Origin of the sequence: Pedobacter sp. SAFR-022 (assembly GCF_051965375.1) — a bacterium.
GTDB lineage: Bacteria > Bacteroidota > Bacteroidia > Sphingobacteriales > Sphingobacteriaceae > Pedobacter.
The window spans coordinates 1-57,671 of the sequence record NZ_JBQCME010000009.1; the positions used below are offsets into that span (position 1 = coordinate 1).

Sequence of the window (57,671 nt, forward strand, 5' to 3'; positions counted from 1 at the left end):
CCAGTAATAAAGTATTAATTGTAAACAACATATAGTAAACAGACTTTCCACTGTAAACAAATACCAGTATACTACACTGCCGGTCAGCGCTGAGGTTAACAGGGGGTTGACAAGGGGTTAACAGGGCCTTAACAAGGCCCCGACAAGGCTATCGACGGGTCAAGTCCCTGTTAATACCTTGTATAGCCCCCCTCAAGGTAGCGCCTGCTGTAACGTTATTCTATAATGATGTCGAACTTGGTCAGTAATCCTGAAAGGGTAGTAGCTGCAAACCTTGTTTTCTTCACCAGATTTAAATGCGGGTCAATACTGAAATTTCTATTGGTGCTGAAGTCCATTCCAGAAAGATTGGTGCCGTCAAAGATGGCATCTACCAGGTCGCAATCGACCATGGTAACTTTTGAAAGGTCAGCTTTACTGAAGTTTACGCCGTGCAGCTTGCAGTTTTTAAAGCTGCTTTTGTTCATTTTCTTCTTGTCGAAACTTGCATAGTCCAGCAGGCAGTTTTCAAAGTGTAGGGAAAAACCGAAGTCCAGCATTTGGTAGAAGTTGATGCCGATCAGCTTGCAGTCACGGAAGGTTAAGTCCTGTGCTTTTGCTTTGCTCACCTGGGCATTGCTCAAGTTGCAGGAGGAGAAGAGACAATCAGTAAAGGCGACACCAGAAATGTCATTGAAGGTGCAGGAGCGGAATTCAGTGGATTCGTAAGCACGATCGACTCTTTCCAGACTGAAGTCAATTCGCTCGATCAGGTTTTCATACGTTTTGGCTGCTGGTGTATTGGTCTTTCTTGAAGTCATGGTTTTTTATTGGTGAAGTTAGTAAATAAGCGCTCAACACCTGGCTTTCTTAACCTGGGTCAATGGAAAGCCTTCCAGGATAGCTTAAATTTGTACTACATACAAAAAAGCAACAATCATGGACCGTCTAAGATCATTCAAAACCTTCACTAACCAATTACCTGAACAGGAATATGTGATGCCGGTATTGTTTATTGGCCATGGCTCTCCGATGAACGGCATTCAGGATAACGACTTTTCCCGTGGCTGGAAAGCTATGGCGGAAAAGATACCTGTACCAACAGCGGTGTTGGTTGTCTCTGCACATTGGTTATCCAGGGGTACGAAGATCACAGCAATGGATTTCCCGGAAACCATTCATGATTTTGGCGGATTTCCGCAGGCCCTGTTCGATGTACAATATCCGGCACCCGGAATGCCTGATCTGGCCAGGGAAACGGCTTCGCTGTTTCATTCTACGCAAGTGGAGCTGGATCACGACTGGGGATTGGACCATGGCACCTGGACTGTAGTTCGGCACATGTATCCCCAGGCAAATGTCCCAGTGTTGCAGTTGAGCATTGATTATACCAAAGGTCCTGCGTACCATTTTGAATTGGCGAAGGAGCTCAGTGCCTTGCGCAAAAAAGGGGTGCTGATCATCGGATCGGGTAATATGGTACATAACCTCCGGATGGTGGCCTGGGATAAAATGGACGAACCGGAATATGGTTACGACTGGGCGCTGAACATCAACGAGAAGTTTAAATCATTGATCACGGAGCAGCACTATGAGCCACTCTTCAACTACCAGAGTTTGGGAACTGATGCTTTGATGGCCATTCCTACACCCGAGCACTATATACCGCTGATGTATACGCTGGGACTGAGGACCACCGCTGATGACCTATCCTTCTTTAATGATAAAGCCGTTGCTGGTTCCCTGACCATGACTTCCCTGAAAATTGGATAAGTTTTTTTGCTTTAGTTATCCACATTAGGGGATAATAACGGATATTAGGAATAACCAAATATCCTATGAAAAAGCATTTCCTCTTTTTGATGCTGCTAATCGGCAGTCTACATGCTGTTGCGCAAAGCGCTTCTGGCAAACTCCCTAAAGTACTCCTACGGTTTGACGACATTGGTATGAACCATGCGGTGAATACGGCCATTGATGAAGTGGGTAAAACCGGTATTCCTTTTTCCGCTTCTGTGATGTTTGCTTGTCCCTGGTACCAGGAAGCGGTAGAAGTATTAAAGAAGTATCCGAATGTAGCGGTAGGGGTTCATCTAACCCTGACGGCGGAGTGGAAGAACTATCGCTGGGGCCCGGTACTGGGGCAATCAGCTGTGCCTAGCCTGGTGGATAGCCTGGGGTATTTCCTGCCTTCGACCACGGCCTTTCAGAAGAATAAATACAAGCTTGAAGAAGTAGAGCGGGAGCTGAGTGCACAGATTGAACGTGCGATTTCTTCCGGTTTGCAGATCTCCTATATTGATCCGCACATGGGGATTGCCTTGTCTACCCCAGAACTGCGTAGCCTTACCGAAAAGCTGGCTAAGAAGTACAAGCTGGGGATATCGCCTTTGAGCGAGGTAACCTATTTCGGAGAAGCTTACAATGATATGTGGGGCGAACCCGTTGCGACAAAGAAACAAGCCTTTATGAAGGTGCTTGAGAATTTATCCGCTGCGGCGCCTGCAAATATGGTGATTTTGCATATTGCACAGGCCACGCCGGAGATGGACGCCATGACAGATATGAACAGCAGCATGATGAGCAGCAATGCAAGTAGTCACCGGCAAACGGAATTAGATATGGTGCTTTCTAAGGATTTCCAGGAAATGGTGGGTAAGCAGTTCGAGCTGGTGACTTACCGGGATTTGATTAAGCAGCTTGGGTTACGTAATCAGAAGACCATACCTGCAGGAAAGTAGCTACAGGGTATTCAGAAGTTCCTTGACACTATCTCTCTTACCTCTTGAAATTGGAATTTCTGTACCATCAAACAGCTGCAGAAAATCTCCATATTCCTTTTTCCAGCTCTTGATATAACGGACATTGACAAGGTGAGATTGATGGCAGCGAATAAATCCGTAACCCCTCAGAATTTCTTCATATTCATAAATCGGCTTAGACACGACCAGTTCTTCATCCTTTAGGAAGAAAGTTGTGTAATTGTTTGAAGATTGGCATCGTAAGATCTCACCAGTTTTTACAAAGCGTGTTTCTTTGAGTGTATGTAGCCCAATGCGCTGTTCATCTTTGGTCGACTGTGTGGTAAGTAGGCTAAGCAGATTCTTCAGCTCTTTATTTTGTGTTTTTTGTTGATGTTTTGCAACTGCACGTGTTGTGGCTTGCTGAAGTTCTGTAATGTTTATTGGCTTGAGCAGATAATCAACGGCCGAGAATCGAAGGGCCTGTATGGCATACTGATCGTGCGCAGTAACGAAAATGATTTCAAACCAGGGCTCGGGAAAGTGCTTAAGCAGCTCGAATCCGTTCCTTTCAGGCATTTGAATATCCAGGAATACAATTGTTGGATTGAATTGCTTGATGTTTGCAATTCCACGAGCTACATCTTGTGCGGTAGCCACAATTGTAACTTCCGGACAATGGATTTTTAATAATTCCTGGAGATTTTCAATATTGTGAATTTCATCATCAATAATAACTGCATCGATGCTCATAAGAACCAATTTGAGAATTTTAATTCAATCCAGGTGCCGTTGTCGCCTGATTCATGCTTAACTTCCAGATAGATAAATTGATCGTTGCTTAGTTTGTTAAGTAGGGCAATCCTTTCTTTTGTTAATTTCAGTCCATAACCTGCTTGCACTTCTTGCTCGTTGAATCCTTTTCCATTATCATGTATGCTAATGAAGAGGTCATTGTCGAGTTTCCGTATGTTTAAGTTTATTTTTCCTTGCTGCTGAAGACCGGAAATCCCATGTTTAACGGCATTTTCGACAAGCGGCTGAACGAACAACGTTGGCACTTCGGTGATAGATGCGTCTATTTCCGGATCAACTTCTATTTTGTACTGGAACCCGAATCTTAGTTGTTCCAGTTTCAAGTAGGTATCAAGCATGCGCAGTTCTTCTTGCAAGGATGTTAGCTCCTTATTGTTGTTGACGATTGCTTCACGCATGAGTTGGGCAAAATCAGCAAGGTAACGGTTTGCCCCATCGATATCCTTGCTATTCACCAGACCCTGGATTGAATTGATGGAATTGAAAATGAAGTGTGGGTTGAGCTGTGCATATATGGACCTTAGCTCCAATTGTGCCTTCGTCTTGTTTAACTGTGCCCATTCTGTTGTTTGTTTCTGGCGAAGGTAAAGCATCAGAAAGATGAAGGCCCCTCCGCAACCTGCCAATAAGATGCCGCAGATAACCATGAACAACTTTCCCTGATACCAGGCTGGCTCAATATCAAACTGAAATTCAGTGATATGTGTAGGCTGTATGGCATATCGTATCTTTAGTATATAGTTTCCAGGTCTGAGCTCGTTGAGCCAGACAAAGTTATTATCGAAGTCATTCGGTTTCCAAGCGACTTCAACTTTGTTATTCCTGACAAGTGCGTATTCTACTTGTTCTTTGCTGGTTGCCTTTCCTTTTAACAGGAAGATCAAGCTGTTATCTTTCGCAGCTATTTTTAATTTCTTGTTTAATCCCGTTTCCTGGTCCACATCGCTAATCTTGTACTTTCCTTCCGGACTGTCTGACTGGTAAGGTCTACTTAACTTGTTCAAAAAGGTGTTTAGTTCTCCTGTCGTGTAGATGCTGGTAATGAAAGGTTTTAAAGCTTTCCAGCTGATTGCGGCCGTGGAGATGATTTTTTTACTGCTTATGTTCCTAACATCTACCACTATTGTCTTTCCTAATGGTGCAACAAAACTACCCAGGTAAGCCATTTTTGGAGAGCCCGATGACTTTTTCAGTTCCTGATCTGCAAACTTGTTGACTGTGGTGTATGGTACAAGTATCCTCCCATTATATTCATAAACAGAGAATTCATATCCATTTGCGTTGTATTCATCCACACCGCGTAGTACAAAGTGAACTTCACTGGTGTCATAAACACTGCGCAGGATAAGTGGTGACGGCCGTTCAGCGTTAAACGCACTGTCTTTGGCGAAAGGAGAGAATAAGAGATTACCAGTGGTGTCATCCCAATAATTATCATTGACGCTTTTGATTGCCGTAATGATTCTAACGGTATTTGGTTCATCAAAGGTCCCATCCGTATAGCTGTGTGAATAGTCAGCCCAGTTGAATTGTGAAAACGTACATTGTGCCGAGGCCAGTAGGACTACTAAAATCAGGTAAATTCTTTTCATTTTGCTTTCAATTTTTCTACTAAATTCGGCGCTGAGGGTACTAGAAAAAGCGAAGATGTGAATAGCCTTTGATTGGCTGTGAATTTTGCCGGTAATTTTGTTGATCTGGCGCTCCCAAGTAATTGTTATCTGTATAATTTGTGTTTGATATGAAAAACCTGGAAGAATTTAAAGCATGTTTAAGTAGTGATGAACTGCCGGAAAATCTTTCCCTGCACCTGCAGTCACTTTGGTATGATGGCAAAGGTGATTGGAAAGCGGCACATGATCTCATTGATCAGCTGGGCGACAAGCGTTCAGCGCATCTCCATGCTTACCTGCACAGGAAAGAAGGAGACATCTGGAATGCGGATTACTGGTATAGCAGAGCAGGGGAGAAAAGGCCAGCCATCACGTTGGACAAAGAATGGGAGCAGCTGGTTTCAGCATTTCTCCGTTGAACTTAGTTGCGTTAAGCGGGCGTAAGGTGTTATAAATCTGTATACATATTTTTTTAGGTATATAGTTTTTGCTATATTCGGGAATGTCAATCAATAGCGACTTATTCAAGGGTACCTTATCAACCATTCTATTGAATTTGCTGGAACAGCATGGAAAAATGTATGGCTATGAGATTACCCAAAAGGTAAAAGCCGTCACTAGTGGTGGTTTTAACCTGAAGGAAGGGGCGTTATATCCAACTTTACATAAGCTCGAGGCTGAAGGCTTACTAGAAACGAGTTCCGAGATGGTTGACGGTCGCATGCGGAAGTATTATGAACTATCTTCAGACGGGCAAAAGCTGGCGGCCCATAAACTAGAGGAGGCACGTGAATTCATTGAAAGTCTGCAGCTGCTATTAAACCTTAAACCCGCTCTATAATGATCTTGAACGAATTACAAAAACAGGAATTAGCAGATTACGTGAAATCGATTACCCGTTATATGGAAACCTATGATGAGGTTTATGATCATGTGCTTTCCGCATTGGAGCAGGAGCCTCAAGCCACATTTCAAATGAGCTTGGTTAAAGATGTGATCAATTGTGATTTCGGTGGAGAAAAACAGATCAGGCAGGAAGAAGAAAATACCCGGCTAGCACTTTACGGCGGCTTCAGCCAAATGTTAAAACTGGAATTACTAAACACCTTTAAGTATCCCGCAGTAGTAAACAACCTTGCATTGCTTGGCCTTGGGCTCATATTCTACTTCGTCAACGCAAACAGCCAAACGATCGTTTCTATAATTATTGCCGGCACATTGATCATCCTGCTTATTCCCTTGCTGCTTTTTGTATATAAGTCTTATTTCCTGGAAAGACAACAAGCCAAGCCCTCGGTTAGTAATTATGCGCTCCGCTACAATGCGCTATTTGGCCTTAACACTGCAACTTGTGTGTTCTATGCTAGTTTTTCATGGGATGTGCTTACTTCCTTGGAGCCCGTCATATTAGTAGCTATCCTGTGGGTGACTTACTTCTTTCTAGGTGTCTTTCTTAGAGCTTATTTGAAGATGTATAAAAGCGCCTTAAGGTTGAAGCTACACTAAAGTTCTTTCAAGAATGTTGTTTCAGGGTCCTTATGCTACTTGCTTCAGGGTGCTTTTTCATTTTGCATAAACGTCTTACTTGTATAAAGTAAGGCGCAGCCGTTTATAATCAATCTTCGCTTTGTACCTGATCAGGATATCACCGCCAATAATCCCTGCAACGAGCGGATGACCTAAATGTTCATAGGCCTCATTTACGCTTTGCAAGTCTAACCCTACAGCTTGATACTTCTTCAGTTTTAACTTTCCGATCTTCAGCTTGGGTATGGTGGCGACTGCGGTTGTGGAAGTGCTAAATAAGGTCGTTGCAACATTTTCATCCGCTGTGTTAACAGCTTCAATATCATCTGCTGCAATATTTTTCTCCAAAAGCGTTTTATCAAATACCGATCTTGAAGCACCGGTATCTAATACTGCCCAATGGCTTTCCCCAAAAACAACAATTTCCACCAGGAGGTGGAAACCGTCGTCTTGTAAGTTTATCAGTTTTAATGGGACACGAATTGTTCTCATTCAATTAGATTAATTTCATTTCGGTAAGCACATTGTTCATGCTGCGAACAGCGTCTGCACTTCTGTCAAATTTTGCTTGTTCCTCAGGGGTCAGTTTGAAGTCTATGATAGACTCCCAGCCGCTTTTGCCCACAACAACCGGTACGCCCAGACAGATGTCAGCCTGACCATATTCGCCCTCCAGCGCAACACAGCAGGTAAAGATCTTCTTTTCATCACGTACAATACTTTCCACCAGTGCAGCACCTGCGGCACCCGGCGCGTACCATGCTGATGTACCTAACAATCCGGTCAATGTTGCACCACCAACCATGGTATCTGCAGCAACTTTCTCCAGCGTAGCTTCGTCAAGCAAGTTACTTACTGGCAGGCTCTGGTAGGTTGCATATCTGGTCAGTGGAATCATGGTGGTATCGCCATGGCCCCCGATTACGAAGCCTTGTAGATCGCTGGAATTGCAGTCTAGCGCTTTGCTGAGGTAGTATTTGAACCTCGCACTGTCCAGGATACCACCCATTCCGATAATTCTGTTCTTCGGTAAGTTTAAGGATCTTAATGCCAGGTAGGTCATGGTATCCATAGGATTACTAATGACTACAATGATGGCCTCTGGGGAGTATTTAAGTATATTTTCTGCTACACCTTTTACGATGCCAGCATTGATACCGATCAATTCTTCGCGTGTCATACCTGGTTTCCTGGGTAACCCCGAGGTGATTACTGCAACGGCAGATCCGGCGGTCTGGCTGTAGTCGTTGGTTACTCCGGTGATCTTTGTGTCAAAGCCTAAGAGTGCTGCGGTCTGCATCATGTCGATTGCTTTTCCTTCAGCAAAACCTTCTTTAATGTCCAACAACACAAGCTCTTGTGCCAGCTCCTTGCGGGCGATGTTATCCGCGCATGTTGCGCCGACAGCTCCTGCACCTACTACAGTTATTTTCATATTTTCCAATTTAAGTTAGCGGTTTTAATGTCCTTCAACCCTCCGGTAAGGGACCTGTTTGCCTGCTCAATAAGGCAAAAAGCGTACCTCGCGACCCTTTCGAAGGTATCAATTTTGGGTGCTTTAAAAAATCGTTTTTAAAACTTTATTTCTAATAAGTGGTTATTTATCTAGATTTAACATTCCGGCACCGGGGGCTTAATAATAGAGAATACAGTTATGGAAAATACACCTGTAGAAAGGGTAGATATATTGTCATTTGCAGGGAAATGGTATACATTATATTCCATATCTACTTTCATGGATAAGCATTGGCGACAGACTACGGAGACCTATGTAATCCATCCGGACGGTTACTACGCAGTGTTTACGAACTTTAAAGTTGCGGGGGAGCAAACCGCAAAATATATCCGATCGAAACTCTATGTTGTTAAAGGCACCAATAACGCAGAGTTCAAATTGCAGTTTATCTGGCCTTTTAAGGTAGACTACTGGGTTATAGAATTGGCCGAAGATTATTCTTACGCGGTTATCGGTCACCCGGAATGCAAGTTCCTGTTCATCATGTCCAGAAAGCCTTACCTGGATCAGGAATTGCTGGATGAGATCATCTATCGTTGCAAGCAAAAAGGTTACGAGACCCACAAACTTATCTCTCAGGAACATCCTATTCCGAAGCTGTCTAAAGAACAAATTAACTAATAGGGCTAAACTGTAAGGCAAAAGTCTAAATTGAAATATTCGGTATTTTAAGCAGGTATTTGAGTAATTTTGGATCTCCAATTCAGAATACGCTTAAACTCCTATGTATCTTATCTTCGACACAGAAACCACCGGTTTACCACGTAACTACAATGCACCAATCACGGACACGGAAAACTGGCCGCGATGCATTCAAGTGGCCTGGCAGCTGCATGATGATCTGGGTAAGTTGCTGGAACATAAGAGTTATCTAGTAAAGCCAAATGGCTTTAACATCCCCTACGATGCGGAGAAAATCCATGGGATATGTACGGAGCTTGCGCAGGAAGAAGGTGAAGAACTGGAAGCAGTGTTGGCCGAATTCAACATTGCGCTGTCGAAATCCAGGTTTGCTGTAGGCCAGAATATCGGCTTCGACGTCAATGTAATGGCTTGTGAATTTCACCGCCTGGGCATAGAAACCAGGCTGACCGACATGCCGGTACTGGATACCTGTACCGAGGTGACGGCGAATCTGCTGCAACTGCCTGGTGGTCGTGGTGGTAAATTCAAGCTGCCCACCTTAACAGAGCTCCACAGCTACCTTTTTGGCGTACCTTTCGCTGAAGCGCACAACGCAACCGCAGACGTAGAGGCAACATCCCGCTGTTTCCTGCAGTTGCTGAAGTCCGATGCTTTCCGTCCGGAAGAACTTGGTCTTGATCAGGAATACCTCCGCAACTTCAAACAGGCTAATCCGGGTGTTATTGAAACCGTAGGTCTAACACACATTAACCTGAAGGCTGCTTCTGAAGAGATCAAACGCCGCTTACAGAAACCAGCGGAAGTGATTTCCCGCGCTACTTTAAACGACAACAAACGAGAACTGAGCAATGCAAATTTTATTCATTTACATAACCACACGCAGTTCTCCGTATTACAATCTACCATAAACATTCCCGGGCTTATCAAAGCTGCGGCAAAGTATAAAATGCCTGCAGTCGCCATGACTGACCATGCCAATATGATGGGGGCATTTCACTTTGTAAGCCAGGTGGCCAACCATAATAAAGCTGCGGAGGCAAAGAATAAAGCTGCCTTTGAAGCGGGTGAAGCGCCTACCGAGGTTCTGCTGAAGCCCATCATTGGCTGTGAGTTCTTCGTTTGCGATAATCACCTGGATAAATCTAAAAAAGACAACGGCTACCAGATGGTGCTGCTTGCGAAGAACAAGAATGGCTACCATAACCTGGCTAAACTATCTTCCATAGCCTATACCAAAGGCTTCTACTATGTGCCAAGGGTAGACCGCGAGCTGATTTCCCAGTATAAAGAAGACCTGATCGTGCTTTCTGGTAACTTATATGGGGAGATTGCCAGTAAGATCCTGAACCTTGGTGAGCATCAGGCTGAAGCCGCACTTGAATGGTGGAAAGGCGAGTTTGGTGATGATTTCTATATCGAGATCATGCGCCATAACCAGGAGGATGAAGATATTGCGAACAGAACACTGATCCAGCTGGCGCGTAAACACGGCCTGAAGCTGGTGGCTACCAATAATACTTATTACATCGATAAAAAGGACGCCAATGCGCATGATATCTTGTTGTGCGTTAAAGATGGTGAAAAGCAGGCCACGCCAATAGGTCGCGGCCGTGGCTATCGTTATGGCTTGCCAAACCAGGAGTACTACTTCAAATCGCCTGAAGAGATGAAGCAGCTCTTCAATGATCTGCCGGAGGCCATTTACCATACGCAGGAGATTGCAGATAAAGTTGAGTCCTTTAAACTTGCCAGGGAAGTATTACTTCCGAAGTTCGATATTCCTGAAGAGTTCATTGTAGCTGAAGATGACGTTGACGGCGGTAAACGTGGGGAGAACAAATACCTCAGACATCTTACCTACGAAGGCGCAAAGCGCCGTTATGGAGTCATTACGCCCGAGATAGACGAGCGCCTGGACTTCGAACTAAAAACCATTGAGAAAACGGGATACCCTGGTTACTTCCTGATTGTACAGGATTTCATCGCACAGGCTAGAAAGCTGGACGTATCCGTAGGGCCTGGCCGGGGATCTGCCGCAGGGTCTGTTGTTGCATACTGTTTATGGATCACCAATATTGATCCGATCAAGTACGACCTGCTATTTGAGCGTTTCCTAAACCCGGACAGGGTTTCCATGCCCGATATTGATATCGACTTTGATGACGAGGGCAGGAGCCGTGTCATGGATTATGTAATCAATAAGTACGGTGCAAACCAGGTGGCGCAGATCATCACCTATGGTACAATGGCTGCGAAATCATCCATAAGGGATACTGCAAGGGTGCTTGACCTACCGTTATTTGAGGCGGACAAGATCGCCAAGCTGATCCCGAACATGAAACTCGCCAAGATATTCTCGCTTGATGAAGCCGCTTTAAAAGGCGGACTTCGTGCCGATGAATATGAACGCGTACTGGAACTGAAGGCCGCCGCTTCTGCTGGAAACCTCAGCGGGGAGACCATTCAGCAGGCGAAGATCCTCGAGGGATCCTTAAGAAATACCGGTATCCATGCCTGTGGTGTGATCATTACGCCAGATGATATTACAAACTTTGTTCCTGTAGCAACTGCTAAGGACTCCAATTTATATGTTACCCAGTTTGACAACTCGGTGGTGGAAAGCGCCGGATTGCTCAAAATGGACTTCCTGGGATTGAAAACCCTGACCTTGATCAAGGATACCGTGAAACTGGTGCGTTTGCGTACCGGTATTCAGCTGGACCCGGATCAGTTCCCGATTGATGACGTAAAAACCTACGAGCTTTTCCAAAGGGGTGAAACCATAGGTATCTTCCAGTACGAATCCAGCGGTATGCAGAAGTACATGAAGGAACTTAAGCCTACCGTCTTCGGGGACTTAATTGCCATGAACGCTTTGTACCGGCCGGGACCACTGGAGTACATTCCAAGTTTCGTACGACGTAAGAACGGCGAAGAAGAAATTAAATATGACCTTGATGCCTGTGAGGAGTACCTGAAAGAAACTTATGGTATCACCGTGTACCAGGAGCAGGTGATGTTGCTCTCGCAAAAGCTGGCTGACTTCACCAAAGGTGAGGCCGACGTTCTGCGTAAGGCGATGGGTAAGAAACAAAAGGATGTACTCGATAAGATGAAGCCGAAGTTCGTGTCTCAAGCAGCAGCTAAAGGCCATTCACCGGCTACCCTGGAGAAGATATGGAAAGACTGGGAAGCCTTTGCTTCTTACGCCTTCAACAAGTCGCACTCTACCTGTTACGCCTGGATTGCTTACCAGACGGCATACCTGAAGGCACACTATCCAGCGGAGTATATGGCTGCGGTACTATCCAACAACATGAACGACATCAAACAGGTGGCCTTCTTTATGGAAGAATGTCGCCAGATGGGTGTTCAGGTACTTGGACCCGATGTAAATGAGTCGGACATTAAGTTCTCCGTAAACGACAGGGGACAGGTACGTTTTGGTTTGTCTGCCGTGAAGGGCGTGGGTGAAAAGGCCGTGGAAAGTATTATCGAGGAGCGTAAGTTACATGGACCGTTTAAAAGTGTTCATGACTTCGCCAAACGTGCAAATACCCGCACCGTGAATAAGAAAGCTTACGAAAGCTTTGTATATAGCGGGGCTTTTGATGGCTTCGGTTATCACCGGGCACAATACTTCTTTATCGGTATCAATGATAAGATGAATGGTATTGAAAAGCTGATCAAGTATGCGAACGACTTCCAGAACAATGAATCATCAGCACAATCCTCTTTATTCGGTGGTACCGTTGCAGATCTCATCCTGGAACCAAGCTTGCCTGTAGCACCAGAGTGGACCCTGATCGACAAGCTTAAATACGAGAAAGATGCAATCGGAATATTCCTGTCTGGTCACCCATTAGACAACTATCGTTTCGAGTTGAACAACTTCTGTTTACACAATGTTAAACACCTTTCTATTATTAATAAGATCCGCACAGGCGATACAAATGAAGAAACCCTTGCGGAATTCGAAGCTTTGAAGAACAAGGAGCTGGTTGTTGGAGGATTGGTTGTTGCTGCTGCACAACGCATGACTAAAACCGGTAAACCTTTCGGAACCTTCATGTTTGAAGATTATGATGAAAGCTGTGAGCTGGCGTTATTTGGTGATGATTTTATTAAGTTCAAGCAGTTCCTGACGGAAGGTTATTTTCTCCAGATCCGGGGAAGGGTAGGCGAGCGTTTCCGCAAAGAAGGCGATTGGGAGTTCAAGGTAACCTCTATGGCACTTCTGTCTGAACTACGTGACAAGCTGGCAAAATGCATTACCATCCAGATCCCTATAGAAGGTATAAACGACGACTTTATGGCCGAAATCAACGGGATCATAGAAGAGAATAAGTCCAGTACCGAACAGCAAAACTGCCAATTACATTTCGCTGTATACGATAGGGAACAGAATGTTGTTCTGGATTTGCCTTCCAAGTCATTAAGGATAAATCCGAATAATGAATTCCTGGAGAAGGTTACTGCATTGAACGTTGTTACGTACAAGTTGAACTAATGTCATAAAGCCTGCAAAGCATACCGTGGCATAAGTATTGATTATTATCTTTGTAAAATCAGATCATCCATTTAGGATAGTAAGAAACTTAATCAGAAAATATAAATTATGGCTTTAGAAATTACAGATGCAAACTTCGAGGAAGTTGTATTAAATTCAGATAAACCAGTGTTGGTAGATTTTTGGGCAGAATGGTGCGGTCCTTGTCGCATGGTAGGTCCAGTTGTAGACGAAATCTCCAAAGAATACGAAGGAAAAGCAGTTGTTGGTAAAGTTAACGTTGATAACAATCCACAGATCTCTACCAAATTTGGCATCCGTAATATCCCTGCTTTATTGTTTTTCAAAAACGGTGAAGTTGTAGATAAACAAGTTGGCGCAGTTCCTAAGTCTGTACTTTCAGGAAAGTTAGACAAACAATTGTAATCCAGTATATACACATAAAAAAAGCGTTCATGAAAATGAACGCTTTTTTTATGTGTATATCTAAGGTTTATTTGTTACCAGCATTGTTTCTACCTCTTCCGAACCGGTTAAGTAGTTCCTTTTTGAAGGTTTCCTGAGCGCGGTAATATTTGCCGACAACCTTTAAGGGCAAGCTTGATTTCAGCTTGCTGTAATATTTCTTTTCGATGTTCAGGTTGCGTTGTTTGTAGTTAATCTCATTGGTGATCAGCGCATGGATCTCATTATCTGAAAGCGATTCAATCTCATCCGTTTTACGATGGCTGATTACATTCTTATTTCTTTCCGACCAGAGGCCACGAAGTTCCTTTTGCCACTCGTTGTATATTGGCCAGAAAACCTTAGCCTCAGTAGGAGAGAGGTCCAGTTTCTGTGTTAGATAAGCAATTTTGTAAGACTCAATCTCTTCACTTCTGCCACTGCGGTCCTGTGCCTTTAGTATTGCTGGTATGAAAACGAGTAAAACTGCAATCCATAAATTTTTCATGTTCTTTATTTTTCTTTTATCGCCCAAATCGTCAGTGCTTATAGGTTCGATGCAATCTCAAATTGCGAATAGTGATTAATTATATAGTCCTCGAGTTCGGCGGAAGTGGCAGAGGTGTTGGTGATCATACCGGAACTTCCGCTTTCCATCTGCTCCATGATCAAGTCCTCCTCGATATCCCACAACATCGGATCTTCATTCAGCGCGGCAGTGTTGCTTACCTTTTCAGCAGGTTTAAATAGTCTGTCCTGGTTCAGGTAAACGGCGAAGCTGGTGATTAGGGCCAAACATGCGGCTGCGGCATATCTGGTCAACTTCGATGGCCATAGTTTCCTAATCTTTACTTCCGGTGTAGCTGCTTGTGATACAGTCTGCAGGATCGTGGTATTGATCCGATCAAAGTAGCCTTCAGGAACAGTATAGCCTGCATCTTTGGGCAATTGAAGCGCATCAAGGGTGATTTTAGCATTGATCTCCTCAGGAAGCTGCTCGAAGTAGCCTGCGGGAACTTTGGATTCCGGAAAACCGGCTTTAGCTTTCAGTTCATCTACAAAAACCGCTGCGCGGATCTTGTCACTTAAGCCTTCGAAATACTGCTCAGGAACAGCAAAAGGATTTACCTTAGGCAAACGGGAGAGATGTGGTGCCTCATCTTTCCAATCATTATGTTCTAAATTATTATCCATTACGCTTATATAGATGATGTTATTGCTAAAAGGTTTAAAACTTGATGTCTTCATTTAGCATGAAAGCTTCGATTTTTTTCACCGCAATGTGAAATGAAGCCTTAAGCGCACCTACCGAGGTACCCAATACTTCAGAAATCTCTTCATACTTCATTTCATCGAAGTACTTCATATTAAAAATCAGTCTTTGTTTCTCTGGTAAGGTCAGAATGGCACGCTGCAGTTTCAGCTGAATTTCTGTGCCATTGAAGTAGGAGGGTTCTACCAATCGTTCTACGACTTCCTGCGATACCTCATCCAGTGGGGTATTGTTCTGGCGCTTCTGTTTGTTCAGGAAGGTAATGGATTCGTTGCTTGCAATTCTATAGATCCAGGTATACAACTGTGAGTCGTTCCTGAAGTTACCCAGGTTCTTCCAGACCTTCACAAAGACGTCTTGCACAAGGTCATCCGTGTCATCATGGTTGATGACCATACGGCGGATATGCCAGTATATTTTCTGCTGGTATTTATTTAGAAGCAGGCCGAAGGCCTCCTGACGGGTTTTTTCATCTGAAAACTTTTGTAGAATTTCTGCGTCTTCAACCTGCTTCATAGATTATTTTTTACGTTTCAAGACAGCTTGAACAGCCTCAACAATGTTCACAGTATCTAAACCGTACTTCGTCATCAATTCATCCGGGGTACCACTCTCACCGAAACTGTCGTTTACGGCTACGAATTCCTGTGGTGCAGGGAACTGTGTAGTAAGTAAGCGGGCAACGCTTTCACCTAGTCCACCAAACTTGTTGTGCTCTTCACAAGTAACCACACAGCCGGTTTTCTGTACAGATTTCAGGATTGCTTCCTCATCCAACGGTTTAATCGTGTGAATGTTGATGATCTCCGCATCTATGCCAAGCTTTTCAAGTTCCTCACCAGCCTCAATTGCTTTCCAAACCATGTGGCCGGTGGCAATGATGGTTACATCTTTACCTTCATTAACCATCCAGGCTTTACCGATCTGGAAATCCTGATCCGCAGGCGTGAAAATTGGCACACTAGGGCGACCAAAACGCAGGTAAACAGGGCCCTCATGTTCAAGGATCGCTAAGGTAGCCGCTTTCGTCTGGTTGTAATCGCAAGGGTTAATCACGGTCATGCCAGGCAGCATTTTCATCAAGCCAATATCTTCAAGAATCTGGTGTGTTGCACCATCTTCACCCAAGGTTAAACCGGCGTGAGAAGCACAGATCTTTACGTTTTTGTTCGAGTAGGCAACAGACTGTCTGATCTGGTCATAAACACGGCCAGTAGAGAAGTTCGCAAACGTTCCGGTGAAAGGGATTTTGCCGCCAATGGTTAAACCTGCTGCCATCCCGATCATGTTTGCTTCTGCAATACCAACCTGAATGTAGCGATCAGGAAATTCATTCGCGAAGTCGTCCATTTTCAATGAACCCTTCAAGTCGGCACATAGTGCTACGACGTTCTCGTTGCGTTTTCCTGCTTCATGCAGTCCGGCACCAAAGCCAGATCTGGTGTCTTTTTTTTCTGTATATGTATACTTTTTCACGTGATTCTGATTAATAGTCGGATAATGAACTAGAGATTTGACCCAAAGCGCTTTCTAACTGCGCATCATTTGGCGCAGTGCCGTGCCATTTATGTGAGCCAACCATGTAGTCAACTCCATAACCCATCTGTGTACTCATCAGGTTAAGAATTGGCCTTCCTTTTCCGGTAAGTGATTTTGCGTAGTGCAATGCCTTACAGATATTATCCATATCGTTACCGTCAGAAGTAATTACATGCCAGCCAAACGCTTCAAACTTCGCCTGAAGGTTGTCTAAGGATAATACTTTTTCTGTTGGGCCATCAATCTGCTGACCATTATAATCGATTGTAGAAATCAGGTTGTCAACTTTGTTGAAAGGTGCAAACATGATTGCTTCCCAGTTCTGACCTTCCTGTAACTCTCCATCACCATGCAGCGTAAATACCAAAGATTTGTCTTTATTCAACTTCTTCGCCATGGCAGCGCCAATCGCAACAGAGAAGCCCTGACCCAGAGATCCGGAAGCAATTCTCACACCTGGAAGGTGCTCATGCGTTGTCGGGTGCCCTTGTAACCTAGCGTTAAGCTTTCTGAAAGTTGCCAGTTCTGCGATATCGAAATAGCCTGATCTCGCAAGTACACTGTACCAAACTGGCGAGATGTGCCCGTTAGACAAGAAGAATAAATCTTCTCCGATGCCATCCATATTGAAGTCGGTGTTGTGGTTCATAACTTCAAAATACAAGGCAGTCATGAAATCCGCACAGCCAAGTGACCCTCCCGGGTGACCTGATTGACAGCCATGCACCATTCGTACGATATCCCTTCTGACTTGAGAAGCAATATCTTCTAATTCTTTGATTGTATGTTTCATTTAGCTGGAATAGTTAATATTTGTAAAGGTATTATTTAAGGCTTAATTTTTTTATTAAACTGAAAGTAGTTCTAGCACCTGCGCAGAAGCATTTTTAGTGTCTACCTTTTTAACTACAGTTTTAATTACACCTTGTTCATCAATGATGAATGTTCTACGGTTGATACCCATGTATTTCTTTCCATACATGTTCTTTTCAACCCAAACACCATAGTCATTTACGATCTTGTGATCCGTATCGGAAATCAGTGGAAAGGGTAAGCTGTGTTTACTGATGAACTTCTTGTGAGATTCTTCATCATCCACACTAACCCCTAAAACTGCAATGTCCTTACTAAGTAACTGCTGGTAGTTATCTCTGAAGTCGCAAGCTTCTGCCGTACAGCCTGGGGTATCATCCTTCGGGTAAAAATAGAGTACCACAGTTTTGCCACGAAACTGATCTAAGCTGATGGGATTGCCATCCTGGTCTTTGGAATTGATTGCAGGTGCCTGCATGCCTGCCGATAGTTCTGTCATATCTTTTATTTATAAAATGATAGCGCCAATGTTTTTGAATTATCTTTCATATCTACAACAATGAGCATTAAGTTATGTTTCCCATTTGATAGACTACCATCAAACGTGTGTGACAACGTCGCGGTTTTCGCATCAAACTCCATCAGCACCCAGTTATCATCAATATATCCGTTGAAGCTTTTGATGCCGGAGAGGTTATCCCGGATCTTGAAATTCATCTTACCAATGCCACGCATACTCTTACCATCGGTAATGTTCAGCGGTGTGATGGTTGGTGCAATGGTATCTACAGCGATGTAGAAGCTTCCGAAGTTACGTGGCTTTGCCTTCACAAAACCATCTTCATATCTGCCGCCTTGCGATGCACCCGTTGTACTCACAATTAATGCCTTTTCTTCCAGGCCGCCCAAGTAAGCGGTTGGCTTAATCCAAAGGTCAAAGCCAGTATGTAAAGGTGTTAAGCGATTTTGTATGTGATGGATCACAGAGTATCCACGGGGCGCAAGTTGATTGCCTGCTTTATAAACAAAATCCAGGTCGTTGTACAGATTGCCACGCTGGATCTGCACAAACACACTGTCTGTTTTGAATTCATTTACCTGGTTATACGGGAACAGTATGCCTTTCAATGGGCGAACTGTAGCTACCACGGGGTTCTCTGCTGCTTGTACCTTGAAACTGATGGTGCTGGTATTACCTTTAACATCGGTAACGGTATATTTTAGATCGTGCAATAGGCCGTCATTGAAACTGATGCGGCCGCGGTTTTCCAGGTTGCTATAGATCTGCAATGGATTTCCCGGATCCACGAAGCTCTTCTGAATGCTTCTCCGCGTATTCAGGAACGTAGGATAATCGATATGACTGTTGATGCCTTTACTGTTCTCAAAGGAGAAGCGCTCTAATGCCGAGGTAAATACCGGTCTGCCATCCACTTCAAGTGTGATGGAGTAAACGCCGTTTGTGCCGGACATCCCGGTGTGTCTATCCGTAGTAACGATACCGAAGCCAATTTCACCACTTAAACTTACGGTATTGTTCACCCGGTAAGCGCCACCGCTACCCACCAGAGGGATAGGGATCTTCGGCGTAAATTCGCTGAATGGTTGGTTATCCAAACGATAGGCGTATAAGCCGGATATCACGGGTTTAACCCGGTCGGGCACTTCAATGCCAAAGAGCTGTGGATTGATGGTTGCCTCTGTTTTGGTATCGCGGATCTCGAAATGCAGGTGCGGCCCCCCAGAACTGCCAGTGTTCCCGGAGTAGGCGATGATCTCACCCTTATACACCGGGATAAGATCCGCTGCAGGAAATTCATCGATATCAAAGGATTTCTTTTCGTATTGGATTGCTTTTGCCTTCCCAGAAAGTTTAGCATTGTATCGCTGCAAATGGCCGTAAACCGAGGTATATCCATTTGGATGATTGATATACAATGCGTTTCCAAATCCACTACTTTGAATCCTGATCCTTGCCACATAGCCATCTGCAATGGCATAAACCGGATAACCTTCCTGCTGATTGGTCCTTAAATCAATACCCGAATGGAAGTGATTAGCCCTTAGCTCTCCAAATGAACCCGACAAAGCAGGAGGACTGATGTTTAATGGTGGCCGGAAGTCGACCAAAGGATATTTGTTGTTGCTGATTAAAAGTTGGCTTTTAGAAGCCGGGATAACTGCAAAAAATAGGATAAGGAACAGGAATGATCTACGCATCAAGCTTATTTAATTTCAAAATTCAATAATTGTTGCCCTTCTAACCAGGCTTCAAGTCTGTCTCCAGGATGAACCTGACCCACACCTTCCGGTGTACCAGTAAAGATCATATCGCCTTTTTTAAGGGTAATATATTGCGATACAAAAGCAATAATCTTTTCGAAGGAGTACAGCATGTTCTTAGTGTTGCCGTTCTGCCTGCTTTCCTGGTTGATCTTAAGTTCAAACGGAAGCTCGTACATGTTCGTAACCGAGGATTTGGGAATGAAGTTACTAACCGCTGCGGAATTGTCGAAAGCTTTAGCGAGTTCCCAAGGCAGGCCATTTTCTTTGTGAATACTTTGAATATCACGTGCCGTAAAATCAATGCCTAAGCCAACTTCTTCGTAATAGTTTGAAGCGAACTTCTCCTGAATGTGCTTGCCTTCCTTACAGATCTTCAAAACGACTTCCAGTTCGTAATGGATATCTGATGAAAAATCCGGAATGTAGAATGGACGATTGTCCTTTAAGAGTGCAGTATCAGGTTTAAGAAATATTACCGGCGAGCTTGGTATAGGATTGTTTAATTCTTGAGCATGCGCAGCATAGTTGCGCCCAATTGCAATGATTTTCATAACCGAAAGTAAAAAAGATTAGCAGAATTATAAAACGGAGATGCGTTTTACTGAAGTTTCTGCACCAGCAACGATCCGAACGAAATAGATTCCGCTGCTTAAACGGTTGGCAATAGAAAAAGTTTTGGTCTGCTCACCGCTGCCTGAGCGCTCAGTAGCGAGCGTAGTCACCTCATTACCTAAAAGGTCCATGATCTTGATGGAAATATTGCTTTCACGCTCCAGCTTATAGACCACGGTAATCTGATCGTCAATAGTGCTTGGTGAAACTTTAATGAAGGTTAAGTTCTTTTCGCTTTTCGTAGCACCTTTACTTGCTAAAGGGTTATTGTTGGGAAGAAAAGTAAAACCATCAAAAAGCGGACGATACGAAGGTAAGTTTGGCTTGATGGTTGTCGGCTTTGGCGCCTTTTTAGATCTGCTGAAATAGTTCAAACTGTCCGACCGCTGAGCAAAAACACTACTGTTGCATAAAATACCAATGCATAATATGCAGAAGAATTGAAGCAGCTTAGATTTAGTCAGGTTTTTTCTCATCGATAGCGCCAAAAGTATAAATAAATAAACAATAAACATCCCGGAAATGTTTACAAAGTTGAGATTTAACAAAAATTAACATAACCACATTTCTTTCCTTAATTAAGTGCATTTTTGAACACGATTTTTACTTCAATTTTTTTCAGTGTCAAGTACAACGAATATTCAAAAGCTCTCCGGAGCCGGTCTACTCATCAGTCTGGGAATCGTTTACGGAGATATCGGAACATCTCCATTATACACCTTAAGAGCCATCTTTAATACCGTCAGTGACGCAGGGCAACCAATTACACCAATGATTGTGCTTGGCGCTCTATCCTGTATTATATGGACGCTGACCTTACAAACAACCATTAAATACGTCGCCATCACCCTGCGCGCAGATAACAAAGGGGAGGGTGGTATCCTTTCGCTCTACTCTTTAGTGCGTAAAAAAGCAAAGTGGTTGGTTGTTCCGGCCATTCTTGGCGGCTGTGCTTTGCTTGCGGATGGGATCATTACGCCTAGTATTACCGTCACTACGGCGATCGAAGGACTGCAGTTCAAGTTTCCTGCCGTTCAGGTGATCCCAATCGTCATTGCCATCATCACAGGTTTGTTCATTATACAGCAATATGGTACCAGCCTGGTTGGTAAGATGTTCGGGCCCATAATGCTGCTTTGGTTCACCACGCTCGGTGTACTGGGAATGTTATATGTGGTGCAGGATTTTAGTATCCTGAAAGCACTTAACCCTTATTATGCGGGACATTTACTGGCTACCAATCCTATGGCGCTGGTCATCCTTGGCGGTGTGTTTCTATGTACCACGGGAGCTGAAGCCTTGTATTCAGATCTTGGACACTGCGGTAAGGATAACATACGGGTTAGCTGGGTATTTGTTAAAATTACACTGATCATCAACTACCTGGGACAGGGGGTATGGTTATTAAAACACCCCGATTACAACGCCAACATCAATCCGTTTTACGAAATTGTGCCTCCGCAGTACTTGCTCTTCATGGTTGCATTGGCAACTTTAGCCGCCATTATTGCCAGCCAGGCGATGATCACCGGATCCTTTACCCTGATTTCTGAAGCGGTACGTTTGAACCTCTGGCCTAAGGTGCTGATCTCTTATCCAAGCAATCACAAGGGGCAAATCTACGTGCCATCGATCAACTGGCTGTTGTGCGCTGGCTGTATTGCCGTGGTATTATTGTTTAAGAAGTCGATCAATATGGAAGGGGCATACGGACTTGCCATCAACCTGACCTTCCTTGCCACCACCATTCTGATCGCTTATTACATGAAGGCCAAGAAAGTGCCTTTGTACATCATTGTGATCTTCCTGGCGATCTACGGTGCGCTTGAACTATCCTTTTTGGTAGGTAACATGACGAAATTCCTTCATGGTGGATTTGTAACGCTGCTCATTGGCGCAGCCTTGTTTAGCGTCATGTGGGGCTGGTACGTTGCCAGAAAGATCAAAAACAGATTTGTTAAATATGTCGGTATCGATGACTATTTCGAGCTGATCAGCGAGCTGAGCGAGGACACTACCATTGCGAAACATTCCTCTCAATTGGTCTACCTAACCAGCGCAAACTTCAAAACAGAAATCGAATCCAAGATCATTTATTCCATATTGCAAAAGGAACCAAAGCGCGCGGATATCTACTGGCTGGTTCACGTGGATGTGGTAGATGAACCTTTTACACGGGAATACAAGGTCGAGTTCCTGATCCCGGGGAAACTGATCCGGATCGACTTTAAACTTGGCTTCCGGGTAGAACAGCGCATCAACATCCTGTTCCGGAAAGTGGTGGAAGACCTGGTGGCCAATGGTGAGGTCGACATCACCAGTCAGTATGCTTCCTTGAAGAAACACCGGATTGCTGGGGATTTCAGGTTTATCCTGTTGGAGAAGCACCTTTCCAGGTTTACAACCTTAAATCTTTATGAGCGTAGCATAATGACTTACTACTTCTTACTGAAACGTCTGAGTCTTTCTGAGGAGCGAAGTTTCGGTCTGGACTCCAGTTATGTTGATGTGGAGAAAGTGCCATTAATCTTCGTTTCCACAGACGATATTGAACTTACCAGGCTTCCAGCTTAAGTTGGTTTTTAGAAATAGCTTCAAAGCCGCTTCCTGTAAAATTGGTAGCGGCTTTTTTATGCAATAAGTAGAGCCGGTTCTGCAGATAGCTTGGATTGAAGAACGGACAGAGTTAATCTTAGTGTACGCCCAGATAGGGGAAGTATAGAGTTGAAAATAAGACACATAAACCTGAGCACATAAACACATCAAACGCACATGAAACACACACGTCGTGTGCGTTTGATGTGCGTTTGATGTGCGCTTGATGTGGGTTTGATGTGGGTTTGATCTGGGTTTGATCTGGGTTTGTCCTATCCTTGTCCTATCCTAATATAGCTATACATGTTTAGCTGTCAATTCTGAATTGATTAAATACAAAAAATGATAGTGAATGGAGGAATGGGAGATATCAAGAACAACCGCAAACGATGTTAGTGATCATGAAACAACTTTGCATGATTATTGTCTTCAGAATTTGTAAATTGGAATATGGAAAGGTTAACGATCGAAATCCCAGAATCAAAGAGCGCGCTGGTAAAACAGATTCTTGAAGCGCTAGGAGTGGTTATAAAGGCGAAGAAACAAGCTAATACCGGAGATTTTAGAAAGAAGTTAGCGGATGTTACTGTTTGGTCTGAAGACGATCTTAAGGTTTTTGAAGAAAGTAAAATAGCATTTGAAAGGTTAAAGCCTCAGCAATGGTAGCAGACACTGGGATTTTCATTGAACACCTTCGTGCTAAAGACAAGCTTTCAACTACTTTATTTAAGATAGCAGAAAGCACCGCCATTTACGTCTCTGCTATTACAGTCTATGAGCTTTATATGGGAGCTGCTACAAACAGGATGTTTTAACAATAACTGAAAATCTAACTGTACTTCCGTTTACGAATGCTATAGCTATAAAAGCCGCCGAGCTTTATCATAAGCTTCGATTAAGCAATCAAATGATCGAGTTCAGAGACATATTCATCGCAGCTACCTGTTTAGTTCATGAACTTCCAATTATCACCTTCAATAAAAAACACTTCGAGCGTATTGATGGATTGAAAATGCTGTATTAATCCCTTTGCTATAGCACCATTTACCCAATTTTGTACAGCCGGGTTTAATACAGCATTCCTACCTGGTGGTATACGTTAAATCAGAGTGTAGGTAAATATTAAGAATCTACTATCAAATAACCTCGTTATTCAATTTACTATGTCTATAGCCGTAGCAGAAGTAAACAACCAGTCCAACAATCAGCCAGATTCCGAAACCGATCCAGTTTGAAATGCCCAGCTCACACATCATGTATAAGCAGCACATCAGTCCAAGTACCGGGATCAAAGAAAGGTTCTTTTTGATGCAGTAGTAGGTGATGGCACAGCATATGAAAAAGAAGATCCACATTGGAATCTTGTGCTTAAACAAGCTCCAGCCGTATTCATATTTCTTCTCCTGATCTACATGCGCACGATCTACAAAGTCCTTGTATTGTGCCTCGGTCAGGCGGTTTAAATAAGCTTCTGTATCAACGTTCTTTTCAATCAGGTTTGCTTTTTGTTCATCCAGTTTAATCTGCTCCTGAACGGCTTTAAGCTCGTCAGCATTTAGAGAAGTAACGAAGCCAACGGGACTGTACAGCTGCGGTTGGTTGGTGATGAAAGCCGTAGATTCTGCCTTGAACATGCTGAAACCAAGCACAAGCGCAGCGATAAACGCCGGTGGAATAATGTATTTACTGTTTACATAAGGGATTTTAAACTTGCGCTGAATGTCTGTGCGGTCCTGCAACACCAATACCCCTGCACATACCAAAACGAAGGCGAATAGTGTACCAATGGAGCAAAGATCAGTAACAATGGTCAGGTTCATAAATAGGGAAGGTACCGCCACTACGAAACCAACAACCACGGTTGAAAAAGATGGCGTTTGGTATTTAGGGTGGATCCTGGAAAACGCCTTTGGCAACAGGCCATCACGGCTCATACTCATCCAAATTCTTGGCTGTCCCATTTGGAACACCAGCAGCACGCTTGCCATGGCGAACACCGCACTAACAGCGATAATACCACTCATCAGCTTCAGATCGATCTGATCGAATACAAAAGCTAGGGGATCACCCACGGCCAGCAGACTATAGTTAACGATACCGGTTAGTACCAGTGCAATGGCAACATATAGAAGGGTACAGATGATGATGGCCCACATCATTCCACGTGGAAGGTCACGCTGCGGGTTTTTACACTCTTCAGCGGTGGTAGAGATGGCATCGAAGCCGATATAGGCAAAGAATACCGCCGAAACACCTTTTAAAATTCCACTAACGCCGTTTGGCGCAAAAGGATCCCAGTTACTCACGTCGACATAGAAAACACCAACAGAAAGCACCAACAGGATCACAGCAAGTTTAATCACCACCATCGCATTGCTCGCATTTCTGGATTCTTTCATACCACGGTAAACAAGCCAGGTAATAAAGATGATGATGCCTAGTGCGGGGATATCTGCAACCACATGGAAGTCGCCGATCTTTGGCGCTGTAATCCAGGCGTTGTTTGCAATCCTGGTTGCGTCGTCCAGGTTAGAGTAGTCCTTACCTGCTGCTACCAGCGCCTCTGCATGTTCATGTGCGTTCAATGCCGTCAGGTAGTCCATGGTCATCCAATCCGGCAGGTGTATGCCCTGGATGTTTAAAGCCGGTATCTGTATGGAGGAGAGCAGTCCCGTGAAGTAGTCGGACCAGGAAATGGCAACGGTAATGTTTCCGATGGCATATTCCATGATCAGCGACCAGCCGATGATCCAGGCCACAAGCTCTCCAAAAGCAACATAGGAGTAGGTATAGGCACTTCCGGAAACGGGCACCATGGAGGCGAATTCAGCATAGGCAAATGCAGCGAAACTACAAGCTAATGCGGTAAAAATAAAAAGAAAGATCACCGCCGGACCGCCGTCAGCACTGGCTTTTCCGATGGTACTAAAAATCCCGGCCCCGATGATGGCGGCAATACCAAAAGCAGTAAGGTCTCTGACGCCAAGGGTTTTGTGCAGCGAGGTGCCATGTTCGCCATAGCCCTTATCTGCATCTTCTAAGATTTTAGTAATGGATTTCTTTCTGAGGAGTTTCTCAAGCATATATCAGTTTCCGTGTGTTATGGATTCAAACTTAGATAAATTGTTGTATTACTAATCTAACCTGGCCAATTCATTTTTGATGAAGTCAGCAAGTTCAGCAACATAATCAACACTGAAATCAAACTTGATCCCTGCAGTCTCATAGATCTCATTCATTGGTTTGGTATACCCTAATGCCAATGCTTCAAGGTATTGCTTTAAAGCTTTAGCGGGGTCTTCCTTGTAGTTTTTATAGATCGCTATCGCGCCAAGTTGAGCAATTGCATATTCAATGTAATAAAAAGGTACTTCAAACAGGTGTAACTGTTTCTGCCAAAGATTGCCATAGGACGCTTCCAGACCTTCCCAATCGGCAAAGCCAGCACCAAATCTGCTGTAGATCTGCTTGAAGGCGGATTCCCGTTCTGCAGCGTTATGTCCGGGATTGGTATAGATCCAATGTTGAAACTGGTCTATAACTGCCACCCAAGGCAAGGTTTTCAGTACATCGATCAGCTGTTCGCGTTTGGCGCGGATCAGGTCTTCCTCCTTGTCAAAGTAGACATCCCACTGGTCCATAGTAATCAACTCCATGCTCATGGAAGCAAGCTCGGCAACTTCAGAAGGGCAGTGCTTAAAGTCGTTCAACTCCAGGTTTGCCGTTAAAAAGGTATGTACCGCATGACCACCTTCATGTACCATAGTGGTAAGATCACGAAGGGTGTTTGCCGAGTTCATGAAGATGAACGGGGCCCCGGTTTCTGCAAGTGGGTAATTGTAGCCACCAGGTGCCTTGCCTTTACGGCTTTCTACGTCGAAAAGCTTGTTTGCTTTCATGGTTGCCAGCATCTGTCCGAGTTTAGGATCGATGCGCTCAAAGCAGGTTATGGTTTTATCAACTAGCTCTTCCCCGTTCGCAAAGGGCTTCAATGCGGGTTTACCACTTGTACTTACATCCATATCCCATGGTTTCAGCGGGGAAATACCTAAGTCTGCAGCACGTTTGTCTGCCTGATCTTTTAAGATCGGCACAACTTCTTTCTCTATAGCTTCTGCAAATTTGTAGCAGTCTTTAGGTGTATAGTCGAATCTGCCCAAAGCCTGGAACATGTAGTCGCGATAGTTCTCAAAACCGGCGTTTAAACTCACTTCATGTCGCATGGTGATCAACTCATCAAACAGCACATTCAGTTCGTCCTTATTAACCAGGCGGCGTTGTTGAATTGCTTCCCAGGCTTGCTGACGTACCTCGCGGTTTACATCTTTCAGAAAGGCCGCTGCTTGTTCCAGCGTATATTCCTGATCATTGAGGTGTACACTCATCGCGCCGCTGATCGCCTGGTATTTCTGTTGTGCGACCTGTAATTTGGTAAATAGTGGGACGTTTTCATCACGATAGATCTCGAGCGATTTTTTGATCGCACGAAGGTATACGAAATATTTATCCTGATCGAGCTCATCAACGAGCTCGTGGTTCACTAGTTTTTTATTTAGCGTATTATTGATCGGCGCTATTTTGGGTTCGATTTCCGTTGCAAAGTATTGAAAAGCCTGAACCAGTGTTTCGTTATTGGTGTCGCAGGTCATTCTGATGTAGCGCCATGCGAAGTCTTCTTCCAGTGCTGCTTCAAGTTCACTTTTATCTTTCAACCATTGCTCCAGATCGGCCACTGTTGGTAGTGCTCTGTTCTGCAATTCGTCAAAGATAGGCGCCAGGGTTTCCCATTTAATTTCAAGCTCCTGTGGAATGTATGTTCTTGTTTTTTTCGGAATTATTAAATCGATCATGGTTTAGAAATTATAGTTGGTTCTTAAAAACGCATCGAGTAGAAAACACAATGCGAACACGACAGATGCATAGCCATTGGTCGTAGCAAAGGCGCGGTCTACTTTACTGATGTCGTTCGGCTTTACCAGCAAATGCTGATAGGTAAGCATGAAACAAAAGAAAGCAACACCGATATAGTAAACAAAGCTAAACTCGCTAAAGAAAATTGGCAGGATCACGCAGATGGCAGAGCAGATATGCAACACCACAGAAAGCCTCAAGGCATTTTTAATGCCCAAGGCAGCAGGGATAGAGTGTAGCTTTTCAGCCCGGTCAAAGTCTTCATCTTGCAGCGCATAGATGATGTCGAAGCCGCTTACCCAAAACAGGACGGCAAAGGAGTACAATACGGGTACAATGTCAAAAGCACCGGTTACGGCAATGTATGCGCCAATGGGTGCAAGGGAGAGACCCAGCCCGAGTACGAGGTGGCATAATGCGGTAAACCGTTTCGTGTAGCTGTAGAAGAGTACCACAAAAAGTGCAACAGGAGAAAGGTATAAACACAGATCATTGATAAAAGCTGTGGCAATTACAAAAAGCAGGCAGTTGACAATGACAAATATGAGCGCCTCATTAGCGGATACGCGGCCCGCCGGGATGTCACGCATCACCGTTCTTGGGTTCTTGGCGTCGATATCGCGGTCCAGGTATCTGTTGAAAGCCATGGCGGCATTTCGTGCAAATACCATACATAGCAGTACGAGTAAAAGTAAAAACCAGTTGAATGGTTGAGTGCTGGTAGTTACGCCCAGAAAAAATCCAATCATCGCAAAGGGTAGTGCGAATATGGAGTGGGCGAATAGTACCAGCGAAAAGAATTTCTTCATCTTCTATAAATCTTCTTTTGGCGTTAGAACAGGCATTACGAAATCCTGGTTAACCTCATCAATAAACTGAAGCACTGCTTCTTTACCCTGACCTTTTTCTGCGGAGGTTACAAAGTAAGGCGGGATTTCCTCAAACCAACCTGAAAGTTGTTTTTTGAATAAAGCGACGTTGGCGTCGGTTTTTGGAGCAGACTGTTTATCTGCCTTAGTAAATACCAGTGCAAATGGCACCTGAATTTCACCTAACCAGCAGCAGAATTCAATATCAATCTTTTGTGGCTCCAGCCTGCTATCGATTAAAACAAAGATGCATTGCAGGCTTTCGCGTTTGGTGATGTAGTTGCGGATGAACTTTTCCCAGGCTTCTCTGCTGGATTTCGAAACTTTAGCATATCCATAACCAGGTAAATCGACGATATACCATTTCTCATTGATCAGGAAGTGGTTTATAAGCTGTGTTTTTCCAGGTTTCTGGGAGGTCTTCGCCAATCCGTGCTGGTTTACCAGCATGTTGATCAGGGAGGATTTGCCGACATTTGAGCGCCCGATAAAAGCATACTCAGGCATATTTGCGATTGGCAATGCCGATACCTTGGTATTGCTGCAAACGAATGTTGCTGATTTTATAATCATTTCACAAAGGTAGAAAATTAGTTTTCAACAATTACTTATCTTTGCCAATCACCATGAATGAAAAAATAACCCCGTACCACAATCAGACGGTTACCAAGAAAGAACAGGTAGCTACCATGTTTAACAACATCTCCGGCACCTATGATTTTCTTAATCATTTCATGTCGCTTGGTATTGATATCCTTTGGCGTAAAAAGGCCATTCGGCAGTTAAAAGCACAGCAACCTAAATCCATTTTAGATGTGGCAACCGGAACGGGAGATTTTGCATTTGAAGCCATCAAGATCTTAAAGCCTGAAAAGATTACCGGGGTAGATATATCTGCTGGAATGCTTGAGGTGGCCAAGAGAAAGATCAGGGAGCGTAAGCTGGAACATGTATTCTCGGTACGTCTTGGTGACTCGGAAATGCTGCCTTTCGAGGACAATCAGTTTGATGCCATTACGGTAGCCTATGGTGTACGCAACTACGAAAATCTGGAAAAGGGGCTTGCCGATATGCGCCGGGTATTAAAACCTGGCGGCAAGATCGTTATTCTTGAATTCTCAAAACCGCAGGGTTTCCCGGTGAAGCAGCTGTACAACTTTTATTTTAAGCACATCACGCCATTTTTCGGGAAAGTATTTTCCAAAGACGCTCGGGCCTATCAATATCTTCCTGAGTCGGTTGCGGCCTTCCCGGATGGTACCGCCTTTACCCAGTTGATGGAAAGGGTAGGCTTCAGTCAAACCAAACAGATTACTTTAACGTTTGGTATTAGTTCAATCTATACTGGTATAAAATGAGAAAAACCTTAATACTCCTGATTGCGTTCTTTGGTGCCATAACAAGTGCGAAAGCGCAAAACTGGGGCGGTGGTGTTGATGAAAAAGATATACATTTCGGATTTACCTTCCAGGTGCTTAGCTCTGAATATAAGGTTTTGAAGAAGCCTGATTGGGGGGATCAATATTATGACTTAACTCAAAATCCTCCCGCACTAGTGCATGATGGTTTTCGCTACATAAATGCGGAGGATAAAATTGGATATGGATTAGGCTTTGTGGTCAACAAGCGTGTAAGCAGTCATGCAGATCTGCGTTTAACCCCAACACTTGTTTTCAACGATAGGATTTTACATTATCAATTTATCAGGAATGAAACGATAGGTGGGGAGCCAGAACAACCTGCACGCGAGCAAGTGGTGCAAACCACCGTAATCGATTTCCCTTTAGGCTTTAAACTGAAATCTGACCGCCGCAAAAATTTCCGTGCATACATGATCGGAGGCTTGAAGTACTCCATGGATATCACCTCTGCCAAAAAACGGAGCAATGACGGCAAAACCTCGATGGAAATGCTATTGCAGAATAAGAAAAACTTCCTGTCTTATGAAGCTGGCCTGGGCATGGATCTTTATTTTGAATACTTCAAAATGTCGCCTGAAATCAAATATTCGTCTAGCTTCAACAGCATTTTAGAACATGACAACAACAATCCATATTCAAATCCATTGAATAAGTTGATGTTGCGTCATGTGACATTTAGTTTGTTTTTTGAATAACCGCTCAGCTGGAAATAATTCTAGCTTTGTGAAACAATAATCGTTATGAATTCAAAAATAGCATTGATCACAGGAGCAACATCAGGCATCGGCGCAGCATGCGCCCGAACGTTTGCGCAACAGGGCTATAATCTGGTTTTAGTAGCCAGAAGAACGGCATTGCTGGATGATATTACAAAGGAACTTCAGGATACACACCAGATCGAGGTAAAGTCACTCGTTTCGGATGTGCGGGAGAAGCAATCCATTACGGAAGCGCTGGAGTCGCTCCCAGAAGCCTGGAAGAAAGTTGATGTGTTGATTAACAATGCCGGTTTGAGCCAGGGTTTGGATCCGATTGACAAAGGTGATACGGAGGATTGGGATACCATGATAGATACCAATGTGAAGGGATTGTTGTATGTAACCAAGGCCGTATCCAATTGGATGATTTCGCACAAGGCTGGACATATCGTTAATATCGGCTCCATCGCCGGCAAAGAGGTGTATCCAAACGGAAATGTTTACTGTGCCACGAAACACGCGGTTGATGCGCTGAATAAAGGGATGCGTATGGATCTGCTTCCACATGGGATTAAGGTAACGGCGATCAATCCGGGGATGGTGGAGACGGAGTTTTCGATCGTGCGCTTTAAAGGTGATGAGCAGCGTGCAAAAAGTGTGTACGAAGGTCTGGAGCCACTAATGGCGCAGGATATCGCAGATGCCATCTGGTTTGCTGCAAGCAGGCCTGCTCATGTGAACATCAACGATATGCTGATCATGCCAACGGCACAGGCCTCGGCATCACTGACCTATAAAAAATAATTAACATTAATTACAGAGATATGCTTTCCAATACAATTGATCAGGAGATCAAAAAAGCCATGCTTGCTAAAGATCAGGCACAATTAAGAGGTCTAAGGGCGATTAAAGCAGCTTTACTGCTTGCGAAAACGGAGAAAGGTCCGGCAGAGGAGATTACGGAAGAAGCTGAGGTTAAAATAATTCAGAAGTTGATTAAGCAACGGCGAGAATCCTCCGACATCTATAAAACACAGGGCCGGGCGGATCTTGCGCAGGTTGAAGATGAAGAAATTGAAGTCATCAGTCAGTTCCTGCCGAAGCAGATGGATCGGTCGGAAGTGGAAGCGGTGATCGCTGGTATCGTTTCGCAAACAGGCGCCAGTTCGGTGAAAGATATGGGCAAAGTTATGGGTCTTGCAAATAAAGAACTCGCAGGTAAGGCTGACGGCAAATTAATTGCGGAAGTGGTTAAAGCGCAATTGGCATAAATTGTGCTCGGATTTTGGCAGCTGAAGGACAAAAATCCGACATAAATGCCATATTGTAGCATATGTCTGCTAACTTAGTGACATCTCTTTGTTCAGCGGCTATTCATCCGATAAGCTGTTTAACTAAAAAGATACATATGGAGCCTGCATGGCTCCGCGTATAAAACTAATACAAACTGATGAAATACGAAGTAATAGAAGAAAACGGGTTCAAATATATAGAAGCAGGAAAAGGCGAAACCCTGGTATTACTTCATGGATTGATGGGAGAATTGAGCAATTGGGAGGCAACCATTGACCATTTTAAAGATCGTTATCACATCCTTGTTCCGATCTTACCGATATATGAACTTCCTATTTTAACCCTGGGTGTAAAAAGCCTTTCTAAATACGTCTTTAAATTTATTAAACATAAAAAATTAAGCCAGGTGGTGCTGATCGGAAACTCCTTAGGTGGTCATGTAGGACTTTCCTTTACCGTGGCGCACCAGGCACATGTAAAAGCACTTGTGCTTACAGGTAGTTCTGGCTTATATGAGAATGCCTTTGGTGGCTCTTTTCCGAGAAGGGAAAGTTACGAGTACATCAAAGAGAAAGTTGCTTACACCTTTTACGACCCTGCAACAGCAACAAAGGAGCTGGTTGATGAGGTCTTTAAATCGGTGAACGACCGATCTAGGGTGATCCGGATTCTTGCACTTGCGAAATCGGCGATCCGTCATAATATGTCTAAGGAGATTCCGAAGATCACTATCCCGGTATCTTTAATATGGGGTAAGCAGGATAAAGTGACTCCGCCAGATGTGGCAGAGGAATTCCATCAATTATTGCCGAACTCGGAATTAAACTGGGTGGATAAATGCGGTCATGCGCCGATGATGGAACGACCTGAGGAGTTTAATGAATACCTTGGAAAATTTTTAAACCGAATATTATTGAAATAAATGGTAGCTGCTGAACTCATATCTAACGTCATTGTACCACTTAGCCCTGCTGATACGATTCAGCGTGGCTTGTCCAGAATGAATGAGTTCAAGGTTTTTCAGCTGCCTATTGTGAATGATAACCAATACCTGGGTGTGATTACCGAGGATGAGCTTCTGGAGATCCGTGACCCGGAAATCCGGATTTCAGATAGGCCATTAAGGCTGCTCAATCCCTTTGTGTTTCATGATACACACATCTACGATGTAATTCGCCTGATGGACCAGCTGCAGCTTTGCATTATACCAGTATTGGATGCCAGCAATAATTTTCTTGGAACAATCACGGAAAGAGATCTGATCAAATACACCGCAGAGATCTTCTCCCTTCAGGAACCCGGTGGAACAATTGTGCTGGAGATCAGTAACCGCAATAACTCACTTGCACACATGTCTCAGGTTGTTGAGGCCGACAATGCGCAGGTGCTCTCTTCTTTTGTCCGTGCATTCCCGGACTCTACCAAGCTTGAGGTCACCCTTAAGATCAACAAGACCGAGCTGTCTGGAATTATAGCTTCATTTGAAAGATACAACTATGAGGTGAAGGCAGTTTACAACACCACAAAGATTGACAATGGTACAGAAGACCGTTACAACTCTTTGATGAACTACTTAAACGTTTAAAATCCTCCATGAGAATTGCAATTTACGGAAGAGCATTTAATGACACTGTTTTACCCTATGTACAGGAGGTTTTTGATGCCCTGGATTTCTACCAGATTAAAGCCGTTATCTATCAGGAATATCATGAGTTCATAAAAAGCAAATGCAAGGTTTGTGAGGGTTTCACGACCTTTCAGAATAACGCAGAACTGATTGAAAGAGCAGACCTGCTGATCAGCCTCGGTGGTGATGGTACACTCCTGGATACCCTTGCATTGGTGCGCGATTCGGGCATTCCCGTGATTGGGATTAACTTTGGTCGTTTAGGTTTTCTAGCCAGCATCAACAAAAACGAAGTAAGGACCGCAATTGCGGCATTGATCAATAAAAATTATACCCTGGATAAGCGCAGTGTGTTGAGCCTGGCATCGAAATACAATCTGTTTGGAGATGAGAACTTTGCGTTAAATGATGTAACGATTCATCGTCGCGATGATTCAGCAATGATGATCATTCATGCTTACATGAACGATGAATTTATCAACTCTTACTGGGCAGATGGCTTACTTATTGCTACACCAACGGGGTCTACCGCGTATTCTTTAAGTTGCGGCGGACCGATTATACTACCCAGTTCACAAAATTTTGTTATTACACCTATAGCTCCCCATAATCTGAACGTGCGACCGCTTATTGTTCCCGATGATGCGACCCTGACCTTTAAGGTCGAAGCAAGAAGTGCCAAATTTCTGGTTTCCTGCGATTCGAGGACGGAAACGGTAGACCGTTCTGTTAAAATCAAACTTTCCAAGGCTTCCTTCCCTGTAAACTTGATCCGGCTAAATGGTGAAACTTACTTAACCACGTTAAGGAATAAGTTGCTCTGGGGCATAGATACCCGTAATTACTAATATGAAGTTTACAAAGAAGTTTATAAGTCTAGGAATAACTTTACTAATCTCGAGCCTGGGTCTGCATGCGCAGGTTTGGGAAGTTGGCGCTAAGGTGGGTGGGGCAGGATACATGGGTGAACTTAACCCGAACAATCCTATAAAGATGAGTGGCCTGGCTGCAGGGGTGTTCGTGAAAGCGAACTTCGACCCATACTGGGGATTAGGACTTCATTATATGCACGGTACCATTTCCGGTGACGATGCCAAATCTAACTTAACGCAATCCCGGGAACGAAACATCAACTTCAAAACACCCTTAAACGAAATCAGCTTTCAGCTGGATTTCAATTTTCTGGATTACTTTACCGGCGGTGGAAGAAGAAACATCAGTCCTTATGTGTTTGGCGGAGCAGGAGGTTTAATATTCAAGCCAACGGCGACATACGATCAATTCTACAAGACTTACAAATGGCAGTCGGAAGGGCAAAGCCAGCGATATCGTACCTACACACTTTCGGCGATCTATGGTGCGGGCTTTAAAGCCAGGATAAAGAACACGAGTTTCAGTATACTGGCGGAATTGGGCTATCGTACCCCACTAACCGACTATCTGGATGATGTGAGCGGCTATTATGCGACGAAATATGTTACTTCTTCAGAAAAACCTTTGTTAACGGAGTATGAACACGCTTTCAACATCATTTCTGATCCTTCACCTAATCAGATTGGGGCCAGGGATACACAACGTGGCGACGGAAAAAAGCGTGATAGTTATATGTTCGGTACTATCGGGCTATCATTTTCGTTTACAGAAGACTGTTTCAACTTCTTAAAACATTAAAAAGTATCAGATTGTCTACTAAGGTTTTATCAGCGCAGAACTTGACATTAACAATTTGGAACGTAAAGGCATATCTTATACCTTTGCAGTTCTAAAAACTACTTCAGAGCTTCGGCGTTTTCGTATATAAATTAATGGGATTTAAAGAACAAATTGACTTATCCAGGTTACCGGAACATATTGCCATCATTATGGATGGAAATGGACGCTGGGCCAAAAATCAGGGGAAATTTCGCGGTGTAGGACATGAAAGCGGCGTGCTGTCGGTTAAAGACATCATGGAAGGCTGTGTGGAGATCGGTGTGAAACACCTTACCCTGTATGCTTTTTCTACAGAGAACTGGAACCGCCCGATTGAAGAAGTGAACTTCCTGATGGAATTGCTCATTTCCACGATCAATCAAGAGCTTGAAACACTTACCAAGAATAACATCAAATTAAACGCAATAGGCAACATTGCTTCCCTTCCGCAACGCTGTATCGACGACCTTAAGAGCGCGATGCAGAAAACGGAGAACAACACCAGTTGTACGCTCACGCTGGCTTTAAGTTATAGTGCGAAATGGGAGATCACCGAAGCCGCCCGTAAACTTGCACAGCAGGTAAAAGACGGACAGATGGATGTTGATCAGATCAATGAAGATGCCTTTGCAGCTCAACTTACCACAACCAATATTCCCGATCCGGAACTCATGATCCGCACCAGCGGCGAGCACCGTATTAGTAATTTTCTTCTTTGGCAGATGGCCTATACAGAATTATATTTTACTGATGTGCTCTGGCCAGACTTCCGTTCAGAGGATCTTTATGAAGCTATTGTTGATTATCAGAAGCGCGAAAGGCGCTTCGGAAAGATTAGTGAACAACTGAACTAATTTTACTTTTAACACTTTTTAACATGTGTTTAAATTAACTTAGCATCGTTTTTTAGAAATAAATGAAAAGAATATACCAACTTATATTACTGTTATTGTGTGGGTTTCCGGCAGTAGCACAAATCACGCGTCCACCTGCCACTCCACAAGCTACACCTTCCTTAAAAGTCTCTGGAACGGAGCTCGATTATTTCAATCCAAAGGAGTACATCATTGGCGGCACAACCTTAAGTGGTACTAAATATCTGGACAAAGAGGTCATTATCACACTTTCTAAATTAATCAAAGGTGAGCGAGTTACCTTGCCCGGAGATGCTACGTCTAATGCCATAAAAACGCTTTGGGCAAATGGATTGTTTGATGATATTGAAATTAACATCACCAGACTTGAAGAGGATAGTGTTTTCTTTGATATACAGGTGGTAGAACGCCCAAGATTAAGTTCTTTCGAGCTTAAAGGCGTAAGTAAATCTCAAAACACCGACATTCTGGAAAGATTGAACTCCAAATCTGGTAAGTCGATCATCAACGAGAACCTTTATAACAGCACCTCGACAACCATTAAGAAATATCTTTCTGATAAAGGCTACTTCTTTACCAACATAGAATTCAAAGCCAAAGATGATCCGAATGCGGAAAACAGCCAGATCCTGGAGGTTGATATTGATCGCGGACGTAAGGTAAAGGTTCGTAAGATCAACTTTACCGGCAACAAGGAGTTTAGTTCAGCGAAGCTTAGAAAGTTCCTCAAGAAGACCCGCCAACAGGCCTTTTACAAGATCTTCGGTTCTGGAAAATTCAATAAAGAGAAATACGAAGAAGATAAACTTGCCCTGGTAGAAAAAATGCAGGACAAAGGTTTCCGCGATGCGGTGATCATCAGGGATAGTGTTTATCAATACAGCGACAAAGCTGTAGCGATCGACATCGAGGTTTTTGAAGGTAACAAGTATTACTTCGGTAACATCAACTGGGCAGGTAATGCCAAATACAGCACGGAATACCTGGAGAAAGTATTGGGTATAGAAAAGGGTGATGTATTCAGTGAATTGAAACTGGAGAAGAAACTTAGAGGCGATGGTAATAGTGATGACGTTTCAAGTATTTACCTGAACGACGGTTATCTTACGTTTAACGTAGATCCTGTACAGACTAAAATTTACAGTGATACGGTAGATCTGGAGTTGCGTATCTATGAAGGTCCGCAGTACACCAACAACAAGATCACGGTAAAAGGTAACACCATTACGAATGATCGTGTGGTATTACGTGAGATCCGTACCAAACCGGGAGAGAAGTTTTCAAAAGAACAATTGATCCGTACCGTAAGGGAGATCGGTCAGCTGGGTAACTTCGACGAATCGAAAACTGTACCTACACCGAAGCCGAACCCTGCAGATGGTACGGTAGATATTGAGTACACCGTAGAGGAAAAACCTTCAGATCAAATTGAACTTTCAGGTGGTTTCGGTGGTGGCCGTGTAATCGGTACCTTGGGTTTAACCTTCAACAACTTTTCTTTAAGAAATATCTTCAATGGTAAGGCATACAGACCACTTCCAAAAGGTGATGGACAGAAGCTAAGCCTTAGAGGGCAGACCAACGGTTCGTACTACCAGTCTTACAGCTTCTCCTTCTCTGAGCCATGGTTAGGTGGTAAGAAACCGGTAAGCTTTGGATTAAGTGCTTTTACTTCATCTCAGAAATACAGGCTTACTACAACTGAAAACCAAAGTATCCGCATGAACGGTGTTACGGTAAGTTTGGGTAGAAGGTTGAACTGGCCGGATAACTACTTCCAGTTGTCGCATGCCATCAATGCACAGCAGTACATTCTGGAGAATTACAGTGGTTTCTTGTTTTCAACTGGTACCTCATATAACTTCAACTTAACACAAGAGCTGAGCAGGGATTCAAGGGATTCCCCAATTTTCCCTACCGGTGGTTCGTACTTCAGATTCACCGTTCAGGCTACGCCGCCATATTCGTTATTTAATAATACGAACTATGCAACAGCATCCGATAAAGAGCGTTATAAGTTCACTGAATATCACAAGTGGAAATTCGAGTCGCAATGGTTCCAACGTATCACTGGCAAGTTAGTATTGAAAGCACAGGCACAGTTTGGTTTCTTAGGTTCGTATAGTTCAGCTGTAGGTCAGTCTCCATTCGAACGTTTCAAATTGGGTGGTGATGGTATGCAAGGGTTTGACTTCTTACAAGGATCTGAGCTGATTGCAATGCGTGGTTATTCTAACAACTCTGTAATTCCGGTTGGTGCAAATCAGAATAACGCCAGACAATCAGGTAGCCCGATCTTTAACAAGTATGTACTAGAACTACGATATCCAGTAATTGCCTCACAATCGGCAACAGCATTCCTGGTAACTTTTGCAGAGGGTGGTAACACCTGGGATAAGTTCAGTGACTTCAATCCTTTCAACATCAGAAGATCGGTGGGTGTAGGTGCCAAAATATTTTTACCGATATTTGGATTACTTGGCATTGATTATGGTTACGGATTTGATAAAATACCTGGTATACCTGATGCCAATAAAGGCCAGTTCCACTTTAGTATTGCACAACAATTAGGAGGATTTAACTAATCACACTTATGAAAAAGTATCTTTTATTAAGCTTCTTGCTTATTGCCGGAATGAGTGCATTTGCACAAAAGTTCGCTTATGTAGATTCCGAATATATTTTAAAACACATGCCTGAGTACAAATCAGCACAAAACCAGCTTGACGTACTCGCACAACAATGGCAGAAACAAGCTGACAACTCCTTTGCGGAATTGGACAAAATGTACAAAGCTTATCAGGCTGATCAGGTATTGCTGACAGATGATATGCGTAAACGCCGGGAGAACGAAATCATCGAAAAAGAGAAAGCCGCCAAAGAATTTCAACGTTCTAAATTTGGCCCTGAAGGTGATCTTTTTCAATCACGTGTAAAGCTGCTTAAACCTATTCAGGAAAAAGTGTCTAACACTATAGCCGAGTATGCAAAAGGAAAACTCCTGGACTTCATCTTCGATAAAAGCAGCGGCGCTACGATGATGATATACTCTAGTGCAAACTATGACGTCAGCAATGACATCATCACGAGACTAGGGTACAAGCCAGGCGCGTTAGTTAAGTAAACACAAAATCAAACATAAAATCACAAACAAGAATAAAATGAGAAAGTTAATTAATGTATTCTTTGTAGCAGCAGGATTGGTATTCACTGCTAACATTGCGAATGCACAACAAAAGGTAGCACACCTGAATTCACAGACAATTTTAATGTTGATGCCAGAGGCTAAAACAACACAGACTACGCTAGAAAATCTGAATAAAACCAAGTCGGCAGAGATCGAAAAAATGCAGGCTGAGTTTCAAACCAAATATCAAGCTGCAATCGCTAAGCAAAAAACACTAAGTGAAGCGAATAAAGAGACTGTAGGTAAAGAGTTGCAAGCAATGGATACCGAGTTAAAAGATCTTGATACCAGAATTAAAGATGCTTCAGTAAAAGCTCAACAAGAATTAGCTCAAAAACAAGGTGAATTAACTGAGCCGATCCTTAGAAAACTAAGCAACGCCATTAAAACTGTTGCTAAAGAAAAAGGTCTAGCTTATGTACTTGACGTAGCTGCACAACAAGATGGAAACAACGTGGTTTACTTCGAAGGTGGTGATGACATCACTGATGCCGTAAAAACCAAGTTAGGTATTTCAGCTTCTGCAACACCTGCATCAGCAGCTGCTGCACCTGCGACAAAGAAATAATCTTAAGAATTTAGTGTAAATTGCGGAATCAGACTCAGGTCTGGTTCCGCTTTTTTTTGCCCTCATGAGAAACAACGCTATTGGTATTTTCGATTCCGGTTACGGTGGCCTTACCGTATTCAAATCCATTATTCCGCAACTCCCGGAATATAACTACATCTACTTCGGGGACAATGCCAGGGCACCTTACGGGGATCATTCCTATGAAACGGTGTACCGGTATACTTTAGACTGTGTGGAATGGTTGTTTGCTCAGGGCTGCTCGCTTGTTATACTGGCTTGTAACACGGCTTCCGCGAAAGCACTCCGGTCCATTCAGCAGCATATCCTTCCACATAAATATCCAGATCACCGGGTGCTTGGCGTAATCCGGCCAACAGCAGAAGTGATCGATCAATATACGATTAGCAATAAAGTTGGCGTGTTGGGCACCAGGGGTACGGTGAAGTCCGCTTCTTATCAACTGGAGATTAATAAGCTTTATCCGCATATTGAGGTCGTTCAGCAAAGCTGTCCGATGTGGGTCCCGTTGATCGAGAACAACGAACACCTGAACCCCGGTGCCGACTATTTTGTACAAACCTACCTGCAAAGGCTGCTGGATAAAACAGCCGGTATAGACTGCATACTATTGGCCTGCACGCACTACCCACTGCTCATTCCAAAGCTGAAAGCGTATCTACCGGAAGGTATTACCTTGCTGAGCCAGGGCGATATCGTAGCGAACAGCCTGAAAGATTATCTGTCCAGGCATCCGGAGATTGAAGGGCATCTTAGCCTGGCGGCTGGGCAGCGCTTCGTAACCAGCGGTGATCCGGAGGTCTTTGATACTTTAGGTTCCTTATTCTTCGGCGCTTCCATCAAATCAGAGGCCCTTCTTCTCTAGTGCTGATTCCTGTGCGGTAGTTTAATTGAGCTCCTGAAAAAAGTTTAATTGAGCTCCTGAATACGTTTTCCTGTTTGCTGCAAGGCTGTGTGCATTAAGGATATCTTGCTAGTCGCCACATTAAACAAGCTAATGTCCGTGATATACAACACACTGTAATTTTTACGATCAGCCTACCGAAAGAAGTAATTCTTGTTAGGTTCTAATTTTAATTAGCGGTAAATTTGCGGCTCAAACAACACCTAATGAGCGACCAGATCAAACACGAGTGCGGAATTGCTTTTATTCGTCTTTTAAAACCCCTCTCTTATTACCAGGAAAAATATGGCACGGCCCTTTTCGGCCTGAACAAGCTGTACCTGTTAATGGAAAAACAGCATAACCGGGGGCAGGATGGGGCAGGTATTGCTACCATAAAGCTTGACGTTAAACCAGGGCACCGCTACATCAGTAGATACAGATCAATGGCACAAAATGCCGTTGCTGATATCTTCGGATATGTTCAGAACAAGTTCGTGAACATCCAGAATGAAAAACCGGAGTTAATGAAAGATGCGGAATGGCTTAAAGCCAACGTAAGTTTCATTGGAGAGGTATTATTGGGCCACTTACGCTACGGTACCCACGGTCAGAATAGCATTGAAAATTGTCACCCTTTCCTGCGCCAGAATAACTGGATGACCCGTAACCTGGTTATTGCCGGAAACTTCAACATGACCAACGTAGACGAACTGCTGGAGCAGTTGTATGAACTTGGTCAACATCCAAAAGAGCAGGCTGATACCGTTACTGTTCTTGAAAAGATCGGCCACTTCCTGGATGATGAGAATCAGGATCTATTTGATGCTTATAAAAAAGAAGGGTTAGATAATGTTGCCATTACGCACCGGATTTCAGAAGGCTTAAACATTGCGAACATCCTTCGCCGTTCCGCTAAAACCTGGGATGGTGGATATGCGATCTCTGGAATTGTTGGTAATGGTGATGCTTTCATCCTCAGAGACCCTGCTGGTATCAGACCAGCATTCTACTATGCAGATGATGAAATTGTTGTTGCAGCATCAGAAAGACCTGCAATCCAAACAGCGTTTAACATTCCATTCCGTGATGTTCAGGAGATTAAACCAGGACATGCACTGATCGTTAAAAAGAATGGAAAGGTGACGGAGGAAATGATCCGTGAGCCTTTGGAAAAACGCGCTTGTTCTTTCGAACGCATTTATTTCTCCAGAGGCAGTGACGCCGATATCTATAAAGAGCGGAAGCGTTTAGGGGAATTACTTTGTCCTCAGATTCTAAATACCGTTAATTACGACTTTAAAAACACCGTGTTTTCTTTCATTCCGAATACTGCAGAAGTTTCCTTCTATGGTATGGTTGAAGGACTACATAAACATATACGTCAGGTTCAAAAAGACACCCTCCTTGGAAAACAGGGTCAGGTAGATGATGTAGAACTGGATGAACTGCTTTCTATGAGCCCCCGGGTGGAGAAACTGGCCATCAAAGACGTTAAACTCCGGACCTTTATCACCCAGGATGCAGACCGTAACGATATGGTTGCCCACGTTTATGATACCACGTACGGGGTGATCAAGAATCATGCTGACACCCTGGTTGCCATAGATGACTCGATTGTTCGTGGAACGACCCTGAAACAGAGTATCATCAAGATCATCGACAGACTACACCCCGTTAAGATCATCATTGTTTCTTCAGCGCCGCAAATACGTTACCCGGACTGCTACGGTATCGATATGTCGAAAATGGGTGAGTTTGTTGCTTTTGAAGCAGCGATCCAGTTGCTTCGGGAACGCGGCATGGAGCACATCATCGATGAAGTTTATGCAAAATGTAAAGCTTCCTTGCAATTGCCGAAAGAAGAGATCGTCAATCATGTCAAAGAGATCTACGAGCCTTTTAGCCAGGAAGAGATCTCTGCGCAAATCACGAAGATCATCACCCCAGAAGGTATCAATGCAAAGGTGGAAGTGATCTATCAAACTTTAGATAACCTGCACATCGCTTGTCCAGGACACACCGGCGACTGGTATTTCTCCGGAAATTACCCAACACCAGGTGGAAATAAAGTCGTGAACAAAGCATTTGTCAACTGGAAAGAGGGCAGCAATAAAAGAGCGTACTAGTAGTATTACTAACCGCATAAAAAAAGAGGTTGTATCATAGGGTTCAGCCTCTTTTTTTTTGCTCTTAACAGAGAAGTTAACTTCTAAATACCAGCATGTTTAATGGTTAAACACCTCTATAAACAGGCGGATCGCGAAGATGATGATTACTGCGCCCGCCACGCGGTTCAGGTTTTGAATAGATTGTTCTTTGATCTTGTACCGCAGTTTAGCGGCATAAAAGGTCTTAACCGCATCAACCGTGAGCTGCGTAGCCATAGCTACAACGAAAAAGCCGATCTTCTCGGCAGTTTCAAAGTGCAGTTGGACGGAAACAAAGCCGCCCACCATAATCCAGAACATCAGTGTAGTTGGCGATAGCAGGCACATCAGAAAACCCTTCAGTACATAACCTCTGCGCCTGATATTCTCTGTAGCTTTCAGATCGTAATTAACCTTTACCTTATTGATCAGGTAATAAAGGCCTACACCCAGTAAAAATAAGCCTCCAATAATTCCGATATATTGATTGTATTTTGAATTGTAGACGACAAACTGTGCGCTGAAGATGGTTGCGGTGATGAAGATGATGTCACTTAATACCACGCCGATGGCTAAAGAAAAACCAGCCTTAAAGCCTTTCTCAATGCTGGTTTTAATCATGGAAAAGAACACAGGCCCTGTTAAAAATGAAAACAAAATGCCCGCACCTATCCCTTGTATTATTGCTTCAAACATTAATTTGTGTGTGTATGATGTGCTAATATGCAAATTTAAGCTAAAAAAGCGGGTCTATAACCCTAACCCATATAAAACCACCAAAACGAGGAAAAATTACCTTCAAGGGCTATCTTTTAAGTTACATTTAAAGATTGTACAGACAATGCAGGTAGTAGCACAAATTTTTTAATTATGTTTATCGCACAAAACTATTCACTAACCATAACATGAAACAAGACGAACAAAAAAATTATGGAACGGCGCTATACAGCATTATCACCGTTTTCTTTTTCTGGGGTTTCGTAGCTGCATCGAACGGGGTCTTCATTCCCTTCTGTAAGACACATTTTAATCTAACCCAATTCGAATCCCAACTAATTGACTACACCTTTTACGGGGGATACTTCATCGGATCACTAATTCTTTATTTCGCATCTCAAGCCAGTAAAGTTGATATACTAAATAAGATTGGTTACAAGAAGGGGATCATTGCCGGCCTTGTACTATCGGCTGGTGGCGCCTTGTTGATGGTTCCAGCGGTACATTCAGGCTCCTTTGCCTTCATCTTACTTGCCTTCTTCGTTATCGCAATTGGGTTTTCCTTGCAGCAAACTGCAGCCAACCCCTTTGTTGTTGCACTTGGACCTGAGGAAAGCGGTACCCACCGACTAAATCTTGCAGGTGGCGTGAACAACTTCGGTGGATTGATGGGACCGGTGATTGTAAGTATCGTATTGTTTGGATCTGCGAGTGATGCAGTGCCTAAAGCGGTGGATATTACTTCTATCAATAACCTATATTATATCCTTGCGGGTTTATTCCTGGCTGTAGCTGTATTTTATGCCTTCACTAAACTTCCTGAAGTAACCAATACCGATAAAATCGAGACCAGCCCGAAATCAAACGGCCCGATCTTCGTCATGATCCTAGGATTTTTAATGGTGCTTGCGGCAAGTCCTTTAGCACGCATGACACAGATCAGCGAATCTGTATACGTTTATTCTTCTTTAGTGATTATTGTTGGTTCATTGTTATATGCGTACCTAAACAAAAAGGAACGTCCTGAAGACTGGGGTGCCATGCGATACCCACAGCTGATCTTGGGTATGCTTGCCATTTTCATCTACGTAGGCGTGGAGGTAACCATTCAAAGTAATCTGGGTACCTTGCTTAACCTGCCTGAATTTGGCGGTTTAGAAGAGTCGGACATTAAACAATACATTTCTCTTTATTGGGGAAGTATGATGATTGGTCGTTGGACCGGTGCTGTAAGTGCATTTAACCTTACCAAGACTACTAAAACGGTTTTGACCGTAATAGTGCCCTTTATCGCTTTTGGTGTCATTCTGTTGGTAACACATGCTACTGGTACCGAAGTGGGCAACCTTTACGTTTATGCGGTTTCTGTTGCCATCATGATCATTGCATTCTTTATCGGACAGGAGAAACCAGCTAAAACCCTGGCCATTTTCAGTGTCCTTGGTGTCATTGCGATGATTGTAGGTCTGGTAACAACTGGTCCGATTGCGATTTTCGCTTTCATTAGTGGTGGTCTTTGCTGCTCCATCATGTGGCCATCTATTTTCGCCCTTTCCATCACCGGCCTGGGTAAATACACCAGTCAGGGTTCATCATTCCTGATTATGATGATCTTAGGTGGTGCCATCATTCCGCCGATCCAGGGTACGCTTGCAGATGCTGAAGGTATCCATGCTTCGTACATCGTTCCATTGATCGGCTTTGCATACCTGATCTTCTTCGCATGGCGAGTTAGCGGTGTTCTGAAAAGCCAGGGCATCAATGTTGAAGAAATCGCGGCTGAAGGAGGACACTAAGACCATATGGGTTCAAGACCTGGTTTCACCGATATATACATGAATTTAGCAACCGATCTTGCTGCCCGCTCACATTGTGTGCGGGCACAAGTAGGTGCTGTTCTAGCCAAAGATACCCGCATCATCTCGATCGGATATAATGGTCCGCCTGCAGGTACACACAACTGCGACGAAGAATGGCCGGAAACCGGCTGCGAAAAAGACTCCCGTGGCAGTTGCTTACTCGCACTCCATGCAGAGCAAAATGCCATTCTCTTTGCTACGAAGAATGGATCAAACCTGGAAGGTGCCACTTTATATTGCACCCTTTCCCCATGCATCGCATGTGCAAGACTTATTTTATCATCTGGAATTAAACACGTTGTTTTCAAAAACTCCTATGCCGAATATAAAGGCCTGGCGAGTGATGAAGGCGTGGATTTCTTAAAAAGATTCGGCGTAGAAGTTATAAAATACTAACTTTGGCCATGCTAGAAAAAATCATAATTCTCGATTTTGGATCCCAGTACACACAACTTATTGCAAGAAGAGTTCGCGAGCTAAACGTTTACTGTGAAATTCATCCCTTTAACAACATTCCGGAAATAACTGCCAACGTAAAAGGTATCATCTTTTCCGGAAGTCCTTATTCTGTTAGACAAGAAGACGCACCACAGATTGAACTAGAGCGGTTCATGCAGCATTATCCAGTGCTTGCAGTTTGCTACGGCGCGCAATACATCGCCTTACATTCTGGCGGAGATGTACAACCATCCTCTACAAGAGAATATGGCAGAGCCAACCTTGGCTATGTTTCTCAAAACAGCAAATTATTTAAAAACATCAATGAAAGCTCTCAGGTCTGGATGTCACATGGTGATACCATTACTGAAGTGCCTGATACATTCGAAATTATTGCCAGCACAGACAGCGTTCGTGTAGCAGCCTACCAGGTTAAAAACACGGAAACCTATGCTATCCAGTTTCACCCGGAAGTAACACACAGTACCGACGGTAAGCAACTATTGGAAAACTTCCTCGTGGACATTTGCGGATGTAAGCAGGAGTGGACCCCGGATGCTTTCGTTGACTCTACTATAGCAAACCTGAAGGAACAGCTTGGCGACGATAAGGTCGTTCTTGGGCTTTCTGGCGGTGTAGACTCCAGCGTAGCAGCGGTGTTGTTACATAGAGCGATCGGCACAAACCTGCACTGCATTTTTGTAGACAACGGTTTGTTGAGAAAAGATGAATACGAAGCTGTTTTGGAACAGTATAAACATATGGGCTTAAACATCAGAGGTATTGATGCCAAAGACCGGTTCCTGAGCCAGCTGGCTGGATTGAAAGATCCCGAAATGAAGCGCAAGGCAATTGGCCGTGTGTTCATCGAAGTATTCGATGATGCGGCTCATGAAGTTCAGAACGTGAAATGGCTGGGACAAGGCACCATTTATCCTGATGTGATCGAGTCGGTATCGGTAAAAGGTCCTTCTGCAACGATCAAGTCGCACCATAACGTTGGTGGTTTGCCTGCATACATGAAATTAAAGGTTGTAGAGCCATTAAATACTTTATTCAAGGATGAAGTAAGGCGTGTAGGAAAAACCCTTGGTATCGACGAGGTGATCCTTGGACGTCATCCTTTCCCTGGACCAGGTTTGGCCATCCGTATTTTGGGTGATGTAACCGCAGAGAAGGTTGCCATTCTTCAGGAAGCTGATGCAATTTATATAAACAATTTGAAGGAAGCCGGGTTATACGATCAGGTGTGGCAGGCGGGTGCAATATTCTTGCCCGTGCAGTCTGTCGGTGTGATGGGCGATGAGCGTACTTACGAAAATGTAATTTGCCTGCGGGCCGTTGAGTCTGTAGATGGCATGACTGCCGATTGGTGTCATTTACCTTACCCTGTACTCGCTAAAATTTCTAATGAAATCATTAATAAAGTAAAAGGAATTAATCGCGTTGTATATGATATCAGCTCCAAACCACCAGCAACGATTGAGTGGGAATAAAATATTCATTACCCTTGCCTTCGGTTTACTGATTTCCGCCTGTTCACCAAAGATACAGCCGAAATCAACACCAACACCTTCCGCACCTGAGAAAAAGGAGGAGCGGGCGGCAACTGAGCCGGAGTCCAGGAAATTTACGGAAGCAACAATCTCGATGTTGCTTCCGTTTAAGCTCAATCAAATAAACATCAATGCACCTACAAAGGCTGAAGTAGAAAAGGCTGCGCTCGCAATCGAATTCTACCAGGGCTTTATGCTGGGTATTGATTCTGCCGCCACTTCAGGTTTCAACTTCAAGATCAATGTACTGGACACCCGCGACTATAATGCTCAAATAGAAAGCGTCATGAAATCGGGCGAGCTTGCAAAGAGCAACCTGCTGGTCGGCCCCGTTTACCCGGATGGACAGAAGTACATCGCCAACTACACGATTGCTAACAAGCTGCCCATCGTTTCTCCACTCGCGGCCTCCCTGCCACAGGAGTTTAATAATCCAAATCTGATCTCTGTGGTTAACAACATCAACCTGCATGTTCAGAAGATTGGTGCGCACATCAGCAAGAATCATAATTCAGAAAATACCGTGGTGGTGCTTATCAATCCCAAAAGTTCAGACGATGAGGTTTTCGGAGCACCCTTGAGGCAATATTTTACCAATCTGAAGAATAAAAAGTTCAGCTTTCAGGAATACGCCTCGGTGTTTTCCATGGAAATGAAAGTGCAGAAGGACAAAAAATACATCGTCCTGCTAAGCTCTTCGAATAAGGCTTTTGTAACTGCGAGCATTGATAAGCTTTTGAAAATGCAACGTGCTGGCTTAAACGTAAGCCTGTATGGCCATCCAAACTGGACCAAACAGTCTTATCCCGCAGAAAAACTTCAGGCCTTAAACACTATTGTAAGCAGTTCTTATAAGATTGATTACCGTAGACCAGCGGTTATCGAATTTGTGAAAAAGTACAGACAGGCGTACGAGTTTGAACCGAGTGAATATGCTTTTAAAGGTTACGATATTGGCTTGTTCTTTGGGAATCTGATCGCCAGATCAGGTCCAAATTTCCTGAATCAGATGACCAAACATAATTACCGGGGCTTGCATAATGGCTTCCACTTTGTACATGACGATAAACTCGGTTATATCAACACCAGTCTGATGTTGTTACAGTACAAGAATTTTGCATTAAACACAATTGAATGAAAGTAGAACATCAGATCAGAACGTTCGAAAAGATATTTAAGGAATACGACGGTTCTCAGCCTTTACACCGCTTTCTGGTGGGTTATTTTAAGGCGAATAAACAAATGGGTTCTTCCGATAGAAGGTGGGCTTCCAGGTACCTGTACAGCTTCTTCAGGATCGGCAAAGCCCTGCCAGAGCGAAGCCTGCTGGATCGTCTTGTGGTGGGGGATTTCCTTTGCAATACCAGCAGCAGTTTATTGCTGCAAAGCCAGCAGCCGGAGTGGCATGAGCAGGTGAGTTTACCTATTGCTGCAAAACTTGTACTGGTCCAAGATCAGTATCCCGAATTCGAGCTGGAAGCGATCTTTCCCTTCAGCGAGCCGCTGTCTGAAGGTATCGACCGTCAGGCTTTTCTTGAATCTTTCTTCACGCAACCAGATCTGTTTATTCGGGTGAAAGCAAAACATGCCACTGAAATACATACCACGCTTACTGAAGCGGGGGTGCATGTAAAGGAGCTGTCGGAGAATGTGTTCTCGCTGCCTAATGGCACCAAGTTGGGGCATATTCTTCCCAACACCAAATACTATCAGGTGCAGGATCTATCCTCACAACGTACCGGCAAGTACTTTCAACCGAAGCCTTATGAATATTGGTGGGATTGCTGCGCCGCCTCAGGCGGAAAATCGCTACTGCTCCATGAAATGGAGCCAAAGGTTCAACTTTTGGTAAGTGATGTCCGTGAGAACAGCCTGAATAATCTCGATGAACGTTTCCAGGAAGCTGGAATAAATAAATACCAGAAGAAGGTCCTTGACCTACTGGTCGATAATGAGCAGCATCTGCACCACTACGAGTTCGACGGGATCATCCTTGATGCACCTTGCTCCGGCTCCGGAACATGGGGCAGAACGCCTGAAATGCTGTACTACTTCAACGAGCATAAGGTAAAGCAGTTTAACGGTCTTCAAAAGGCGATCGCGACCAATGTACTGAAGTATTTAAAGCCAGGTCAGCCGTTGATTTACATTACCTGCTCGGTATTTTCAGCAGAAAACGAAGCTGTAGTAGATCACCTGCAACAGACCTGCGGCCTGCAGCTCGAAGAGATGGAAGTCATAAAAGGTTATCATGAAAAGGCGGACACGATGTTTGTGGCGCGTTTTCGAAAAGTTTAATGACTCTTTGCATGCGCTGCCAGCCAGGCACGCAGTTTTTCCTTCAGGTGCCGGATGCCCTCAAAGAATATGGCGAGTAAGCCAATAATCAGCGTATATTGCTCAAAGCTGTTCATTGTGCGGTTTATTTGCTTAACACCAATTTAAGCTATTTTGTTTACAATCCTGTATTGTTTCTGAATAACTTGATAGCGATGGCTAGTAGAATGATACCGAAGGCTTTACGTAGAATGTTCAGGCCAGTTTTACCAAGTAGCCGCTCCAACCTTTTGGTATTCTTCAATACAAAGTACACGAAAAGCATGTTAATAATAATGCCGACCAGAATATTCTGGCTCGTGTATTCCGTTTTTAAGGAAAGCAGGGTGGTCATGGTACCTGCGCCGGCAATGATCGGGAAGGCCAGCGGTACAATGGAAACCGTTTCATGTGCTTCTTCCTTATCCTTGAACAAGGTTAGACCCAGCACCATTTCCATAGCCAGGGCAAAGATTACGAGAGAACCGGCGATTGCGAAAGAGGCAACATCAAGACCAATGATCTTCAGTAAGCCTTCACCTGCAAACAGAAAGATGATCATCAATACGGTTGCAACCAGCGTAGCCTTTTCAGACTCGATGTGACCGGCTTTTCTTCTCAGCTCAATGATGATCGGAATGGAGCCCAAGATGTCAATCACAGCAAATAACACCATAGAGGTTGTAAGGATCTGGCTTATATTGAATTCCATCAGTTTAAGATTTTAGCACAAAGGTAATTCTATTAACTACATTATAAAACAAAAGCGGCTATCTTTTGGACAGCCGCTTTTGTTTTATGTGGATTAAAGATCTTTATCTCTGACCTTCTCTGTATTTACGTCTTACAACTGAATTTCTGCGGCTATAACCATAATAGATTGCCATACCAAGGGCCATCCAGATTAATAAACGCTCCCAGTTGTGAGCACCTAAACCAATCATCATCAAAATACAAACACCAGCACCCAAGATTGGTACTACCGGCATAAATGGTGTTTTAAATGGTCTCTCGCGGTCCGGATCTACTTTACGTAAGATCAATACACCAATACATACTAAAGTAAAGGCGAATAAAGTACCGATACTGGTCATATCACCAACCACATCACCTGGAACAAATGCAGCGAATAAACCTACAAATACCAGGAAGATCAGGTTCGACTTATATGGCGTTTGAAATTTAGGGTGAACGGATGAAAATACTTTAGGTACTAGTCCATCTTTAGACATCGAGAAGAAAACTCTTGACTGACCTAAAAGCATTACCAGGATTACAGAAGAGAAACCTGCAAGGATCGCTACCGTAATCAATACTGATAACCAGTGATAGCCATGCATATAGTTTTCAATGGCATAAGCAACTGAAGCTTCTTTTCCGGCATTCTCAAACTCTGAATAGTTTGCAACACCAGTTAACACGTGTCCAAAAAGAATGTATAATGCAGTACATACTGCTAATGAAACCAAGATTCCGATAGGCATATCTCTGCTTGGGTTTTTCGCTTCCTGTGCTGCAGTGGATACCGCATCAAAACCGATAAACGCAAAGAAAACCACACCAGCACCAGCGATGATACCCGAAATACCGAAGTCACCAAAATCCTGCGCAAAAAACTGCATAAAGCCCTTTTCTCCGTTTGCATACGCTACTTCTCCAGCATTAACCGGAATGTAAGGGGTATGGTTAGCAGGGTTCATATACCCCCAGCCAATTGCGATGAAAGCAATTACAATTGCTACTTTCACAATCACAATAATACCGTTTAAGGTTGCAGACTCCTGTGTACCGCGGATCAGTACAAAAGTTAGCAGTACTACAACAAAAAGCGCAGGAATATTGATAATACCCTGAATTCCGTCTACTGAGGTCTGAAATGGTGAATGGCAATAAGCGTAGGGGATGGTGACCCCAAAGGTTTCCAGTAGCTTATTCAGGTATTCAGACCAGGCAATGGCAACTGTAGCCGCACCCACAGCATATTCCAGGACCAAATCCCAGCCAATTATCCATGCAACAACTTCACCCATAGTCGCGTAGGAGTAGGTGTACGCACTTCCTGCAATTGGGATCATAGATGCAAACTCTGCATAACATAATCCTGCAAGGGCACAACCAATTGCTGCCAGGATAAAGGAGAGTGTAACTGCCGGACCCGAGTGCTCTGCCGCTGCCGCTGCAGTTCTAACAAACAATCCAGCACCGATGATCGCACCGATACCTAACGCGATGAGGTTACCCACCCCAAGCGTACGTTTCAGTGTACCTTCGCCACTCTCAGTAGACTCCTGAATTAAAGAGTCTATCGATTTTTTAAATAACATAAATTAAGGTTTAGTTAAAGTGTTTCGATAAATAAGTTTTTTGTTTTATTTTTTTAATATAGTTCCAAACCTAAATAAAAATTGTCTAATAATAAAAAGGGATTTTCATCGAAAATCCCTGCTATAGTAACAATTTCATCCGTTTTGAAGATTCTATTTAATCTTTGATTGAACATCACTGATTTTCACCGTTTTCGGAGCCAGGATTTTGTGTTTTTCTACATCTTTCGCCGACGTTTGCGACACTGGGCCGACAGCAATGTGCGGTGCAATAATCAGAGACACGATAGACATCAGTTTAATCAGGATATTCATTGAAGGTCCGGAGGTATCTTTGAACGGATCGCCAACGGTATCACCTGTAACGGAAGCCTTGTGTGCGTCCGAACCTTTGTACTCCATTTTTCCCTGGATCATCACACCCTTTTCAAAGGATTTTTTGGCATTGTCCCAAGCGCCACCCGCGTTGGATTGGAAGATCCCCATAAGCACCCCGGAAACCGTTACCCCAGCCAAAAGGCCACCCAATACTTCAGGTCCGAAAATAAAACCTACAATTAAAGGTACAATCAAGGCTATTGCCCCAGGCAACATCATTTCACGAATAGATGCTTGTGTAGAAATCGCTACGCATTTTTCATATTCCGGCTTAGCTTTATACTCCATAATCCCAGGAATATCCCGGAACTGCCTTCTTACTTCCTGTACCATGGACATTGCCGCACGGCCTACGGCCGAAATGCAGAGCGCCGAGAATATAAAGGGTATCATACCCCCAACGAACAAACCCGCCAATACATCAGCTTTATAGATATCTATGGTTTCAATGCCGGAAATCCCTGCAAATGCGGCGAATAGTGCTAAAGAGGTCAACGCTGCGGAGGCGATGGCGAAGCCTTTGCCGGTCGCCGCGGTTGTATTTCCTACGGCATCCAGGTTATCTGTCCGCTCACGAACCTCCTTCGGACAGCCACTCATCTCGGCGATACCCCCGGCATTATCGGCGATAGGGCCGAAAGCATCTATCGCCAGCTGCATGGCTGTTGTTGCCATCATACCCGCTGCCGCTATCGCAACACCGTAAAAGCCTGCAAAATAATACGAGCCATAAATTCCGGCAGCTAATATCAGGATCGGCAATACCGTAGATTCCATGCCCACCGATAAGCCGCCAATGATATTGGTTGCATGCCCGGTAGAAGATTGCTGTATAATGGAATTCACGGGGCGCTTGCCCATTGCAGTATAATATTCGGTGATCAGGCTCATCAAGGTGCCCACAACCAGCCCCACCAGTATGGAATGATAAACATTTTCTGCAGGGAAACGGAATCCCCGGATCTCCATACTTTCCGGTAATAGCCAGTGCACCGCGAAATAGGCCGCCACGGCGGTAAGGATAATGGACAGCCAGTTGCCCAGGTTCAGCGCCTTTTGCACGCTGTCGCTATCTTTGGAAATTTTCACAAACCAGGAACCCACGATGGAGAAGATCAGACCCAAGCCAGCAATAAACATGGGTAAAAGGATCGGTGCCATACCGCCAAATTTATCGTCCGACTGGATTTCCTGTCCCAATACCATAGTCGCCAAAATGGTCGCTACATACGAGCCGAACAAATCCGCACCCATGCCGGCCACGTCACCGACGTTATCCCCCACGTTATCCGCAATGGTCGCGGGGTTACGCACATCATCTTCCGGGATCCCGGCTTCCACCTTACCCACCAGATCAGCTCCCACATCGGCAGCCTTGGTATAAATGCCGCCACCAACCCTCGCGAAAAGGGCAATGCTCTCCGCACCCAACGAGAAACCCGCAAGCACCTCAATGGTCTTCTTCATTTCCGGGCCAGTTGCTGCAGCGCCAGGATTTACAAAGGCATAATAGAGCACGATGAATAAGCCACCCAGGCCGAATATGGCCAGGCCGGCAACACCAAAGCCCATTACGGTACCACCGGTAAAAGAAACCTTCAGTGCTTTTGCAAGGCTCGACCTGGCGGCTTCCGTAGTTCTAACGTTAGCCTTCGTGGCGATACGCATGCCAATGTACCCTGCCAGGGCAGAAAATACTGCGCCTAATAGAAAAGCGACTGCGATTACAGGACTGGAATGAATTGGATTTTCCGGGCTGCCTTCCATGGTGCCCGACCAGGCCAGCAATGCGCCGGCAATGATAACGAAATAGGATAGGACTTTCCATTCGGCTTTTAAAAAGGCCATTGCGCCGTCTGCAATGTAGCCTGAAAGTTCGAGCATGTTTTTGTCGCCCGCATCTTGCTTACTCACCCATGCACTTTGTACCGCCATAAAAAGGATTCCAATGAGCCCGAAACCCGGAATCATGTAGATCAGGTTGTTTTGTAGAAACTCCATACGATATATTTGGTTTAATTGGTTAGCAAGGCAAGCCTATACAAAAATAAAAGAGTTTAACACTTTACCAAATTTATAATCGACTGGCGCTGAGCAGGCCTGTTTTAATATTGGATTTTTTAAATATCTTAGCCAACAACCAAACTATTTATCAAATTCAATGGAAAAAGAAACACAGGATCATCACTTTAAACGGGAGCTGGGCTTGCTCGACGGTACCATGCTGGTGGTCGGCTCAATGATTGGATCCGGAATATTCATTGTCAGCGCCGACATCGGCCGGCAAGTCGGTTCAGCGGGATGGCTAACCTTAATATGGGTGCTTACCGGACTGGTAACGGTCATTGCTGCGGTGAGTTATGGCGAGTTAAGCGCCATGTTCCCCAAAGCTGGTGGACAATACGTTTATCTTAAGGAAGCCTATAATAAGCTGATTGCCTTTTTATATGGCTGGAGCTTCTTTGCCGTGATACAAACCGGAACCATCGCTGCAGTTGGGGTGGCATTTTCCAAATTCGCGGCCTACCTTTTTGAGCCCTTAAGTGATGAAAACATCTTGTTTAATGTTGGTGATTTCAAGATCAATGCGGCACAGCTGATGTCAATCTTTACCATTATTCTGCTTACCTATATCAATAGCAGGGGCGTAAAGAATGGTAAGTTGTTACAAACCTTCCTTACGGTAATTAAAATTGTGTCCTTGTTCGGATTGATCATCTTTGGCTTTACCCTTGGTGCAAAGGCGGAAGTCTGGAATGCCAACTGGGCCGACGCCTGGAGTCCGAGTAACTACAACGCGGCCTCAGATTCCTGGATGCCTATTGCTGGTTCTGCCTTACTCGCTGCGGTATCTGCCGCTATGGTGGGCTCCTTGTTCTCCAGTGATGCCTGGAACGGCGTAACTTTCATTGCTGCTGAAATCAAGAATCCTGAAAAGAATGTTGGCTTGAGCCTGTTCTTGGGTACGTTCATCGTTTCCGTGATCTATATTCTGGCGAACCTGATGTATCTGTCGGTCATGCCACTCCAAGATATTGCTTTCGCGAAGTCAGACCGTGTTGCCGTTGTTGCTGCGCAAAACATCTTCGGAAATACTGGTACGCTGATCATCGCTTTGATGATCATGATCTCCACTTTTGCCTGCAACAACGGCCTGATCATGGCTGGTGCACGTGTTTATTATACGATGGCAAAAGATGGCCTGTTCTTCAAAAAAGCAGCCTTATTAAACAAATCCAGTGTGCCAGCATGGGCATTGTGGTTCCAGTGTGTGTGGGCGTCCGCCCTGTGTCTTACCGGGAAATACGGCGACCTGCTCGACTACGTAATGATCATCGTGATCATCTTCTACATCCTTACGATCTATGGGATTTTTATTTTGCGCCGTAAAATGCCTGATGCGGTGCGGCCATACCGTGCCTTCGGGTATCCGGTGTTGCCGTTCTTCTATATCATCGTAGCGGCTGCAATCTGCATTTCTTTGCTGATTACCAAAACCAGCACCTGTGGTTGGGGCGTGGTGATCATGCTTGCAGGTATTCCTGTATATTACCTAAGTAAACCGAAAGAAGCTTAACAGATATCATTTAAATCAAAAAAGCCGGTAGCGATTAACAATCGCTACCGGCTTTTTCGGTTTAAAGGCTTTTCCTTACTTCATCAGCTCCAAAAATTTCGGGACCTCCTTATCGTTGCTTGAAAACTTAAGCAAACGCTTGTTTGTACCGTAAAGGTACATTGAAGGATATTTGTCTGGTTTAAAGGTTGGTATAAAAGCCTGGTGTTTGTCCTGTAGTAGTGTTACATTTTTCATGGCGAGCAAGGGCTTCCCAAAGTTTGTCATGAAGTAATCAATGGAGCGAAATTCATCCATTGACACCAGGTATATGTTTGCGTTTGCGAGCTTTCCGCTTTGCTTGGATAACTGGGTGGCTACCTGCTGGCAGTGATCGCAGGTGGCATCAAAGAACATAATAAATGCTTTCTTGGTTGTCGGGATCTGTGCTGTCGAGAAAGCTTTACCGTCCTTTTTATAGAAAACAGCACTTGGTAGTGTCTGTGGCTGTAATTGCGCGTTGACCTGACCGGCAAACAGGCAGCATAATATGGCTATAAAGAGTTGTTTCATAGCTCTAATATCAATATTAATTAGGTAATCCAAAGCACATCGTGGCTAAAAGTAGGGGTACAGCCTATTTCTTGGTACGTGCTTCCTAGGTACTTGATAGGAGCTTGCAACGTACTTGCTACGTGTGGATACGTCTCAAACCCCTATCAACGACTTGGCAAGCCTGATGTGAAAGCAAAAGACCATTCAAGGATTGGTGCGGCGCTATAAAACTTAAATTCAATGTTTTTTGTTATTGTGGTAAATTGAAGCTGAATATGGAACAGACAGGATTAATGGAATTTTTTTTAACGCGTTTGGTGGATCTGTATCATGCTGAAAAGAAGTTTATCAAGAGTTTCGTTGCATTGTCCATCGCGGCATATACATCCGAATTAAGAACGGCATTGAATTCACCTTCTACAGAAGCGGAAACACATGTTAACCGGTTAGAGACCATCATGAAGTCGCTAAAAGTAAAACCTGCGAAGCAGGAATGTAACATTGTCTCGGCACTTGTGGAGAAAGCCAGGGATCTGATCGTCAAGAACGAGCCAGGTACGGCCATGCGGGATGCGGCAATAATTTATGCCGCGCAGCATATTGAGCACTACAAGATCGCCAGCTACACGGTATTACATGAAGTGAGTAAGGAGCTGAAGCTCGAACAAGCCAGTGTGTTGCTGGAGCAATGCCTGAAGGAAGAAAACGATACCGCAGCTTATTTGTCGCAGATTGCGAGCAACATCATCAACCCTGCGGCGGCTAAAGATGCCGTATAGATTATGTAAATAATTGGTAAGGAAAGCGCTGGAATTATAATCCCGATAAAAAAGCTGTATTTTTGCGTAAAATATATAGCAATTTGGGA

At 44.0% G+C, this 57,671-nt stretch carries 57 protein-coding genes (1 of these 57 running past the window's edge); 34 read left to right on the plus strand and 23 right to left on the minus strand.

Going from position 1 to position 57,671, the window contains the following annotated elements:
* Window positions 1-215 precede the first annotated feature (215 nt).
* Entirely contained in the window at window positions 216-800 is a 585-nt protein-coding gene (locus ACTHQF_RS16365) for a pentapeptide repeat-containing protein (RefSeq protein ID WP_440431881.1), read from the minus strand.
* A gap of 118 nt (window positions 801-918) precedes the next feature.
* On the opposite strand from ACTHQF_RS16365, the gene ygiD reads away from it, so the two are divergent.
* A complete protein-coding gene (gene ygiD / locus ACTHQF_RS16370) occupies window positions 919-1,752 on the plus strand; it encodes a 4,5-DOPA dioxygenase extradiol (protein ID WP_440431883.1) in 834 nt (277 codons plus the stop codon).
* 65 nt (window positions 1,753-1,817) lie between these two features.
* Window positions 1,818-2,720 (plus strand): ChbG/HpnK family deacetylase, encoded by a 903-nt coding sequence (locus ACTHQF_RS16375; protein WP_440431885.1) that lies wholly within the window; start codon window positions 1,818-1,820, stop codon window positions 2,718-2,720.
* Here the strand turns inward: ACTHQF_RS16375 and ACTHQF_RS16380 are convergent, their stop codons facing one another.
* Together ACTHQF_RS16380 and ACTHQF_RS16385 are read right to left on the minus strand one after the other, a co-directional pair.
* Window positions 2,721-3,473: a LytR/AlgR family response regulator transcription factor gene (locus ACTHQF_RS16380; protein WP_440431887.1), complete on the minus strand. Its 753-nt coding sequence runs from the start codon at window positions 3,471-3,473 to the stop codon at window positions 2,721-2,723.
* Window positions 3,470-5,128: a sensor histidine kinase gene (locus tag ACTHQF_RS16385; protein ID WP_440431889.1), complete on the minus strand. Its 1,659-nt coding sequence runs from the start codon at window positions 5,126-5,128 to the stop codon at window positions 3,470-3,472. The genes ACTHQF_RS16380 and ACTHQF_RS16385 overlap by 4 nt, the downstream gene beginning before the upstream one ends.
* Window positions 5,129-5,277: 149 nt before the next feature.
* Between ACTHQF_RS16385 and ACTHQF_RS16390 the strand changes: the two genes are divergently transcribed.
* From ACTHQF_RS16390 to ACTHQF_RS16400, 3 genes are all read left to right on the plus strand, one after another.
* Window positions 5,278-5,568, plus strand: coding sequence for a hypothetical protein (locus ACTHQF_RS16390; RefSeq protein WP_440431891.1), 291 nt, complete (start codon window positions 5,278-5,280; stop codon window positions 5,566-5,568).
* 83 nt (window positions 5,569-5,651) lie between these two features.
* Complete coding sequence (locus ACTHQF_RS16395) at window positions 5,652-5,990, plus strand: PadR family transcriptional regulator (protein WP_440431893.1); 339 nt, start codon at window positions 5,652-5,654, stop codon at window positions 5,988-5,990.
* Entirely contained in the window at window positions 5,990-6,655 is a 666-nt protein-coding gene (locus ACTHQF_RS16400) for a hypothetical protein (protein WP_440431894.1), read from the plus strand. The genes ACTHQF_RS16395 and ACTHQF_RS16400 overlap by 1 nt, the downstream gene beginning before the upstream one ends.
* 75 nt (window positions 6,656-6,730) lie before the next feature.
* Here ACTHQF_RS16400 and ACTHQF_RS16405 read toward each other — a convergent pair whose 3' ends face one another.
* Window positions 6,731-7,168 carry an aspartyl protease family protein gene (locus ACTHQF_RS16405; protein WP_440431896.1) on the minus strand — a complete coding sequence of 146 codons (438 nt, stop codon included), beginning with the start codon at window positions 7,166-7,168 and terminating at the stop codon, window positions 6,731-6,733.
* A gap of 4 nt (window positions 7,169-7,172) precedes the next feature.
* Window positions 7,173-8,111 carry a malate dehydrogenase gene (locus tag ACTHQF_RS16410; protein ID WP_440431898.1) on the minus strand — a complete coding sequence of 313 codons (939 nt, stop codon included), beginning with the start codon at window positions 8,109-8,111 and terminating at the stop codon, window positions 7,173-7,175.
* Between the two features lie 219 nt (window positions 8,112-8,330).
* On the opposite strand from ACTHQF_RS16410, the gene ACTHQF_RS16415 reads away from it, so the two are divergent.
* The 3 genes from ACTHQF_RS16415 (at window position 8,331) to trxA (ending at window position 13,773) form a co-directional block, all read left to right on the plus strand.
* Window positions 8,331-8,813, plus strand: coding sequence for a lipocalin family protein (locus ACTHQF_RS16415; protein WP_440431899.1), 483 nt, complete (start codon window positions 8,331-8,333; stop codon window positions 8,811-8,813).
* A gap of 103 nt (window positions 8,814-8,916) precedes the next feature.
* Complete coding sequence (gene dnaE, locus ACTHQF_RS16420; RefSeq protein ID WP_440431901.1) at window positions 8,917-13,347, plus strand: DNA polymerase III subunit alpha; 4,431 nt, start codon at window positions 8,917-8,919, stop codon at window positions 13,345-13,347.
* A gap of 108 nt (window positions 13,348-13,455) precedes the next feature.
* Window positions 13,456-13,773 carry a thioredoxin gene (gene trxA, locus ACTHQF_RS16425; RefSeq protein ID WP_440431903.1) on the plus strand — a complete coding sequence of 106 codons (318 nt, stop codon included), beginning with the start codon at window positions 13,456-13,458 and terminating at the stop codon, window positions 13,771-13,773.
* Between the two features lie 67 nt (window positions 13,774-13,840).
* On the opposite strand, the gene ACTHQF_RS16430 is transcribed toward trxA, so the two are convergent.
* Genes ACTHQF_RS16430 through ACTHQF_RS16470 form a run of 9 tightly spaced genes read right to left on the minus strand, consistent with a single transcriptional unit; the run spans window position 13,841 to window position 20,790 of the window.
* A complete protein-coding gene (locus tag ACTHQF_RS16430; RefSeq protein ID WP_440431905.1) occupies window positions 13,841-14,299 on the minus strand; it encodes a hypothetical protein in 459 nt (152 codons plus the stop codon).
* 38 nt (window positions 14,300-14,337) lie between these two features.
* The gene (locus ACTHQF_RS16435) at window positions 14,338-14,985 is read right to left on the minus strand and encodes a hypothetical protein (protein WP_440431907.1); all 648 of its coding nucleotides are present in this window, start codon (window positions 14,983-14,985) and stop codon (window positions 14,338-14,340) included.
* Between the two features lie 34 nt (window positions 14,986-15,019).
* The gene (locus tag ACTHQF_RS16440; RefSeq protein WP_440431909.1) at window positions 15,020-15,580 is read right to left on the minus strand and encodes an RNA polymerase sigma factor; all 561 of its coding nucleotides are present in this window, start codon (window positions 15,578-15,580) and stop codon (window positions 15,020-15,022) included.
* 3 nt (window positions 15,581-15,583) lie between these two features.
* On the minus strand, window positions 15,584-16,540 hold the full coding sequence (locus ACTHQF_RS16445; protein ID WP_440431911.1) for a transketolase family protein: 957 nt from the start codon (window positions 16,538-16,540) through the stop codon (window positions 15,584-15,586).
* A 10-nt stretch (window positions 16,541-16,550) separates the two neighbouring features.
* Complete coding sequence (locus tag ACTHQF_RS16450) at window positions 16,551-17,396, minus strand: transketolase (RefSeq protein WP_440431912.1); 846 nt, start codon at window positions 17,394-17,396, stop codon at window positions 16,551-16,553.
* Between the two features lie 54 nt (window positions 17,397-17,450).
* On the minus strand, window positions 17,451-17,915 hold the full coding sequence (gene bcp, locus ACTHQF_RS16455) for a thioredoxin-dependent thiol peroxidase (protein ID WP_440431914.1): 465 nt from the start codon (window positions 17,913-17,915) through the stop codon (window positions 17,451-17,453).
* 5 nt (window positions 17,916-17,920) lie between these two features.
* The gene (locus ACTHQF_RS16460) at window positions 17,921-19,636 is read right to left on the minus strand and encodes a M23 family metallopeptidase (RefSeq protein WP_440431916.1); all 1,716 of its coding nucleotides are present in this window, start codon (window positions 19,634-19,636) and stop codon (window positions 17,921-17,923) included.
* A 5-nt stretch (window positions 19,637-19,641) separates the two neighbouring features.
* Entirely contained in the window at window positions 19,642-20,253 is a 612-nt protein-coding gene (locus tag ACTHQF_RS16465) for a fumarylacetoacetate hydrolase family protein (RefSeq protein WP_440431920.1), read from the minus strand.
* Window positions 20,254-20,280: 27 nt separating this feature from the next.
* Entirely contained in the window at window positions 20,281-20,790 is a 510-nt protein-coding gene (locus tag ACTHQF_RS16470) for a T9SS type A sorting domain-containing protein (protein WP_440431922.1), read from the minus strand.
* Window positions 20,791-20,935: 145 nt separating this feature from the next.
* Between ACTHQF_RS16470 and ACTHQF_RS16475 the strand changes: the two genes are divergently transcribed.
* The 4 genes from ACTHQF_RS16475 (at window position 20,936) to ACTHQF_RS16490 (ending at window position 23,933) form a co-directional block, all read left to right on the plus strand.
* A complete protein-coding gene (locus ACTHQF_RS16475; protein WP_440431924.1) occupies window positions 20,936-22,888 on the plus strand; it encodes a KUP/HAK/KT family potassium transporter in 1,953 nt (650 codons plus the stop codon).
* 471 nt (window positions 22,889-23,359) lie between these two features.
* Window positions 23,360-23,575, plus strand: a complete 216-nt coding sequence (locus ACTHQF_RS16480) for a hypothetical protein (protein ID WP_440431926.1) — start codon at window positions 23,360-23,362, stop codon at window positions 23,573-23,575.
* Entirely contained in the window at window positions 23,569-23,724 is a 156-nt protein-coding gene (locus ACTHQF_RS16485) for a PIN domain-containing protein (protein ID WP_440431928.1), read from the plus strand. The genes ACTHQF_RS16480 and ACTHQF_RS16485 overlap by 7 nt, the downstream gene beginning before the upstream one ends.
* 47 nt (window positions 23,725-23,771) lie before the next feature.
* Complete coding sequence (locus tag ACTHQF_RS16490; protein ID WP_440432032.1) at window positions 23,772-23,933, plus strand: type II toxin-antitoxin system VapC family toxin; 162 nt, start codon at window positions 23,772-23,774, stop codon at window positions 23,931-23,933.
* A gap of 112 nt (window positions 23,934-24,045) precedes the next feature.
* Here ACTHQF_RS16490 and ACTHQF_RS16495 read toward each other — a convergent pair whose 3' ends face one another.
* The 4 genes from ACTHQF_RS16495 to yihA are packed head-to-tail and all read right to left on the minus strand — an operon-like array spanning window position 24,046 to window position 29,262.
* Window positions 24,046-25,992, minus strand: coding sequence for an amino acid permease (locus ACTHQF_RS16495; RefSeq protein WP_440431930.1), 1,947 nt, complete (start codon window positions 25,990-25,992; stop codon window positions 24,046-24,048).
* A 51-nt stretch (window positions 25,993-26,043) separates the two neighbouring features.
* Window positions 26,044-27,759: a M3 family oligoendopeptidase gene (locus ACTHQF_RS16500; protein WP_440431932.1), complete on the minus strand. Its 1,716-nt coding sequence runs from the start codon at window positions 27,757-27,759 to the stop codon at window positions 26,044-26,046.
* A gap of 3 nt (window positions 27,760-27,762) precedes the next feature.
* The gene (locus tag ACTHQF_RS16505; protein ID WP_440431934.1) at window positions 27,763-28,629 is read right to left on the minus strand and encodes a UbiA-like polyprenyltransferase; all 867 of its coding nucleotides are present in this window, start codon (window positions 28,627-28,629) and stop codon (window positions 27,763-27,765) included.
* A 3-nt stretch (window positions 28,630-28,632) separates the two neighbouring features.
* Window positions 28,633-29,262, minus strand: a complete 630-nt coding sequence (gene yihA / locus ACTHQF_RS16510) for a ribosome biogenesis GTP-binding protein YihA/YsxC (RefSeq protein WP_440431936.1) — start codon at window positions 29,260-29,262, stop codon at window positions 28,633-28,635.
* Window positions 29,263-29,315: 53 nt separating this feature from the next.
* Here yihA and ubiE point away from each other — a divergent pair, with 53 nt between their 5' ends.
* The 14 genes from ubiE to ACTHQF_RS16580 all read left to right on the plus strand — a co-directional run bounded on the left by ubiE (window position 29,316) and on the right by ACTHQF_RS16580 (window position 43,083).
* A complete protein-coding gene (ubiE, locus tag ACTHQF_RS16515) occupies window positions 29,316-30,047 on the plus strand; it encodes a bifunctional demethylmenaquinone methyltransferase/2-methoxy-6-polyprenyl-1,4-benzoquinol methylase UbiE (RefSeq protein ID WP_440431938.1) in 732 nt (243 codons plus the stop codon).
* Window positions 30,044-30,805, plus strand: coding sequence for a type IX secretion/gliding motility protein PorT/SprT (locus ACTHQF_RS16520; RefSeq protein ID WP_440431940.1), 762 nt, complete (start codon window positions 30,044-30,046; stop codon window positions 30,803-30,805). Before ubiE ends, ACTHQF_RS16520 begins: the two co-directional genes overlap by 4 nt.
* 45 nt (window positions 30,806-30,850) lie before the next feature.
* Window positions 30,851-31,612 (plus strand): SDR family oxidoreductase, encoded by a 762-nt coding sequence (locus tag ACTHQF_RS16525; RefSeq protein ID WP_440431942.1) that lies wholly within the window; start codon window positions 30,851-30,853, stop codon window positions 31,610-31,612.
* A gap of 20 nt (window positions 31,613-31,632) precedes the next feature.
* Window positions 31,633-32,079 (plus strand): GatB/YqeY domain-containing protein, encoded by a 447-nt coding sequence (locus ACTHQF_RS16530; RefSeq protein WP_440431944.1) that lies wholly within the window; start codon window positions 31,633-31,635, stop codon window positions 32,077-32,079.
* A 179-nt stretch (window positions 32,080-32,258) separates the two neighbouring features.
* Window positions 32,259-33,023 carry an alpha/beta fold hydrolase gene (locus ACTHQF_RS16535; protein ID WP_440431946.1) on the plus strand — a complete coding sequence of 255 codons (765 nt, stop codon included), beginning with the start codon at window positions 32,259-32,261 and terminating at the stop codon, window positions 33,021-33,023.
* The gene (locus tag ACTHQF_RS16540; protein ID WP_440431948.1) at window positions 33,024-33,686 is read left to right on the plus strand and encodes a CBS domain-containing protein; all 663 of its coding nucleotides are present in this window, start codon (window positions 33,024-33,026) and stop codon (window positions 33,684-33,686) included.
* A gap of 8 nt (window positions 33,687-33,694) precedes the next feature.
* On the plus strand, window positions 33,695-34,576 hold the full coding sequence (locus tag ACTHQF_RS16545; RefSeq protein WP_440431950.1) for an NAD kinase: 882 nt from the start codon (window positions 33,695-33,697) through the stop codon (window positions 34,574-34,576).
* A 1-nt stretch (window position 34,577) separates the two neighbouring features.
* Window positions 34,578-35,399 carry a DUF6089 family protein gene (locus ACTHQF_RS16550; RefSeq protein ID WP_440431952.1) on the plus strand — a complete coding sequence of 274 codons (822 nt, stop codon included), beginning with the start codon at window positions 34,578-34,580 and terminating at the stop codon, window positions 35,397-35,399.
* A 134-nt stretch (window positions 35,400-35,533) separates the two neighbouring features.
* Window positions 35,534-36,274, plus strand: a complete 741-nt coding sequence (locus ACTHQF_RS16555; protein ID WP_440431954.1) for an isoprenyl transferase — start codon at window positions 35,534-35,536, stop codon at window positions 36,272-36,274.
* Between the two features lie 62 nt (window positions 36,275-36,336).
* Window positions 36,337-38,880 carry an outer membrane protein assembly factor BamA gene (bamA, locus tag ACTHQF_RS16560; RefSeq protein ID WP_440431956.1) on the plus strand — a complete coding sequence of 848 codons (2,544 nt, stop codon included), beginning with the start codon at window positions 36,337-36,339 and terminating at the stop codon, window positions 38,878-38,880.
* A gap of 8 nt (window positions 38,881-38,888) precedes the next feature.
* On the plus strand, window positions 38,889-39,419 hold the full coding sequence (locus ACTHQF_RS16565; protein ID WP_440431958.1) for an OmpH family outer membrane protein: 531 nt from the start codon (window positions 38,889-38,891) through the stop codon (window positions 39,417-39,419).
* Window positions 39,420-39,456: 37 nt separating this feature from the next.
* Complete coding sequence (locus tag ACTHQF_RS16570; protein WP_440431960.1) at window positions 39,457-40,050, plus strand: OmpH family outer membrane protein; 594 nt, start codon at window positions 39,457-39,459, stop codon at window positions 40,048-40,050.
* A gap of 64 nt (window positions 40,051-40,114) precedes the next feature.
* A complete protein-coding gene (gene murI / locus ACTHQF_RS16575; protein ID WP_440431962.1) occupies window positions 40,115-40,936 on the plus strand; it encodes a glutamate racemase in 822 nt (273 codons plus the stop codon).
* A 245-nt stretch (window positions 40,937-41,181) separates the two neighbouring features.
* On the plus strand, window positions 41,182-43,083 hold the full coding sequence (locus tag ACTHQF_RS16580) for an amidophosphoribosyltransferase (RefSeq protein WP_440431964.1): 1,902 nt from the start codon (window positions 41,182-41,184) through the stop codon (window positions 43,081-43,083).
* A gap of 99 nt (window positions 43,084-43,182) precedes the next feature.
* On the opposite strand, the gene ACTHQF_RS16585 is transcribed toward ACTHQF_RS16580, so the two are convergent.
* Window positions 43,183-43,800: a LysE family translocator gene (locus ACTHQF_RS16585; protein WP_440431966.1), complete on the minus strand. Its 618-nt coding sequence runs from the start codon at window positions 43,798-43,800 to the stop codon at window positions 43,183-43,185.
* 209 nt (window positions 43,801-44,009) lie between these two features.
* Here ACTHQF_RS16585 and ACTHQF_RS16590 point away from each other — a divergent pair, with 209 nt between their 5' ends.
* Genes ACTHQF_RS16590 through ACTHQF_RS16610 form a run of 5 tightly spaced genes read left to right on the plus strand, consistent with a single transcriptional unit; the run spans window position 44,010 to window position 49,972 of the window.
* Window positions 44,010-45,617, plus strand: coding sequence for an MFS transporter (locus ACTHQF_RS16590; protein WP_440431967.1), 1,608 nt, complete (start codon window positions 44,010-44,012; stop codon window positions 45,615-45,617).
* Window positions 45,618-45,656: 39 nt separating this feature from the next.
* Entirely contained in the window at window positions 45,657-46,076 is a 420-nt protein-coding gene (locus ACTHQF_RS16595) for a deoxycytidylate deaminase (protein ID WP_440431969.1), read from the plus strand.
* An 8-nt stretch (window positions 46,077-46,084) separates the two neighbouring features.
* A complete protein-coding gene (guaA, locus tag ACTHQF_RS16600; RefSeq protein ID WP_440431971.1) occupies window positions 46,085-47,614 on the plus strand; it encodes a glutamine-hydrolyzing GMP synthase in 1,530 nt (509 codons plus the stop codon).
* The gene (locus tag ACTHQF_RS16605; RefSeq protein ID WP_440431973.1) at window positions 47,571-48,812 is read left to right on the plus strand and encodes an ABC transporter substrate-binding protein; all 1,242 of its coding nucleotides are present in this window, start codon (window positions 47,571-47,573) and stop codon (window positions 48,810-48,812) included. Before guaA ends, ACTHQF_RS16605 begins: the two co-directional genes overlap by 44 nt.
* Window positions 48,809-49,972, plus strand: a complete 1,164-nt coding sequence (locus ACTHQF_RS16610) for an RsmB/NOP family class I SAM-dependent RNA methyltransferase (RefSeq protein WP_440431975.1) — start codon at window positions 48,809-48,811, stop codon at window positions 49,970-49,972. Before ACTHQF_RS16605 ends, ACTHQF_RS16610 begins: the two co-directional genes overlap by 4 nt.
* A gap of 157 nt (window positions 49,973-50,129) precedes the next feature.
* Here ACTHQF_RS16610 and ACTHQF_RS16615 read toward each other — a convergent pair whose 3' ends face one another.
* From ACTHQF_RS16615 to ACTHQF_RS16625, 3 genes are all read right to left on the minus strand, one after another.
* Window positions 50,130-50,702, minus strand: a complete 573-nt coding sequence (locus tag ACTHQF_RS16615) for a MarC family protein (RefSeq protein ID WP_440431977.1) — start codon at window positions 50,700-50,702, stop codon at window positions 50,130-50,132.
* 103 nt (window positions 50,703-50,805) lie between these two features.
* Window positions 50,806-52,314 (minus strand): amino acid permease, encoded by a 1,509-nt coding sequence (locus ACTHQF_RS16620; RefSeq protein WP_440431978.1) that lies wholly within the window; start codon window positions 52,312-52,314, stop codon window positions 50,806-50,808.
* A gap of 153 nt (window positions 52,315-52,467) precedes the next feature.
* Entirely contained in the window at window positions 52,468-54,693 is a 2,226-nt protein-coding gene (locus tag ACTHQF_RS16625) for a sodium-translocating pyrophosphatase (RefSeq protein ID WP_440431980.1), read from the minus strand.
* 160 nt (window positions 54,694-54,853) lie between these two features.
* Between ACTHQF_RS16625 and ACTHQF_RS16630 the strand changes: the two genes are divergently transcribed.
* Window positions 54,854-56,269: an APC family permease gene (locus ACTHQF_RS16630; RefSeq protein WP_440431982.1), complete on the plus strand. Its 1,416-nt coding sequence runs from the start codon at window positions 54,854-54,856 to the stop codon at window positions 56,267-56,269.
* Between the two features lie 75 nt (window positions 56,270-56,344).
* Here ACTHQF_RS16630 and ACTHQF_RS16635 read toward each other — a convergent pair whose 3' ends face one another.
* Window positions 56,345-56,821 (minus strand): redoxin domain-containing protein, encoded by a 477-nt coding sequence (locus ACTHQF_RS16635; RefSeq protein WP_440431984.1) that lies wholly within the window; start codon window positions 56,819-56,821, stop codon window positions 56,345-56,347.
* Window positions 56,822-57,096: 275 nt separating this feature from the next.
* Between ACTHQF_RS16635 and ACTHQF_RS16640 the strand changes: the two genes are divergently transcribed.
* Both ACTHQF_RS16640 and ACTHQF_RS16645 read left to right on the plus strand, forming a co-directional pair.
* Complete coding sequence (locus tag ACTHQF_RS16640) at window positions 57,097-57,582, plus strand: DUF892 family protein (protein WP_440431986.1); 486 nt, start codon at window positions 57,097-57,099, stop codon at window positions 57,580-57,582.
* A gap of 83 nt (window positions 57,583-57,665) precedes the next feature.
* Window positions 57,666-57,671: the beginning of a TIGR01212 family radical SAM protein gene (locus tag ACTHQF_RS16645; protein WP_440431988.1), read on the plus strand. Its footprint extends 951 nt past the window's final position; the window shows 6 of its 957 coding nt (coding positions 1-6); it begins with the start codon at window positions 57,666-57,668; its stop codon lies beyond the right edge, outside the window.

Excerpts from the sequence above, each read along its gene's own strand:
- ACTHQF_RS16365 (WP_440431881.1), bottom strand. The coding sequence starts at position 800 with ATGACTTCAAGAAAGACCAATACACCAGCAGCCAAAACGTATGAAAAC.
- ygiD (WP_440431883.1), top strand. The coding sequence starts at position 919 with ATGGACCGTCTAAGATCATTCAAAACCTTCACTAACCAATTACCTGAA.
- ACTHQF_RS16375 (WP_440431885.1), top strand. The coding sequence starts at position 1,818 with ATGAAAAAGCATTTCCTCTTTTTGATGCTGCTAATCGGCAGTCTACAT.
- ACTHQF_RS16380 (WP_440431887.1), bottom strand. The coding sequence starts at position 3,473 with ATGAGCATCGATGCAGTTATTATTGATGATGAAATTCACAATATTGAA.
- ACTHQF_RS16385 (WP_440431889.1), bottom strand. The coding sequence starts at position 5,128 with ATGAAAAGAATTTACCTGATTTTAGTAGTCCTACTGGCCTCGGCACAA.
- ACTHQF_RS16390 (WP_440431891.1), top strand. The coding sequence starts at position 5,278 with ATGAAAAACCTGGAAGAATTTAAAGCATGTTTAAGTAGTGATGAACTG.
- ACTHQF_RS16395 (WP_440431893.1), top strand. The coding sequence starts at position 5,652 with ATGTCAATCAATAGCGACTTATTCAAGGGTACCTTATCAACCATTCTA.
- ACTHQF_RS16400 (WP_440431894.1), top strand. The coding sequence starts at position 5,990 with ATGATCTTGAACGAATTACAAAAACAGGAATTAGCAGATTACGTGAAA.
- ACTHQF_RS16405 (WP_440431896.1), bottom strand. The coding sequence starts at position 7,168 with ATGAGAACAATTCGTGTCCCATTAAAACTGATAAACTTACAAGACGAC.
- ACTHQF_RS16410 (WP_440431898.1), bottom strand. The coding sequence starts at position 8,111 with ATGAAAATAACTGTAGTAGGTGCAGGAGCTGTCGGCGCAACATGCGCG.
- ACTHQF_RS16415 (WP_440431899.1), top strand. The coding sequence starts at position 8,331 with ATGGAAAATACACCTGTAGAAAGGGTAGATATATTGTCATTTGCAGGG.
- dnaE (WP_440431901.1), top strand. The coding sequence starts at position 8,917 with ATGTATCTTATCTTCGACACAGAAACCACCGGTTTACCACGTAACTAC.
- trxA (WP_440431903.1), top strand. The coding sequence starts at position 13,456 with ATGGCTTTAGAAATTACAGATGCAAACTTCGAGGAAGTTGTATTAAAT.
- ACTHQF_RS16430 (WP_440431905.1), bottom strand. The coding sequence starts at position 14,299 with ATGAAAAATTTATGGATTGCAGTTTTACTCGTTTTCATACCAGCAATA.
- ACTHQF_RS16435 (WP_440431907.1), bottom strand. The coding sequence starts at position 14,985 with ATGGATAATAATTTAGAACATAATGATTGGAAAGATGAGGCACCACAT.
- ACTHQF_RS16440 (WP_440431909.1), bottom strand. The coding sequence starts at position 15,580 with ATGAAGCAGGTTGAAGACGCAGAAATTCTACAAAAGTTTTCAGATGAA.
- ACTHQF_RS16450 (WP_440431912.1), bottom strand. The coding sequence starts at position 17,396 with ATGAAACATACAATCAAAGAATTAGAAGATATTGCTTCTCAAGTCAGA.
- bcp (WP_440431914.1), bottom strand. The coding sequence starts at position 17,915 with ATGACAGAACTATCGGCAGGCATGCAGGCACCTGCAATCAATTCCAAA.
- ACTHQF_RS16460 (WP_440431916.1), bottom strand. The coding sequence starts at position 19,636 with ATGCGTAGATCATTCCTGTTCCTTATCCTATTTTTTGCAGTTATCCCG.
- ACTHQF_RS16465 (WP_440431920.1), bottom strand. The coding sequence starts at position 20,253 with ATGAAAATCATTGCAATTGGGCGCAACTATGCTGCGCATGCTCAAGAA.
- ACTHQF_RS16470 (WP_440431922.1), bottom strand. The coding sequence starts at position 20,790 with ATGAGAAAAAACCTGACTAAATCTAAGCTGCTTCAATTCTTCTGCATA.
- ACTHQF_RS16480 (WP_440431926.1), top strand. The coding sequence starts at position 23,360 with ATGGAAAGGTTAACGATCGAAATCCCAGAATCAAAGAGCGCGCTGGTA.
- ACTHQF_RS16485 (WP_440431928.1), top strand. The coding sequence starts at position 23,569 with ATGGTAGCAGACACTGGGATTTTCATTGAACACCTTCGTGCTAAAGAC.
- ACTHQF_RS16495 (WP_440431930.1), bottom strand. The coding sequence starts at position 25,992 with ATGCTTGAGAAACTCCTCAGAAAGAAATCCATTACTAAAATCTTAGAA.
- ACTHQF_RS16500 (WP_440431932.1), bottom strand. The coding sequence starts at position 27,759 with ATGATCGATTTAATAATTCCGAAAAAAACAAGAACATACATTCCACAG.
- ACTHQF_RS16505 (WP_440431934.1), bottom strand. The coding sequence starts at position 28,629 with ATGAAGAAATTCTTTTCGCTGGTACTATTCGCCCACTCCATATTCGCA.
- yihA (WP_440431936.1), bottom strand. The coding sequence starts at position 29,262 with ATGATTATAAAATCAGCAACATTCGTTTGCAGCAATACCAAGGTATCG.
- ubiE (WP_440431938.1), top strand. The coding sequence starts at position 29,316 with ATGAATGAAAAAATAACCCCGTACCACAATCAGACGGTTACCAAGAAA.
- ACTHQF_RS16520 (WP_440431940.1), top strand. The coding sequence starts at position 30,044 with ATGAGAAAAACCTTAATACTCCTGATTGCGTTCTTTGGTGCCATAACA.
- ACTHQF_RS16525 (WP_440431942.1), top strand. The coding sequence starts at position 30,851 with ATGAATTCAAAAATAGCATTGATCACAGGAGCAACATCAGGCATCGGC.
- ACTHQF_RS16530 (WP_440431944.1), top strand. The coding sequence starts at position 31,633 with ATGCTTTCCAATACAATTGATCAGGAGATCAAAAAAGCCATGCTTGCT.
- ACTHQF_RS16535 (WP_440431946.1), top strand. The coding sequence starts at position 32,259 with ATGAAATACGAAGTAATAGAAGAAAACGGGTTCAAATATATAGAAGCA.
- ACTHQF_RS16540 (WP_440431948.1), top strand. The coding sequence starts at position 33,024 with ATGGTAGCTGCTGAACTCATATCTAACGTCATTGTACCACTTAGCCCT.
- ACTHQF_RS16545 (WP_440431950.1), top strand. The coding sequence starts at position 33,695 with ATGAGAATTGCAATTTACGGAAGAGCATTTAATGACACTGTTTTACCC.
- ACTHQF_RS16550 (WP_440431952.1), top strand. The coding sequence starts at position 34,578 with ATGAAGTTTACAAAGAAGTTTATAAGTCTAGGAATAACTTTACTAATC.
- ACTHQF_RS16555 (WP_440431954.1), top strand. The coding sequence starts at position 35,534 with ATGGGATTTAAAGAACAAATTGACTTATCCAGGTTACCGGAACATATT.
- bamA (WP_440431956.1), top strand. The coding sequence starts at position 36,337 with ATGAAAAGAATATACCAACTTATATTACTGTTATTGTGTGGGTTTCCG.
- ACTHQF_RS16565 (WP_440431958.1), top strand. The coding sequence starts at position 38,889 with ATGAAAAAGTATCTTTTATTAAGCTTCTTGCTTATTGCCGGAATGAGT.
- ACTHQF_RS16570 (WP_440431960.1), top strand. The coding sequence starts at position 39,457 with ATGAGAAAGTTAATTAATGTATTCTTTGTAGCAGCAGGATTGGTATTC.
- murI (WP_440431962.1), top strand. The coding sequence starts at position 40,115 with ATGAGAAACAACGCTATTGGTATTTTCGATTCCGGTTACGGTGGCCTT.
- ACTHQF_RS16580 (WP_440431964.1), top strand. The coding sequence starts at position 41,182 with ATGAGCGACCAGATCAAACACGAGTGCGGAATTGCTTTTATTCGTCTT.
- ACTHQF_RS16585 (WP_440431966.1), bottom strand. The coding sequence starts at position 43,800 with ATGTTTGAAGCAATAATACAAGGGATAGGTGCGGGCATTTTGTTTTCA.
- ACTHQF_RS16590 (WP_440431967.1), top strand. The coding sequence starts at position 44,010 with ATGAAACAAGACGAACAAAAAAATTATGGAACGGCGCTATACAGCATT.
- ACTHQF_RS16595 (WP_440431969.1), top strand. The coding sequence starts at position 45,657 with ATGAATTTAGCAACCGATCTTGCTGCCCGCTCACATTGTGTGCGGGCA.
- guaA (WP_440431971.1), top strand. The coding sequence starts at position 46,085 with ATGCTAGAAAAAATCATAATTCTCGATTTTGGATCCCAGTACACACAA.
- ACTHQF_RS16605 (WP_440431973.1), top strand. The coding sequence starts at position 47,571 with ATGATATCAGCTCCAAACCACCAGCAACGATTGAGTGGGAATAAAATA.
- ACTHQF_RS16610 (WP_440431975.1), top strand. The coding sequence starts at position 48,809 with ATGAAAGTAGAACATCAGATCAGAACGTTCGAAAAGATATTTAAGGAA.
- ACTHQF_RS16615 (WP_440431977.1), bottom strand. The coding sequence starts at position 50,702 with ATGGAATTCAATATAAGCCAGATCCTTACAACCTCTATGGTGTTATTT.
- ACTHQF_RS16620 (WP_440431978.1), bottom strand. The coding sequence starts at position 52,314 with ATGTTATTTAAAAAATCGATAGACTCTTTAATTCAGGAGTCTACTGAG.
- ACTHQF_RS16625 (WP_440431980.1), bottom strand. The coding sequence starts at position 54,693 with ATGGAGTTTCTACAAAACAACCTGATCTACATGATTCCGGGTTTCGGG.
- ACTHQF_RS16630 (WP_440431982.1), top strand. The coding sequence starts at position 54,854 with ATGGAAAAAGAAACACAGGATCATCACTTTAAACGGGAGCTGGGCTTG.
- ACTHQF_RS16635 (WP_440431984.1), bottom strand. The coding sequence starts at position 56,821 with ATGAAACAACTCTTTATAGCCATATTATGCTGCCTGTTTGCCGGTCAG.
- ACTHQF_RS16640 (WP_440431986.1), top strand. The coding sequence starts at position 57,097 with ATGGAATTTTTTTTAACGCGTTTGGTGGATCTGTATCATGCTGAAAAG.